54 protein-coding genes and 1 pseudogene (2 of these 55 only partly in view) are annotated in these 56666 nt (G+C 62.8%); 12 read left to right on the forward strand and 43 right to left on the reverse strand.

All coding sequences use genetic code 11. From position 1 onward, the window contains the following. The 5 genes from K8374_RS17980 to K8374_RS18000 form a co-directional block, all read right to left on the reverse strand. Positions 1-416 carry the 5' portion of a hypothetical protein gene (locus tag K8374_RS17980; RefSeq protein ID WP_224456628.1) on the reverse strand. Its footprint begins 133 nt before the window's first position, so 416 of the gene's 549 nt are visible here — the first part of the coding sequence; it begins with the start codon at positions 414-416; its stop codon lies beyond the left edge, outside the window. 41 nt (positions 417-457) lie between these two features. Continuing rightward, on the reverse strand, positions 458-1252 hold the full coding sequence (locus tag K8374_RS17985) for a hypothetical protein (RefSeq protein ID WP_224456629.1): 795 nt from the start codon (positions 1250-1252) through the stop codon (positions 458-460). Between the two features lie 5 nt (positions 1253-1257). Continuing rightward, the gene (locus K8374_RS17990; RefSeq protein ID WP_224456630.1) at positions 1258-1842 is read right to left on the reverse strand and encodes a 2OG-Fe(II) oxygenase; all 585 of its coding nucleotides are present in this window, start codon (positions 1840-1842) and stop codon (positions 1258-1260) included. Positions 1843-1984: 142 nt separating this feature from the next. Further along, positions 1985-2317 (reverse strand): phage holin family protein, encoded by a 333-nt coding sequence (locus K8374_RS17995; protein WP_224459355.1) that lies wholly within the window; start codon positions 2315-2317, stop codon positions 1985-1987. Between the two features lie 236 nt (positions 2318-2553). Continuing rightward, positions 2554-3300, reverse strand: a complete 747-nt coding sequence (locus K8374_RS18000; protein WP_084854426.1) for an XRE family transcriptional regulator — start codon at positions 3298-3300, stop codon at positions 2554-2556. A gap of 148 nt (positions 3301-3448) precedes the next feature. Here K8374_RS18000 and K8374_RS18005 point away from each other — a divergent pair, with 148 nt between their 5' ends. Beyond that, positions 3449-4345, forward strand: coding sequence for a LysR substrate-binding domain-containing protein (locus K8374_RS18005; RefSeq protein WP_224456631.1), 897 nt, complete (start codon positions 3449-3451; stop codon positions 4343-4345). 1 nt (position 4346) lies between these two features. Here K8374_RS18005 and K8374_RS18010 read toward each other — a convergent pair whose 3' ends face one another. Continuing rightward, a complete protein-coding gene (locus K8374_RS18010) occupies positions 4347-5732 on the reverse strand; it encodes an amino acid permease (RefSeq protein ID WP_224456632.1) in 1386 nt (461 codons plus the stop codon). Between the two features lie 235 nt (positions 5733-5967). On the opposite strand from K8374_RS18010, the gene K8374_RS18015 reads away from it, so the two are divergent. The 3 genes from K8374_RS18015 to fdxA all read left to right on the forward strand — a co-directional run bounded on the left by K8374_RS18015 (position 5968) and on the right by fdxA (position 9950). Beyond that, entirely contained in the window at positions 5968-6768 is an 801-nt protein-coding gene (locus K8374_RS18015; RefSeq protein WP_084854420.1) for a phytanoyl-CoA dioxygenase family protein, read from the forward strand. A gap of 146 nt (positions 6769-6914) precedes the next feature. Continuing rightward, positions 6915-9485 carry a DNA mismatch repair protein MutS gene (gene mutS, locus K8374_RS18020; protein ID WP_224456633.1) on the forward strand — a complete coding sequence of 857 codons (2571 nt, stop codon included), beginning with the start codon at positions 6915-6917 and terminating at the stop codon, positions 9483-9485. Positions 9486-9626: 141 nt separating this feature from the next. After that, positions 9627-9950 (forward strand): ferredoxin FdxA, encoded by a 324-nt coding sequence (gene fdxA, locus K8374_RS18025; protein ID WP_054891051.1) that lies wholly within the window; start codon positions 9627-9629, stop codon positions 9948-9950. Positions 9951-10595: 645 nt separating this feature from the next. Here fdxA and rpoS read toward each other — a convergent pair. The 8 genes from rpoS to K8374_RS18065 form a co-directional block, all read right to left on the reverse strand. After that, positions 10596-11603, reverse strand: a complete 1008-nt coding sequence (gene rpoS / locus K8374_RS18030) for an RNA polymerase sigma factor RpoS (RefSeq protein WP_084854413.1) — start codon at positions 11601-11603, stop codon at positions 10596-10598. Between the two features lie 108 nt (positions 11604-11711). Then, positions 11712-12566, reverse strand: coding sequence for a peptidoglycan DD-metalloendopeptidase family protein (locus K8374_RS18035; protein WP_224456634.1), 855 nt, complete (start codon positions 12564-12566; stop codon positions 11712-11714). A gap of 182 nt (positions 12567-12748) precedes the next feature. Then, the gene (locus K8374_RS18040) at positions 12749-13387 is read right to left on the reverse strand and encodes a protein-L-isoaspartate(D-aspartate) O-methyltransferase (RefSeq protein WP_172402942.1); all 639 of its coding nucleotides are present in this window, start codon (positions 13385-13387) and stop codon (positions 12749-12751) included. A gap of 38 nt (positions 13388-13425) precedes the next feature. Continuing rightward, positions 13426-14175, reverse strand: a complete 750-nt coding sequence (gene surE / locus K8374_RS18045; RefSeq protein WP_084854406.1) for a 5'/3'-nucleotidase SurE — start codon at positions 14173-14175, stop codon at positions 13426-13428. Beyond that, positions 14163-15221 carry a tRNA pseudouridine(13) synthase TruD gene (gene truD, locus K8374_RS18050; protein ID WP_224456635.1) on the reverse strand — a complete coding sequence of 353 codons (1059 nt, stop codon included), beginning with the start codon at positions 15219-15221 and terminating at the stop codon, positions 14163-14165. Before truD ends, surE begins: the two co-directional genes overlap by 13 nt. After that, entirely contained in the window at positions 15218-15691 is a 474-nt protein-coding gene (ispF, locus tag K8374_RS18055; protein ID WP_224456636.1) for a 2-C-methyl-D-erythritol 2,4-cyclodiphosphate synthase, read from the reverse strand. The genes truD and ispF overlap by 4 nt, the downstream gene beginning before the upstream one ends. A gap of 189 nt (positions 15692-15880) precedes the next feature. Then, positions 15881-16735 carry an S-formylglutathione hydrolase gene (gene fghA, locus K8374_RS18060; protein WP_224456637.1) on the reverse strand — a complete coding sequence of 285 codons (855 nt, stop codon included), beginning with the start codon at positions 16733-16735 and terminating at the stop codon, positions 15881-15883. Positions 16736-16743: 8 nt separating this feature from the next. After that, complete coding sequence (locus tag K8374_RS18065) at positions 16744-17856, reverse strand: S-(hydroxymethyl)glutathione dehydrogenase/class III alcohol dehydrogenase (RefSeq protein ID WP_016712915.1); 1113 nt, start codon at positions 17854-17856, stop codon at positions 16744-16746. A 108-nt stretch (positions 17857-17964) separates the two neighbouring features. Here K8374_RS18065 and K8374_RS18070 point away from each other — a divergent pair, with 108 nt between their 5' ends. Beyond that, the gene (locus tag K8374_RS18070) at positions 17965-18861 is read left to right on the forward strand and encodes a LysR substrate-binding domain-containing protein (RefSeq protein WP_224456638.1); all 897 of its coding nucleotides are present in this window, start codon (positions 17965-17967) and stop codon (positions 18859-18861) included. A 116-nt stretch (positions 18862-18977) separates the two neighbouring features. On the opposite strand, the gene ispD is transcribed toward K8374_RS18070, so the two are convergent. The 8 genes from ispD to dnaE form a co-directional block, all read right to left on the reverse strand. Then, the gene (gene ispD / locus K8374_RS18075) at positions 18978-19685 is read right to left on the reverse strand and encodes a 2-C-methyl-D-erythritol 4-phosphate cytidylyltransferase (protein WP_224456639.1); all 708 of its coding nucleotides are present in this window, start codon (positions 19683-19685) and stop codon (positions 18978-18980) included. Further along, positions 19682-19963: a cell division protein FtsB gene (gene ftsB, locus K8374_RS18080; RefSeq protein ID WP_043208829.1), complete on the reverse strand. Its 282-nt coding sequence runs from the start codon at positions 19961-19963 to the stop codon at positions 19682-19684. The genes ispD and ftsB overlap by 4 nt, the downstream gene beginning before the upstream one ends. Before the next feature lie 157 nt (positions 19964-20120). Continuing rightward, positions 20121-21410 carry a phosphopyruvate hydratase gene (gene eno, locus K8374_RS18085; protein WP_224456640.1) on the reverse strand — a complete coding sequence of 430 codons (1290 nt, stop codon included), beginning with the start codon at positions 21408-21410 and terminating at the stop codon, positions 20121-20123. 152 nt (positions 21411-21562) lie between these two features. Next, positions 21563-22408 (reverse strand): 3-deoxy-8-phosphooctulonate synthase, encoded by an 846-nt coding sequence (gene kdsA, locus K8374_RS18090; RefSeq protein WP_084854393.1) that lies wholly within the window; start codon positions 22406-22408, stop codon positions 21563-21565. A 3-nt stretch (positions 22409-22411) separates the two neighbouring features. Next, positions 22412-24040: a CTP synthase gene (locus K8374_RS18095; RefSeq protein ID WP_224456641.1), complete on the reverse strand. Its 1629-nt coding sequence runs from the start codon at positions 24038-24040 to the stop codon at positions 22412-22414. 269 nt (positions 24041-24309) lie between these two features. Then, a complete protein-coding gene (gene tilS, locus K8374_RS18100; protein WP_224456642.1) occupies positions 24310-25605 on the reverse strand; it encodes a tRNA lysidine(34) synthetase TilS in 1296 nt (431 codons plus the stop codon). Positions 25606-25737: 132 nt separating this feature from the next. Beyond that, a complete protein-coding gene (locus tag K8374_RS18105) occupies positions 25738-26685 on the reverse strand; it encodes an acetyl-CoA carboxylase carboxyltransferase subunit alpha (protein WP_084854387.1) in 948 nt (315 codons plus the stop codon). A gap of 105 nt (positions 26686-26790) precedes the next feature. After that, positions 26791-30315, reverse strand: a complete 3525-nt coding sequence (dnaE, locus tag K8374_RS18110; RefSeq protein ID WP_224456643.1) for a DNA polymerase III subunit alpha — start codon at positions 30313-30315, stop codon at positions 26791-26793. Between the two features lie 150 nt (positions 30316-30465). On the opposite strand from dnaE, the gene K8374_RS18115 reads away from it, so the two are divergent. Genes K8374_RS18115 through K8374_RS18125 form a run of 3 tightly spaced genes read left to right on the forward strand, consistent with a single transcriptional unit; the run spans position 30466 to position 31665 of the window. Beyond that, a complete protein-coding gene (locus K8374_RS18115; RefSeq protein ID WP_224456644.1) occupies positions 30466-30825 on the forward strand; it encodes a transposase in 360 nt (119 codons plus the stop codon). A 44-nt stretch (positions 30826-30869) separates the two neighbouring features. Then, positions 30870-31319 (forward strand): IS3 family transposase, encoded by a 450-nt coding sequence (locus K8374_RS18120; protein ID WP_224456645.1) that lies wholly within the window; start codon positions 30870-30872, stop codon positions 31317-31319. Further along, a complete protein-coding gene (locus K8374_RS18125; protein ID WP_263498517.1) occupies positions 31291-31665 on the forward strand; it encodes an integrase core domain-containing protein in 375 nt (124 codons plus the stop codon). The genes K8374_RS18120 and K8374_RS18125 overlap by 29 nt, the downstream gene beginning before the upstream one ends. 75 nt (positions 31666-31740) lie before the next feature. On the opposite strand, the gene rnhB is transcribed toward K8374_RS18125, so the two are convergent. From rnhB to rpsB, 15 genes are all read right to left on the reverse strand, one after another. Continuing rightward, entirely contained in the window at positions 31741-32364 is a 624-nt protein-coding gene (gene rnhB / locus K8374_RS18130) for a ribonuclease HII (protein WP_224456647.1), read from the reverse strand. A gap of 1 nt (position 32365) precedes the next feature. Then, positions 32366-33493, reverse strand: a complete 1128-nt coding sequence (gene lpxB, locus K8374_RS18135; RefSeq protein ID WP_224456648.1) for a lipid-A-disaccharide synthase — start codon at positions 33491-33493, stop codon at positions 32366-32368. Position 33494: 1 nt separating this feature from the next. Next, positions 33495-34271 (reverse strand): acyl-ACP--UDP-N-acetylglucosamine O-acyltransferase, encoded by a 777-nt coding sequence (lpxA, locus tag K8374_RS18140; RefSeq protein WP_084854379.1) that lies wholly within the window; start codon positions 34269-34271, stop codon positions 33495-33497. Beyond that, positions 34268-34708, reverse strand: a complete 441-nt coding sequence (fabZ, locus tag K8374_RS18145; RefSeq protein ID WP_003252314.1) for a 3-hydroxyacyl-ACP dehydratase FabZ — start codon at positions 34706-34708, stop codon at positions 34268-34270. The genes lpxA and fabZ overlap by 4 nt, the downstream gene beginning before the upstream one ends. A 113-nt stretch (positions 34709-34821) precedes the next feature. Next, on the reverse strand, positions 34822-35877 hold the full coding sequence (lpxD, locus tag K8374_RS18150; RefSeq protein WP_224456649.1) for a UDP-3-O-(3-hydroxymyristoyl)glucosamine N-acyltransferase: 1056 nt from the start codon (positions 35875-35877) through the stop codon (positions 34822-34824). A gap of 1 nt (position 35878) precedes the next feature. Then, entirely contained in the window at positions 35879-36382 is a 504-nt protein-coding gene (locus K8374_RS18155) for an OmpH family outer membrane protein (protein ID WP_084854375.1), read from the reverse strand. Positions 36383-36426: 44 nt separating this feature from the next. Then, entirely contained in the window at positions 36427-38778 is a 2352-nt protein-coding gene (gene bamA / locus K8374_RS18160; protein WP_224456650.1) for an outer membrane protein assembly factor BamA, read from the reverse strand. Between the two features lie 79 nt (positions 38779-38857). After that, complete coding sequence (gene rseP, locus K8374_RS18165; RefSeq protein WP_224456651.1) at positions 38858-40210, reverse strand: RIP metalloprotease RseP; 1353 nt, start codon at positions 40208-40210, stop codon at positions 38858-38860. Between the two features lie 46 nt (positions 40211-40256). After that, a complete protein-coding gene (ispC, locus tag K8374_RS18170; RefSeq protein ID WP_224456652.1) occupies positions 40257-41447 on the reverse strand; it encodes a 1-deoxy-D-xylulose-5-phosphate reductoisomerase in 1191 nt (396 codons plus the stop codon). Beyond that, positions 41444-42259 (reverse strand): phosphatidate cytidylyltransferase, encoded by an 816-nt coding sequence (locus K8374_RS18175; RefSeq protein ID WP_224456653.1) that lies wholly within the window; start codon positions 42257-42259, stop codon positions 41444-41446. The genes ispC and K8374_RS18175 overlap by 4 nt, the downstream gene beginning before the upstream one ends. Continuing rightward, positions 42259-43014 (reverse strand): polyprenyl diphosphate synthase, encoded by a 756-nt coding sequence (gene uppS, locus K8374_RS18180; protein WP_084854365.1) that lies wholly within the window; start codon positions 43012-43014, stop codon positions 42259-42261. Before uppS ends, K8374_RS18175 begins: the two co-directional genes overlap by 1 nt. Positions 43015-43030: 16 nt before the next feature. Continuing rightward, complete coding sequence (gene frr, locus K8374_RS18185) at positions 43031-43588, reverse strand: ribosome recycling factor (RefSeq protein ID WP_084854363.1); 558 nt, start codon at positions 43586-43588, stop codon at positions 43031-43033. After that, positions 43585-44328, reverse strand: a complete 744-nt coding sequence (gene pyrH, locus K8374_RS18190) for a UMP kinase (protein WP_084854362.1) — start codon at positions 44326-44328, stop codon at positions 43585-43587. The genes frr and pyrH overlap by 4 nt, the downstream gene beginning before the upstream one ends. A 180-nt stretch (positions 44329-44508) precedes the next feature. Beyond that, positions 44509-45372, reverse strand: coding sequence for a translation elongation factor Ts (tsf, locus tag K8374_RS18195; RefSeq protein ID WP_224456654.1), 864 nt, complete (start codon positions 45370-45372; stop codon positions 44509-44511). A gap of 185 nt (positions 45373-45557) precedes the next feature. Further along, a complete protein-coding gene (gene rpsB, locus K8374_RS18200; protein ID WP_196144838.1) occupies positions 45558-46295 on the reverse strand; it encodes a 30S ribosomal protein S2 in 738 nt (245 codons plus the stop codon). A 347-nt stretch (positions 46296-46642) separates the two neighbouring features. On the opposite strand from rpsB, the gene map reads away from it, so the two are divergent. The 3 genes from map to dapC are packed head-to-tail and all read left to right on the forward strand — an operon-like array spanning position 46643 to position 51383. Continuing rightward, positions 46643-47425, forward strand: a complete 783-nt coding sequence (map, locus tag K8374_RS18205) for a type I methionyl aminopeptidase (protein ID WP_224456655.1) — start codon at positions 46643-46645, stop codon at positions 47423-47425. Positions 47426-47461: 36 nt separating this feature from the next. Continuing rightward, on the forward strand, positions 47462-50164 hold the full coding sequence (locus K8374_RS18210) for a [protein-PII] uridylyltransferase (protein ID WP_224456656.1): 2703 nt from the start codon (positions 47462-47464) through the stop codon (positions 50162-50164). A 22-nt stretch (positions 50165-50186) separates the two neighbouring features. Then, on the forward strand, positions 50187-51383 hold the full coding sequence (gene dapC / locus K8374_RS18215; protein WP_224456657.1) for a succinyldiaminopimelate transaminase: 1197 nt from the start codon (positions 50187-50189) through the stop codon (positions 51381-51383). 123 nt (positions 51384-51506) lie between these two features. On the opposite strand, the gene K8374_RS18220 is transcribed toward dapC, so the two are convergent. Next, positions 51507-53153, reverse strand: a complete 1647-nt coding sequence (locus tag K8374_RS18220) for a Na+/H+ antiporter (RefSeq protein ID WP_224456658.1) — start codon at positions 53151-53153, stop codon at positions 51507-51509. Between the two features lie 1024 nt (positions 53154-54177). Here K8374_RS18220 and K8374_RS18225 point away from each other — a divergent pair. Next, positions 54178-54999, forward strand: a complete 822-nt coding sequence (locus K8374_RS18225) for an SDH family Clp fold serine proteinase (RefSeq protein WP_224456659.1) — start codon at positions 54178-54180, stop codon at positions 54997-54999. 18 nt (positions 55000-55017) lie between these two features. On the opposite strand, the gene K8374_RS26535 is transcribed toward K8374_RS18225, so the two are convergent. The 5 genes and pseudogenes from K8374_RS26535 to K8374_RS18245 all read right to left on the reverse strand — a co-directional run. After that, a complete protein-coding gene (locus K8374_RS26535; RefSeq protein ID WP_411969655.1) occupies positions 55018-55263 on the reverse strand; it encodes a hypothetical protein in 246 nt (81 codons plus the stop codon). Positions 55264-55355: 92 nt separating this feature from the next. Further along, positions 55356-55718 carry a hypothetical protein gene (locus tag K8374_RS18230; protein ID WP_224456660.1) on the reverse strand — a complete coding sequence of 121 codons (363 nt, stop codon included), beginning with the start codon at positions 55716-55718 and terminating at the stop codon, positions 55356-55358. Further along, positions 55715-56158: a structural protein P5 gene (locus K8374_RS18235; RefSeq protein WP_224456661.1), complete on the reverse strand. Its 444-nt coding sequence runs from the start codon at positions 56156-56158 to the stop codon at positions 55715-55717. The genes K8374_RS18230 and K8374_RS18235 overlap by 4 nt, the downstream gene beginning before the upstream one ends. A gap of 132 nt (positions 56159-56290) precedes the next feature. Then, positions 56291-56572 (reverse strand): hypothetical protein, encoded by a 282-nt coding sequence (locus K8374_RS18240; protein WP_224456662.1) that lies wholly within the window; start codon positions 56570-56572, stop codon positions 56291-56293. A 26-nt stretch (positions 56573-56598) separates the two neighbouring features. Beyond that, positions 56599-56666 (reverse strand): annotated as a pseudogene (locus K8374_RS18245) (phage tail protein) (its annotated part continues 70 nt past the right edge of the window); the annotation flags it as partial.

The following is a 56666-nucleotide window of genomic DNA, read 5'->3' on the forward strand; positions in this document are numbered from 1 at the left end:
TGATTGAAGTTATCATCGAAAAGCACCTTCCCTTCTGGGCTCACTAACGCTCGAAGCACAGTCTCTTGCTCACCCACTTCAATGGTCATACGCAGCCTTGAACCTATTCGCAGTTTTTCTCGTTCATAAACGCCAGCATCCAAAAAAGCCGATTGGACCTGCCTCCCCTCCTGATCAATATAGGAAACACCAAATCTGAGCACCGAACGATTATATTCCCACGGAGAAGCATAGCCATTAATCCATGCCTCTACAGTGACCAAATTTTTCGCATCCGGCGGCATATAGGTTCTGAGGCCGCTATGGTAAAGTGCCGCCATCGCTAAAAGGGTTACCCCTACCAGCAAGACATTCAAGACCTGCACCTTAGGGGGTTGTGTTTTAAGCAGTGCGGCAAATTGAGCAATCGACGACATTTAATACCTGAGCACGTTCGTGGCTATGAACCGACGGACATTCAATGGTAACGATCGATACCAAAAGCGCCCTGCGGGCTGACAATTTCAATAGGCCCAATATCGATTCGCCATCCCGGTGGCTCCGGGAGCGGAAAAATCATAGGCCCTGAATGTCCGTTCTCGATGTAGCCTCCAGTAGACCCTATAGTGCCGCTATAAAGATGCCGGCTTTTTCCTACAAGTGTAACAACACGTGTACTTGGATCCCACTGGTTAACTGCGATGCGGTTCCCATAGAGAGAGTCGATTTGCGCTAGCGATACAAGCTTCAAGTCAGGGGCCACCCAGTAATTGGGGTACGCCGACTTCGGATTGGCACGAAAATGCCTTTCCCATAATGGTTTCAGCAGGGTGGCATGCAACTTCGTCGCTACATCTGACAAAACAATGCCCGCTACGTTAGCGCCTATGCCCATCGCAACGAACGGGAGAGATGCTTGAGCGGCGCCAGTCAGCAACATCACACTCCCCACGACACCCGCCACATTCCCGACCAAACTAAGAATATCGCCAGCTTCAAAAGTTTTATTCGTACGATATTGAGCCGTTATTTTCAGAAACACCGTCGTCGCCGCAAGCGTATTCGTTTTGATATTGAGAAACGGAGTAAACCCAGCGGTCAATTTCACGATCGAGATTACACCCGCCACCGCCGCTCCTGTCTGGGCATTTTGATTGACGAGGGCGAACCCCTTCTTGTCACTATTGTACTGGTCGATCAGTGAAGTACCGGCCGCTGCCACGCCCACGGGTTTGTCGACATACCCCAAAATAATTTCAACCGTCCTGGCCATGCGCCTTACTCCTTGATCAACGTTTTGAACGCCACGCTCATGCGCAATCTGTTGCAACTCGTCGCTGGCGCTCTTGCGCCATGGGGAATTTCGCCATCGAACACCACGACTCGCCTTGGTTTAGGTTGGACGGCCCTGAGAATCGTTTCCTTGTCATCACCGTAGAACATCAATTCGCCGCCCCAGCAGGTAGCCCAATGCTCACTGCAGAACAGCATCACGGTGCGTCCCGGTTCCTCGGCTGTATTGTCCCGATGTATAGGACCATCCTGGCCACTGGTCTGGCCGTTGGCGTACACACCCAATAACGTTGCCTCAGGCATGTGAACCGCTTTTATTCGCGCCCAAAAATCAGCCAGGAATGCCCAATCCGGTCGTGATCGTAATTCAGGCTCGCAGTCCTCCAGTTCGTTTCGCTGCGTACCTGCGATGAAGCTGTGCCAACACGGGCGCTCGAGCGGAGAATACGGATAGGGCCACCCGTAACGCCAAACGGCACCACTCAATAGTCCAAGTAACTTGGCGTGCTCATCCCCCGTCAATCCATCATCTATGACACATATATTCTGGTAGGCCGTTAACGCAGTCATTCTCTACCCTCCTCGTCTGGCTCATGGCTGTGCCGATGAACGTTAGGGTGCTTTCGCAGCCATCGGCATAGGGAAAACCCTGCGCGTGACCACCCTCTTCACAGGCATGCCTTGCCGTAGCGAACAACGAAGTCGAGAACACTTACCGATCCTGGGAAACATCCTTCAATCCCAGCCGCCTGGCTGCCCAGCGCTCGTAAAAACCGATGGCGATGTCGGCCCCCGACAGCGCGGTCATGCACCCCAAGGCACAAGCACTCCAGATCGAGATACCGCTGGCATACGACAACATGACAGTCGAAACACCACAGATCATGCACGCCCCGGATCGCAACGCCAGCCGTCGCATTAAGGACCAGCCTCGAGCACCGGCCTTGTCGGCCCGCCACATCTCGCCACAGAGTCCGCCCACCAACGCCAGAACGATCACCAGCCAGAACGGCACCTCCAGCAACATTGGTTGCTCGTTCATCACTGCCCCGCCTCCTATATGAATTCCAAAGGCCTCCATCACCGCCATTCCGTAATTCATTCAGCGGCTTCGCAGACAAAATATGCATCAATGCATAGACGGTCAATGCATTTCATCATGCTTTTATGCATATGGATTTTGCCGTTATGCATGCAAGCCATACGCGACACGGCTTGTAGGGATTTTCCACAGGCAAAAAAAAACCCGCCGAAGCGGGTTTTCTTGAAATTGGCTGTCGATCAGCGGGCGTACATACCCCACCAGAACACATGTCCCAGCAGGCTGATCTGTTCGTCCTGCATCTGCTGGAAGCTGTAATCTTCGTCGGGGTGCTCGTCGCGGTTGAAGCTGCGCAGGCGGATGCCAGTGGGCAGGCGATAGACCTGCTTCACCCGCAGCTGGCCGTTGTGGTTGATGGCATAGAGGTCGCCATCGATGATGTCGCCAATGGAGCACTTGCCGGTGTTGACGCCTACCGTTGCCCCATCGCGCAGCACCGGCAACATGCTGTTGCCCCGTACCGTCACGCACTTGGCCTGGTCGAACTGCACGCCATTGTGGCGCAGGCTGCGCTTGCCGAAACGCAGGCGCGCGCGTTCGCTTTCCTCGATGACGAATCGTCCTGATCCTGCTGCCAACTCGACCTCTCGAAGGAAGGGAACGGAAACCTCGTCGTCCTCGACCGGGGTTTCGTCGTCCCACAGGCTGATGTCGCTCAGCTCCGCATGGCCATGGGCCGGCTGCGCCGACTCGCGAAGCTCGCGGGTCTCGCCCAGCTCGGCACGGCCTCTCAGCTGATCGGTACTCACGCCGAAATAATCGGCGATCTTCGACACGTGCTTGTCGGACGGGTCGACGATCTTCTCGCTGAGGATGCGCGACAAGGTGGATTGGGGAACGCCCGTGCGCCGGTGCAGCTCCGTCGGGGACAGGCCGTGGCGATCGAGCAGTGCTCTGAGTACGGTGGCAACGTTGCGTTTTTGCATACCGTGCATCATGGATGTGCTGCAACGCAAATGCAATCCATGCAGGCCATTTCTCTTGTCGTTCCCCATGAACAAGCAATTCCTTGTAGGCTCATGGGCCCGGTGGCGCAGGATGATTTCGCCTGCCAACAGAAGGACAAGAACAACAATGATCGGCTTTACCTTCCGCCAGCTCGAATACTTCGTGGCCACTGCCGAACAAGGCAGCGTCAGTGCCGCGGCCCGGGCCAAGCATATTTCGCAACCTTCGGTGTCGCTGGCGATCTCCCAGCTCGAGGCGATCCTGGGCGAGAAGCTGTTCCTGCGCCAGGCCAGCCGCGGCCTGGAACTGAGCCCGGCCGGGCGCCAGCTGCTCGAGCAGGCGCGCGAAATCCTGGCCATGGCTGCTGGCATCGGCACAGCGGGGGATGAACCGGAAGTGCTGCGCGGCAACCTGAGCCTGATCTGCTTCCAGGACCTGGGCCCCTGGTACGCGCCACGCCTGCTCAGCGGCTTTCGCCAGCGTCACCCGGAAGTCGCCATCACCCTGTTCGAGACCGACCTGGCGGGTGTCAACCGACGCTTGAACGATGGGAAGGCAGAACTGGCGCTGACCTATGACGTGGGCCTGGACCCGCAGATCGAGCGGCGTGTGCTGGCGCAGGTGGCGCCCTATGCCCTGTTGCCGGTGGACCACCCCTTGGCCCGCCAGGAACAGGTCTCGCTGGCTGAGCTGGCCGAGGAATGCCTGATCCTGGAAGACATCGCCCGCACCCGTGAATACTTCCTGTCGCTGTTCTGGGCCCATGACCTGCAGCCACGTTCCCAGCAACTGACCCAGACCTTCGAGATGCAACGTGGACTGGTCGCCCATGGCTATGGCGTGGCGTTATCCTGCACCCGCCCCGCGGGGGACCAGAGCTACGATGGCCGGCCATTGGCGTGCCGGCCCTTGCGCGAAGCGGTCAGCCCGCAGTCGGTGGTGCTGGCGCAGTCCAGCGCCATGCGCCCCTCGCCTGCGGCCCAGGCATTCCTGCGCTGGGCCAGCGAGCTGTTTTCCGTCTGACTCAGGCACTGACCGGTGCCGGGCGCGGCTGGCGCGCCACCCACAACCAGTAGCCCACCGACAGCAGGGCTAGCCAGCCGAGGCCGACGTACATCGCCGTGCGGGTATCCGGGAACCAGCCCAGCACGCCGAAGATGAACAGCATGAACACGATGGCCAGGGCCGGCCCTACCGGCCACAGCGGCACCGGGAAGTCCAGGGCGGCGATTTCCTCGCGGCTCATGCCACGGCGCATGGCGACCTGCGAGAGCAGGATCATCAGCCACACCCAGACGATCGAGAAGGTCACCACAGCGGCCAGGATGAGGAACAGGTTCTCCGGCACCAGATAGTTGAGCACCACACCCAGCAGCAAAGCGACGCCCATCACCACCACGGTCATCCATGGCACGCCGAAGCGCGACAGCCGCGAGAAGCCCGACGGTGCCTGGCCGTTCTGGGCCATGCCATACATCATGCGCCCGGCGCTGAAGATGTCACTGTTGATCGCCGACACCGCCGCCGAAATGACCACGATATTGAGCAGGGTCGCCGCCGAGCCGATGCCCAGGCCACTGAAGATCTGCACGAACGGGCTGCCCTGGCTACCGATCTTGGTCCAGGGGTAGATGGCCATCAGCACCACCAGGGTCAGCACATAGAACAGCAGGATGCGCAGCGGCACCGAATTGATCGCCTTGGGCAGCACGCGCTTGGGGTCCTTGGCTTCGCCGGCGGTGATACCGATCATCTCGACGCCGCCGAAGGCGAACATCACCACGGTGAAGGAGGCGATCATCCCGCCGATGCCGTTGGGGAAGAACCCACCGTGACTCCACAGGTTGGACAGCCCCGTGACGGTCTCGGCGCCATTACCCAGCTGGATGCCGAACAGCAGCACCGCGCCACCGGCCAGGATCATCGCGATGATCGCAGTGACCTTGAGCAGCGACAACCAGAACTCCATTTCACCGAACACCTTGACGCTGCACAGGTTCAGCGCGCCGATGAAGCAGACGATACCCAGCACCCAGATCCAGCGCGGAGTGTCGGGGAACCACAGGCCCATGTAAACACCGAAGGCGGTGACGTCCGCCAGGCACACTACCAGCATGGAAAACGCATAGCTCCAGCCGGTGAGAAACCCCAGGTAGCGCCCCAGGTACTGACTGGTGTACTGCCCGAACGAGCCGGACACCGGGTTGCGCACGGCCATCTCGCCGAGGGCGCGCATCATCATGTAGATGGCCGCACCACCGATCAGGTAGGCCAGCAGCACCGACGGCCCGGCCAGCTTGATCGCCGACGCCGAGCCATAGAACAGCCCCGTGCCGATCGCCGAGCCCAGCGCCATGAAGCGGATGTGCCGGGTACTCAGGCCCCGTCGCAGGTTGTTGTGGTCGTTCATCCCAGGGACTCCTCGTTGTTCTTGTTCTTGGCCGGCAGTCGCGCTGCCGTGGAAGGGTTCACGCAAGGCCCGGAAACCGCAGGGCGCAGGGCTATTAACCGGCCAATCGAAAGGCAAGACAACAAGATGGGGCATACAGAATAGCTATAGTGACGAATAGGAATTCTATGATTTACCCGGCCCTCGCCGGCACCCGATGCTGGTGCCACGACAACAACAAGGAGAGGGCTGCCCCATGAATCCCCACATCGAAGACTACCAGCGCGACGGCGCCGTGATCCTGCGTGGCGTGTTCAAGGACTGGATCGAACGCCTGCGCGAAGGCTTCGAGCAGAACCTGGCCGAACCCAGCGCCTTTGCCATCGAGAACGTCGGCTCCGGCGAAGGCGGTCGGTTCTTCGAGGACTACTGCAACTGGCAGCGCATCCCCGCGTTCACCGACTTCGTGCTCAACTCTCCCGCCGCGGGCCTGGCCGGCGAACTGATGGGCGCCCAGCAGGTGCAAGTGTTCCACGACCACATCCTGGTCAAGGAGCCCGGCACCGCCAAGCCCACCCCCTGGCACCAGGACCTGCCCTACTACTGCGTCGACGGCCTGCAGACCGCCAGCTACTGGATCCCCCTGGACCCGGTCACCCGCCACAACACCCTGAGCGTGGTGCTTGGCTCGCACCGCTGGCCCAAGCCGGTGCGCCCCAAACGCTGGGCCAGCAACCAGGACTTCTACGGCGCCACCGACGCCGACGGCCAGAACCTGTACATGGACATGCCGGATGTAGAGAACGGCGAATACCAGATCCTGTCGCCGGAATTGGAGCCGGGCGATGCCATCGTCTTCGACTTCCGCACCGTGCACGGCGCGGCGGGTAACACCGGCACCGGCAGGCGCCGGGCCTTCTCCACCCGCTTTTTGGGCGACGACGTGCGCTACGTGCAGCGCCCCGGCCGCACCTCACCGCCCTTCCCGGGCATCAACCTGCGCGACGGCGAGCGCATGCGCGAAGACTGGTTCCCGGTGGTCTGGCAACGCAGCTGAAAGCGCGCTGCCCCGCGCCCGCCCGCGCGGGGCAACGCCGCTTCGATGATCAACGAAGTGGCCTGGGCGCCTGTGCCCGGCAGGCAAGAACCTGTAGACTTGGGCGTTTCGCATTTTGTCTGAGACGCACAGCTTCAAGGCCTTGAATGTCTGACCTTTCCGCACACACACCAATGATGCAGCAGTACTGGAAGCTGAAGAACCAGCACCCAGACCAGCTGATGTTCTACCGCATGGGCGATTTCTACGAGATCTTCTACGAAGACGCGAAGAAAGCCGCCAAACTGCTGGATATCACCCTGACCGCCCGTGGCCAGTCCGCCGGCCAGTCGATCCCCATGTGCGGGATCCCGTTCCATTCGGTGGAAGGTTACCTGGCCAAGCTGGTCAAGCTCGGCGAGTCGGTGGTGATCTGCGAGCAGATCGGCGACCCGGCCACCAGCAAGGGGCCGGTGGAGCGCCAGGTGGTGCGGATCATCACCCCCGGCACGGTCAGCGACGAGGCCCTGCTCGACGAGCGCCGCGACAACCTGATTGCCGCGCTGCTGGGCGATGAGCGCCTGTTCGGCCTGGCAGTGCTGGACATCACCAGCGGTAACTTCACCGTCCAGGAAATCAAGGGCTGGGAAAACCTGCTGGCCGAGCTCGAGCGCATCAACCCGGTGGAACTGCTGATCCCCGACGACTGGCCCCAGGGCCTGCCGGCGGAAAAGCGCCCGGGTTGCCGCCGCCGCGCGCCGTGGGACTTCGACCGCGACTCGGCCCGTAAAAGCCTGTGCCAGCAGTTCGCGACCCAGGACCTCAAGGGCTTTGGCTGCGACAAGCTGACCCTGGCCATCGGCGCCGCCGGCTGCCTGTTGACCTATGCCAAGGAAACCCAGCGCACCACCCTGCCGCACTTGCGCAGCCTGCGCCATGAGCGCATGGACGACACGGTGATCCTGGACGGCGCCAGCCGCCGCAACCTGGAGCTGGACGTCAACCTGGCCGGTGGCCGCGACAATACCCTGCAATCGGTCATCGACCGTTGCCAGACCGCCATGGCCAGCCGTTTGCTGACCCGTTGGCTGAACCGCCCGCTGCGCGACCTGAAAGTGCTCAAGGCACGCCAGGACTCGATCCGCTGCCTGCTCGACGGCTACCGCTTCGAGAAGCTGCAGCCGCAGCTCAAGGAAATCGGCGACATCGAGCGGATCCTGGCCCGTATCGGCCTGCGCAACGCCCGCCCGCGTGACCTAGCCCGCCTGCGCGATGCCCTGGGCGCCCTGCCCGAGCTGCAGAACGCCATGGCCGAGCTGGAGGCCCCGCACCTGGCACGCCTGGCGGCGATCACCGGCACCTACCCGGAACTGGCCAGCCTGCTGGAACGGGCGATCATCGACAACCCGCCGGCGGTGATCCGCGACGGCGGTGTACTCAAGACCGGCTACGACAGCGAGCTGGACGAGCTGCTGGCCATGAGCGAAAACGCCGGCCAGTTCCTCATCGACCTGGAAGCGCGGGAAAAAGCCCGTACGGGCCTGGCCAACCTCAAGGTCGGCTACAACCGCGTGCATGGCTACTATATCGAACTGCCCACCAAGCAGGCCGAGCAGGCGCCGGGCGACTACATCCGCCGCCAGACCCTCAAAGGTGCCGAGCGCTTCATCACCCCCGAGCTCAAGGCGTTCGAGGACAAGGCGCTGTCGGCCAAGAGCCGCGCCCTGGCGCGCGAGAAGATGCTCTACGACGCCTTGCTCGAGACCCTGATCGGCCACCTGGCCCCGTTGCAGGACAGCGCCGCTGCCCTGGCCGAGCTGGATGTGCTGAGCAACCTGGCCGAGCGCGCGCTGAACCTGGACCTCAACTGCCCGACCTTCGTCGACGAGCCCTGCCTGCGCATCGAACAGGGCCGCCACCCGGTGGTCGAGCAGGTGTTGACCACGCCGTTCGTGGCCAACGACCTGGCGTTGGACAACAACACGCGCATGCTGATCATCACCGGCCCGAACATGGGCGGTAAGTCCACCTACATGCGCCAGACCGCGCTAATCGTACTGATGGCGCATATCGGCAGCTTCGTACCTGCAGCGCGCTGCGAGCTGTCGCTGGTCGACCGCATCTTCACCCGTATCGGCTCGAGCGACGACCTGGCTGGTGGGCGCTCGACCTTCATGGTCGAGATGAGCGAAACCGCCAACATCCTGCATAACGCCACCGACCGCAGCCTGGTGCTGATGGACGAAGTCGGCCGTGGCACCAGCACCTTCGATGGCCTGTCGCTGGCCTGGGCCGCCGCCGAGCGCCTGGCCCAGCTGCGTGCCTACACGCTGTTCGCCACGCACTACTTCGAGCTGACCGTGCTGCCGGAGAGCGAGCCGCTGGTGGCCAACGTGCATCTGAACGCCACCGAACACAACGAACGCATCGTCTTCCTGCACCACGTACTGCCTGGTCCGGCCAGCCAGAGCTACGGCCTGGCCGTGGCGCAGCTGGCCGGCGTGCCGGCGCCGGTGATCCAACGTGCCCGCGAGCACTTGGGCCGCCTGGAAACGGCCAGCCTGCCCCATGAGCAACCGGTCAAAGTTGCCAAGGGCGAGCCGCAGGTGCCGCACCAGAGCGACCTGTTCGCCAGCCTGCCACACCCGGCCATCGAGAAGCTGGGCAAGCTGGACCTGGACGAGATGACACCGCGCCAAGCTATCGAAACGCTATATCAACTGAAAAACCTGTTATAACGGCGCCCACAACAAGCTGGTAGAATCCGCCGCGGTTTGCCGGTGCTGCAGGTTATTAGCCTGGCCTGCAGCCAACTGCCTGTAAACCGCGCGGCCCGTTAGAGGAAGGGCCGCCGCCGTCGCCTGAGGAGAGAACTAGAAATGACCTTCGTCGTCACCGACAACTGCATCAAATGCAAATACACCGACTGCGTGGAAGTCTGTCCGGTGGACTGCTTCTACGAAGGCCCGAACTTCCTGGTGATTCACCCGGACGAGTGCATTGACTGCGCCCTGTGTGAACCAGAATGCCCGGCCCAAGCCATTTTCTCGGAAGACGAAGTACCTGCCGGCATGGAGAACTTCCTCGAGCTGAACGCCGAACTGGCGGAGATCTGGCCGAACATCACCGAGCGCAAGGACCCGCTGCCTGACGCCGAAGAATGGGATGGCAAGCCTGGCAAGATCGCGGATCTGGAACGCTAAGCGTCCGAACCTGAAGGCCCGAAAGGGCCTTTTTTATTGCCTGCAAAACATGTGCAGGCTTTACCCTTGTAGGAGCGGCCTTGTGCCGCGATCGGCTGCGCCGCAGCCGTAAAGCCTGCGTGCACGATTACCTGGTATATCGAGGTGGCTGATTTTACGGCTACTGCGCAGCCGATCGCGGCACAAGGCCGCTCCTACAAGGGGCGTGGATTCATGCGACTTTTCTACAGGCAAAAAAAGGGGCGGTTTGACCCGCCCACATTTTTTCCGTAGTCCCTGCTTGTCCCAATCATCATCCTGATGAATCGCTTCTTGCGATGTCCCTGACTTTCATCCTTGAAAGCCTGTGTCAGTCCGTCGACACAGTTCGAATACTAGCCATTCCAGTTTGGCGAGCAAGGGTCAAACCTCTCAAAACAATTCAGTGGACACATCTTTTCACACCTAAAAAATCCTCAATTATCAGTACGTTAGGATTTCAAGCCCGGTGGAAACGACAATGATTTACTGATCCCTACAGAAAAGTCCTACATGACAGGTAAGCAATCTCTTACAAGCGCTGCTACAACGGTAGCGAAGTAAACATTCTCGCCCACGAACAAAAACGCCCCGGGGTCATCGGGGCGTTTGTCAAAGCAGCGGCGCTTACTGGAACAGGGACTCGCTGGAGAGCCCGTTCTTCTCGAGGATCTCGCGCAGGCGCTTGAGCCCCTCGACCTGGATCTGCCGCACCCGCTCACGGGTCAGGCCGATTTCCAGGCCGACATCCTCCAAGGTGCTGCTCTCATGCCCGCGCAGACCGAATCGGCGTACCACCACCTCACGCTGTTTGTCGGTCAGCTCGCCCAACCACTGGTCGATGCTCTGGGACAGGTCATCATCCTGGAGCAACTCGCATGGGTCGGTCGGGCGGTCATCCGTCAAGGTGTCGAGCAGCGTCTTGTCGGAGTCCGGGCCGAGCGAGACGTCCACCGAAGAAACCCGTTCGTTGAGCCCAAGCATGCGCTTGACCTCCGCGACCGGTTTTTCCAGCAGGCTGGCGATTTCTTCCGGGGAGGGCTCGTGGTCGAGCTTCTGGGTCAACTCCCGTGCCGCGCGCAGGTAGACGTTGAGCTCCTTGACCACGTGGATCGGCAGGCGAATGGTGCGGGTCTGGTTCATGATCGCCCGCTCGATGGTCTGGCGGATCCACCAGGTGGCGTAGGTCGAGAAGCGGAAACCTCGCTCGGGGTCGAACTTCTCCACCGCCCGGATCAACCCCAGGTTGCCCTCCTCGATCAAATCGAGCAACGACAGGCCACGGTTGACGTAACGGCGAGCGATCTTGACCACCAGGCGCAGGTTGCTCTCGATCATGCGCTTGCGACCAGCCGGGTCCCCTTTCTGCGACAGGCGCGCATAGTGCACTTCCTCTTCGGGAGAAAGCAGCGGGGAGAAACCGATCTCGTTGAGATACAACTGGGTGGCATCGAGCGCCCGGCTGTAATCGATGTACTTGTGTTGCTTGAGCGATGAGCCTTGTTTGGCCTTGGTCCGAACCGAAGGTACAGCAGGTTCGTCTGACACCACATCCGTTTCCAAAACGATGCCTGTCTCCATCAGAAGGAGGTCATCGTCGATGTCAAACTCCGGCACTTCTTTGCTGAGAGCCATTGTTATAGTCCTTTGCTGAGTTCGAACTCAGGCTCGAGCGGCACCTGTTTCCCTGGCAGCGCTGGAGCCTGTCCCCTCTACGTCAGTGGGAACAGGCCGGGGCAAAGATCAACGACGTGGCAGGAACTGGAGCGGATCGACGGGTTTGCCCTGGCGGCGAATCTCGAAATGCAGCTTCACCCGATCAGTGCCCGTTGACCCCATTTCAGCGATCGTCTGCCCTGCCTTGACCTGCTGTCCCTCCCGAACCAAAAGCCTGCGGTTATGACCGTAGGCACTGACGTAGGTATCGCTGTGCTTGATGATGATCAGCTCGCCGTAGCCCCTCAAACCACTCCCGGCGTACACCACTGAACCACCAGACGCAGCAAAAACAGGCTGTCCCAAATCACCGGCGATATCAATGCCTTTATTCAAACTACCGTTTGAAGCGAATTTTCCAATCAGCACGCCATTGGCAGGCCACGTCCACCCGCCCACGGAGCGCTCTGCGGCAGGCACCTGGGTGACCACTGGAGCCGGTGTCGCAGGTACCGGCGTGGCCGGCCGGCTGCTCGCAGGAGGCGTGGCCGGGGTGCCCACAGGGCGGCGGGTGACGGTGGTCCTGCTGGACGAGGAAGGGCTGGACACCACCCGGGTCGTGCCGGTGGCGCCACTGCTGAAACGGATGGCCTGGCCGGGGCGGATGGTATAGGGGGCGGCGATGTTGTTGCGTGCGGCCAGTTCCTTATAGTCCCAGCCATAGCGGAAGGCGATGGAATACAAAGTGTCGCCGGGCTTGACCACATAATGCCCGGACGTGACGGTGGGGCGCTTGGGTACCGTGTTGTTGCGATCCACCACACGCGCGTTGTTGGAACCGGTGCTGGAGCAGCCAGCCAGCGTTGTGGCCATGGCCAGGGCAATCACCAGAAGCCTGAAAAACGACTGATCCTTGCGTTGCCGCATGATTGTGTGCCCCACCCGCGCTCCCCTCATGGTGCCGAAACGATGACGATACGAAATGCAATATTGTTGCAATTATAAACGAGCCGACACGCCTTGGGGTGCCGGCTCAAATGCCACGACAAGACTGGCGAAACCCCGCACGATAGACAGGGACGCGACAGAAGAATTCGTCGATGCTGTAAATATTCCGTGCGCCCTCAGGCCAGCGGGCCGTTGAGCAGTGGCACGAAGCGCACGGCTCCCAGCACACGGCGGGAGAAACCATGCTCCTCGCGCACGATCAGCATCAATTGCTGCGCTTCGCCGGCAGGCCCCACCGGGATCACCATGCGCCCACCGGGTGCCAGCTGGTCCAGCAGCGCCTGGGGCACTTCCGGTGCCACGGCAGTGACGATAATGCCGTTGTAGGGCGCAAGCGCCGGCCAACCCTCGCAGCCATCCCCCCAACGGAACACCACGTTGCGCAGGTTGAGCTCGACCAAGCGCTCCTTGGCCCTGTCCTGCAGGACCTTGATCCGCTCCACCGAGAACACCCGTTCCACCAGCTGCGCCAGGACCGCCGTCTGGTAGCCTGAGCCCGTGCCGATCTCCAGGACCTTGTCCAGCGGGCCTGCCTCGAGCAGCAGCTCGCTCATGTGGGCGACCATGAACGGCTGGGAGATGGTCTGGTTGTGCCCGATCGGCAGTGCGGTGTCTTCGTAGGCCCGGTGCGCCAAGGCCTCGTCAACGAACAGGTGGCGCGGGGTACGACGAATGACCTCGAGCACTTGCGTGTTCGACACCCCCTCCTCATACAGGCGTTGTATCAACCGCTCCCGGGTCCGCTGGGAAGTCATGCCGATACCGCGGCGCAGCATATCGTCCTGTTCACGCATCAGAGCAGGCCCTCCAGCCAACCGTCGAGACGTTCGAAGGCATCATTGAAGGTGCGGTCCAGCTGCAGTGGGGTGATCGACACATAGCCCTGCATCACCGCATGGAAATCGGTACCCGGCCCACCATCCTCGGCATCGCCGGCCACGGCGATCCAGTAGCCTTCCTTGCCGCGAGGGTTGACCACCTTGGTCGGCGCGGCCGCGCGCGCCCGGTGGCCGAGGCGGGTCAGCTGGATGCCACGGATATGCTCGAGCGGCAGGTTGGGAATATTGACGTTGAGCACGGTGCGCGGTGGCAGCTCCAGGCGCGACTGGGCCTCGACCAGACGCCGCGCGATGTAGGCGGCGGTGGGCAGGTTATCCGGCTGGCGCGACAGCAACGAGAAAGCAAGCGACGTACCGCCCAGGAAGCGCCCCTCCAATGCCGCGGCGACGGTGCCGGAATACAGCACGTCGTCGCCCAGGTTGGCGCCCAGGTTGATGCCGGACACGACCATGTCGGGCGTCTCCGGCAACAGGCCGTTGAGCCCCAGGTGCACGCAGTCGGTCGGCGTGCCGTTGAGGCTGATGAAGCCATTGGCCAGGGTCTGCGGGTGCAGTGGCCGGTCCAGCGTCAGCGAACTGCTGGCGCCGCTCTTGTCTTGATCCGGGGCAATCACCACACACTCGGCGTGATCCACCAGCGCAGCATGCAGCGCGGCGAGGCCGGGTGCGGTAACACCGTCGTCATTCGAAATCAGAATACGCATGGGCTGTCCGTCTGCCCTGCCGGCACCAGATCGACGAGCTCGCGCACCACCACGGTGGCGAAGCATCCGGCCGGAAGGACGAATTCCAGTTGCAGGATATCAGGCTCGGGATAATGCCACGTCAGCTCGCCAATAGGGAGCCGCAAGATACGCCGTTCGTGACTCATGCCCGCTTGCGCCAGCCACTGGCACAGCGCCGCGTGCTGTTCGCCGATGCTTGATTCCAGCGTGGATACTGGGCCGCAGGCCGGCGTAGGCCCTTCGCCCCACAAAGGGCCGGTAGGATGCAAGTCGAGAATCGACAATCTAGGATCAAAACATTCCTCCGCTCCTGCCGGAAAAAAGCTACGACTGTCCGTGAACGCCAACAGGTCGCCCACCTGCGCCTGGTTCCAGGTGCCTTCGGCGACCCGTACGGCCAGCACCTGGTTGAACAGGTAGCTGCGCCCGGCCGACAACAGCCGCGAACGGACATTGCGCTGCTCGGGCAATGCCTTGCGAGCTGCCCAGTCCTGGGCATCGTACACGTTGCCGCCGGCATGACCGAAGCGCTGGCTGCCGAAGTAGTTCGGCACACCCTGCGCCTTCAACAGCGTCAATCGTGCATCAAGGGCATCGTGGTCAGCCTGCAGGGCGGTCAGACGCAAGGTAAAACCATTGGCCGAATGGGCTCCACGCTGCAGCTTACGTTGGTGGCGAACCTGCCTGAGCACCCGCAGGCTGGCGTCTTCGGCCCGCGACAGGTCGGGGTCGGCCTTGCCCGGCAGATGCAGGCTGAACCATTGGCGAGTCAAGGCTTGGCGGTCCTTGAGGCCCGCATAGCTGATGGTGCGTACCGGCACGCCTGCGGCACGGGCCAGGCGCCGGGCTGCCTCTTCGGTGTTCAGGTCGCGCTTCTCGACCCACAGCCACAGGTGTTCGCCCTGGCCGGACAACGGAATGTCCAGCACCTCATCGACCTGGAAGTCCTCGGCAACGGCTTTGAGCACCGCCTGGCCGAGCGGTTCGCCCGAGGCCCTAGGGCCCAGCAGTTCCAGTTCGGTCATCTGGGCAGCAACAGGGCCACCGCATGTACGGCGATGCCCTCCTCACGGCCGGTGAAGCCCAGTTTCTCGGTGGTGGTGGCCTTGACGTTGACCTGGTCGAGGGCGACCTGCAAGTCTTCGGCGATTCGCTGACGCATGGTCTCGATGTGCGGCGCCATCTTCGGTGCCTGGGCCACGATGGTGGCGTCGACGTTGCCGACCTTCCAGCCCTTGGCCTGGACGATACCGACCACGTGGCGCAACAGCACGCGGCTGTCGGCGCCCTTGAACTGAGGGTCGGTATCGGGGAAATGCTTGCCGATGTCACCCAGCGCCGCGGCGCCGAGCAAGGCATCGCTCAAGGCGTGCAACAGCACGTCACCATCGGAATGGGCCAACAGGCCGTATTTGTGGGGGATACGCACCCCACCCAGGGTAATGAAATCACCGTCGCAGAAACGGTGCACATCGTAGCCGTGGCCAATACGCATAGGAAAAAGCCCTGATTGAGTCAGGGCGGGATTCTACCTGCTTTGCAGGTGCTTGGGCGGCTTTTGGGACTGCTGCGCCCCCATCGCGGGACAAGCCCGCTCCCACAGGTTCGGCACCGACTTGAGCGCTGCGCTGTACCTGTAGGAGCGGGCTTGTCCCGCGATAGGGCCGCAAAGCGGCCCCGTGCCCTAGAGCCTGCCCAACGCTACGGCGTGATGACGCAGATGCTCATCAATGAAGCTGGCGATGAAGTAGTAGCTGTGGTCATAGCCCGGCTGCAGACGCAGGGTCAGCTCATGGCCGCCCTTGCGTGCGGCCTGCTCCAAGGCTTCGGGTTTGAGCTGCTTCTCCAGGAAGTCATCCCGGTCGCCCTGGTCCACCAGCAGCGGCGGGCATTGACCGGCAGGCGTCTCGGCAAGCAGCACGCTGGCATCCCACTCACGCCAGCGCGCGCGGTCGTCACCCAGGTAACGGGAAAACGCCTTTTCACCCCACGGGCAATCCATCGGGTTGCTGATCGGTGAGAATGCCGATACCGAGCGGTACCGGCCCGGGTTGCGCAAGGCACACACCAGCGCACCGTGGCCACCCATGGAATGGCCGCTGATGCTGCGCTGTTCGGAGGCCGGGAAGTGAGCCTCCACCAACGCCGGCAGCTCGTGCACCACATAGTCATGCATGCGGTAGTGCTGGGCCCAGGGCTGCTGGGTGGCGTTGAGGTAGAACCCGGCACCCAGGCCGAAGTCCCAGGCACCCTCCGGATCACCTGGCACCTGCTCGCCGCGTGGGCTGGTGTCGGGGGCGACGATGATCAGCCCAAGCTCGGCGGCCAGGCGCTGGGCGCCGGCCTTCTGCATGAAGTTCTCGTCGGTGCACGTCAGGCCGCTGAGCCAGTACAGCACCGGCAGCTTCTCGCCCTGCTCGGCCTGTGGGGGCAGGTAGACGGCGAACACCATGTCACAGCCCAGCACCTTGGAATGGTGCCGGTAGCGCTTGTGCCAGCCGCCGAAGCTCTTCTGGCAGGAAATGTTTTCCAGGCTCATGACAGACCTCAGAAGTGGATCACGCTGCGGATGCTCTTGCCTTCATGCATCAGGTCGAAGGCTTTGTTGATGTCCTCCAGGCCCATGGTGTGGGTGATGAAGGTATCCAGCGGGATCTCGCCCTTCTCGGACATTTCCACATAGCTTGGCAGCTCGCTGCGGCCGCGCACGCCACCGAAGGCCGAGCCACGCCATACGCGACCGGTGACCAGCTGGAACGGACGGGTGGCGATTTCCTGGCCGGCACCGGCCACGCCGATGATCACCGACTCGCCCCAGCCCTTGTGGCAGCACTCCAACGCGGCGCGCATCAGTTGCACGTTGCCGATGCACTCGAAGGAGAAGTCCACGCCGCCGTCGGTGAGGTCGACGATCACTTCCTGGATCGGGCGATCGTAGTCTTTCGGGTTGATACAGTCGGTGGCGCCCAGCTGGCGAGCGATCTCGAACTTGGCCGGGTTGATGTCGATGGCGATGATGCGCGAGGCCTTGGCCTTGACCGCGCCGATCACGGCAGACAGGCCGATGCCGCCCAGGCCGAAGATGGCCACGGTATCGCCCGGCTTGACCTTGGCAGTGTTGAGCACCGCACCGATACCGGTGGTGACGCCGCAGCCCAGCAAGCAGACCTTCTCCAGCGGCGCTTCCTTCTGGATCTTGGCCACGGAGATTTCAGGCAGCACGGTGTACTCGGAGAAGGTCGAGGTACCCATGTAGTGGAACAGCTGCTGGCCCTTGTACGAGAAGCGGGTGGTGCCGTCAGGCATCAGGCCCTTGCCCTGGGTGGCACGGATGGCCTGGCACAGGTTGGTCTTGCCCGAGAGGCAAAACTTGCACTTGCCGCACTCAGGGGTGTACAGCGGGATCACGTGGTCACCCACGGCCACCGAGGTCACGCCCTCGCCTACCGCTTCGACGATAGCGCCGCCTTCATGGCCGAGGATCGACGGGAAGATGCCTTCCGGGTCGGCCCCGGACAAGGTGTAGGCGTCGGTGTGGCAGACACCGCTGGCGACCACGCGCAGCAGCACTTCACCGGCCTTGGGCATGGCCACGTCGACTTCGACGATTTCCAGGGGTTTCTTGGCCTCGAAGGCAACGGCAGCGCGGGACTTGATCATCAAAAGGCTCCAGAGAAGAGGATCGATACTGCCCGGCAGTGTAATTCACAAGCTTTTGATGAATAATCCGGCAAAAGTAAAAACATTATTGCCGTACAGGGATAATCAATGAGCAGCCGTTGGGAAGGAATCGACGAGTTCGTCGCCGTGGCCGAAACCGGGCAATTCACCGCCGCAGCCGAACGCCTGGGTGTTTCCTCCTCCCATATCAGCCGACAGATCGCCCGCCTCGAAGAGCGCCTGCAGACGCCATTGCTGTACCGCAGCACCCGCCGGGTGACCCTCAGCGAAGCCGGGCAGACCTTCCTGCAGCATTGCCAACGCCTGCAGGACGGCCGCGAGGAAGCGCTGCGCGCCATGGGCGACCTGGCCAGCGAGCCCAAGGGGTTGCTGCGCATGACCTGCGCAGTGGCCTATGGCGAACGCTTCATCGTGCCCCTGGTGACCCGCTTCATGACGCAATACCCACAGTTGCGGGTCGAGGTGGAACTGAGCAACCGCACCCTGGACCTGGTCCATGAAGGCATGGACCTGGCGATACGCCTCGGGCGCCTGCAGGACTCTCGCCTGGTCGCCACCCGCCTGGCCCCACGGCGCATGTACCTGTGCGCATCGCCTGCGTACCTGGAACGTTACGGCCGACCCCACAGCCTTTCGGAGCTGGCCCGGCACAACTGCCTGGTCGGCAGCTCGGACGTGTGGATGTTGCAACAGGACGGCCGGGAACTCAGCCAGCGGGTCCAGGGCAACTGGCGGTGCAACAGCGGGCAGGCGGTGCTGGATGCGGCATTGTTGGGGATGGGGTTGTGCCAGTTGCCGGACTATTACGTGCTCGAGCATTTGCACAGCGGCGCGCTGGTGTCACTGCTGGAGGCACATCAGCCACCGAACACGGCTGTGTGGGCGTTGTATCCGCAGCAGCGGCACCTGTCGCCTAAGGTCAGGCGATTGGTAGATTACCTGAAGGAAGAGTTGGCGGGGTTGCCGGAGTACCGGGTGGCCTGATGGTTGCTGGGGCCGCTGCGCGGCCCTTTCGCGGCACAAGGCCGCTCCTACAGGTGAACGCGAAATCCTGGAGCGGCCTTGTGCCGCGAAAGGACCGCGCAGCGGTCCCAACACCTTCAGCGTCTAGCCGCCCACCGCTGGCGCAACCACTCCAGGTCTTCCGGGCGGGTGACCTTGATATTGTCACTGCGCCCTTCGACCAGCCGCGGTGCCTGCCCGGCCCACTCGATGGCAGACGCTTCGTCAGTGACCCGCACATCCGACACCAGGCATTCCGCCAGGGCCCGATGCAAAGCGCCGAGACGGAACATTTGCGGCGTATAGGCCTGCCAGATGGTACTGCGGTCCACCGTGGCGCTGACCCGCCCGTGGGCATCGGCTCGCTTGAGGGTATCACGCGCCGGTACCGCAAGCAGGCCGCCGACAGGGTCGTCGGCCAGCTCCGACAGCAAGCGGTCCAGGTCGCTGCGTGCCAGGTTCGGCCGCGCCGCATCATGCACCAACACCCAATCGTCGTCGGCCGCGCCCTGTGCGTGCAGCAGCAACAAGGCATTGAGCACCGAGTCGGCACGTTCACGGCCACCGGCCGCCCGCTGGATGCGCCGGTCGCTGGCGCAACGCAGGCCAGGCCAGTACGGGTCGTCAGCGGCAATGCTGACCACCACGCCCTTGAGCGTGGGGTGGTCGAGGAAACAGTCGAGGCTATGCTCGAGGAGGGTCTGCCCGCCCAACTGCAGGTACTGCTTGGGGCGATCGGCAGCCATGCGGGCGCCAACACCCGCAGCAGGAATCACGGCCCAGAAGGCCGGTAGTGTTTGTGTCATTTTTGCGGCAACTGGTAGAGGGTTTCGCCCTCCTTGACCATCCCCAGTTCATGACGAGCCCGCTCTTCCACGGTCTCCATACCTTTTTTCAACTCCAGGACTTCGGCATCCAGCACACGGTTACGCTCGAGCAGCCGCTCGTTTTCCGCATGCTGTTCGGCGATCTGCTGCTTGAGCTCGGCCACCTGCGCCAGGCTGCCATTGCCCACCCAGAGGCGGTACTGCAGGCCACCCAGCAGCAGGAGCAGGACGAGAAACAACCAATAGGGACTGCGCATCAAGGTATCCAGAGGTAAAAGGCGGCCGCTGCGGGCTTCCGATAGCACGAAGCCTGGCCGAGGCCAGGCTTCGTCGACAGAAACCCGTAAGAGGCGTCCGACAGTTCAGTACGAACGTTCAGACGGCCTCGGCTGCTGCCTTTTTACCATCTCTTGCTCAGCCGCGAAACTCGGCACGACCGCGGTACACCGCCTTGTCGCCCAGTTGCTCTTCGATACGCAGCAGCTGGTTGTACTTGGAGACGCGGTCGGAACGGCACAGCGAACCGGTCTTGATCTGGCCGGCAGCGGTACCCACGGCCAGGTCGGCGATGGTGGAGTCTTCGGTTTCACCGGAGCGGTGCGAGATCACTGCGGTGTAGCCAGCGGCCTTGGCCATCTGGATGGCTTCCAGGGTCTCGGTCAGCGAGCCGATCTGGTTGAACTTGATCAGGATCGAGTTACCGATGCCCTTCTCGATGCCTTCCTTGAGGATCTTGGTGTTGGTCACGAACAGGTCGTCACCGACCAGCTGGACCTTGGCGCCGATCTTGTCGGTGAGGATCTTCCAGCCAGCCCAGTCGGACTCGTCCAGGCCGTCTTCGATCGAGATGATCGGGAAGCGCTCGGTCAGGCCCTTGAGGTATTCGGCAAAGCCTTCGGCGTCGAACGACTTGCCTTCACCGGACAGGTTGTACTTGCCGTCTTCATAGAACTCGGAAGCCGCGCAGTCCAGCGCCAGGGTCACGTCGGTGCCCAGCTTGTAGCCAGCCTTCTCGACGGCCTCGGCGATGGCGCCCAGGGCGTCTTCGTTGGAGGTCAGGTTCGGGGCGAAGCCACCTTCGTCACCTACGGCGGTGTTCAGGCCACGCGCCTTGAGCACAGCCTTGAGGTGGTGGAAGATCTCGGTGCCCATGCGCAGGGCGTCGGAGAAGGTCTTGGCGCCGACCGGCTGGACCATGAACTCCTGGATGTCGACGTTGTTGTCGGCGTGTTCGCCACCGTTGATGATGTTCATCATCGGCACCGGCATGGAGTACTGGCCTGGGGTGCCATTGAGGTTGGCAATGTGTGCGTACAGCGGCAGGTCCTGATCCTGGGCGGCAGCCTTGGCAGCAGCCAGGGAGACGGCCAGGATGGCGTTGGCGCCCAGCTTGGCCTTGTTCTCGGTACCGTCCAGTTCGATCATGGCGCGGTCCAGGGCCTTCTGGTCAGCCGGGTCCTTGCCCAGCAGCAGGTCGCGGATCGGGCCGTTGATATTGGCGACGGCCTTCAGCACGCCCTTGCCCAGGTAACGGCTCTTGTCGCCATCACGCAGCTCCAGCGCTTCGCGCGAGCCAGTGGAAGCACCCGACGGCGCACAGGCGCTGCCGATGATGCCGTTGTCGAGCAGTACATCAGCTTCCACGGTGGGGTTGCCACGCGAATCGAGAACTTCACGACCTTTGATGTCGACGATCTTTGCCATTGTTGTAAGCACTCCAGAATTGACGAAAACAACGCAGCTTTGGGAATTCTTGCCGTTCACCAGGCGACATGGCACGGGCAGGCCTGGCGAAGGGAGCCCCTGACCGAAAGGTCAGGGGTGGAACGGGCGGTACTTTACCCGAGAAATGAGCTTTACGCGGTTTCTACCGTCGGAAAACTTTTCACCAGGTCGTCCAGTTGCTTGAGCTGGGCCAGGAACGGCTCCAGTTTGTCCAGACGCAGGGCGCATGGACCATCGCACTTGGCGTTGTCCGGGTCCGGGTGGGCTTCCAGGAACAGCCCGGCCAGGCCCTGGCTCATGCCGGCCTTGGCCAGGTCGGTGACCTGGGCGCGGCGACCGCCGGCAGAATCGGAGCGACCGCCCGGCATCTGCAGGGCATGGGTCACGTCGAAGAACACCGGGTACTCGAACTGCTTCATGATGCCGAAGCCGAGCATATCCACCACGAGGTTGTTGTAGCCGAAGCTTGAACCCCGCTCGCAGAGGATCAACTGGTCGTTGCCGGCTTCCTCGCACTTGGCCAGGATGTGCTTCATTTCCTGGGGCGCGAGGAACTGGGCCTTCTTGATATTGATCACTGCGCCGGTCTTGGCCATCGCCACCACCAGGTCGGTCTGGCGCGACAGGAAGGCCGGCAGCTGGATGATGTCGCACACCTTGGCCACGGGCTCGGCCTGGTAGGGCTCGTGCACGTCGGTGATCACCGGCACCTTGAAGGTCTGCTTGATCTCCTCGAAGATCTTCAGGCCTTCTTCCATACCGGGGCCACGGTAGGAGTTGATCGACGAACGGTTGGCCTTGTCGAAGCTGGCCTTGAACACATACGGGATACCGAGCTTCTCGGTAACCCGCACGTACTCTTCGCAGACCTTCAGGGCCAGGTCACGAGACTCCAGGACGTTCATGCCGCCGAACAGGACGAACGGCTTGTCGTTGGCGATCTCGATGTTACCGACGCGAATGATCTTCTGGGTCATGGGTCAGGCCTTGTTCTTCTGCGCCAGGGCCGCCTTGACGAAGCCACTGAACAGCGGGTGGCCGTCACGCGGGGTCGAGGTGAACTCTGGGTGGAACTGGCAGGCCACGAACCATGGGTGGTCCTTGGACTCGACCACTTCGACCAGGGCACCGTCGCCGGAGCGGCCGGACACCACCAGGCCAGCCTCGACCATCTGCGGCAGCAGGGTGTTGTTGACTTCGTAACGGTGGCGGTGACGCTCGACGATCACGTCCTTGCCGTAGCAGTCGTGGACCTTCGAGTTGCCCATCAGCTGGCACTCCTGCGCGCCCAGGCGCATGGTACCGCCCAGGTCCGAGGCTTCGGTGCGGGTCTCGACGGCACCGGTGGCATCGGCCCACTCGGTGATCAGGCCCACGACCGGGTGGCCGCTGTTGCGGTCGAACTCGGTGGAGTTGGCGTCTTTCCAGCCCATCACGTTACGGGCGAACTCGATCACCGCAACCTGCATGCCCAGGCAGATACCCAGGTATGGGACCTTGTTCTCACGGGCATATTGCACCGCGGTGATCTTGCCTTCCACACCGCGCAGGCCGAAACCGCCCGGAACCAGGATGGCATCGGCGCCCTCGAGCAGGCTGGTGCCCTGGTTCTCGATGTCTTCGGAGTCGATGTAGCGCAGGTTGACCTTGGTGCGGTTCTGGATGCCGGCGTGGCTCATCGCCTCGATCAGCGACTTGTACGCGTCCAGCAGTTCCATGTACTTGCCGACCATGGCGATGGTGACTTCATGCTCAGGGTTGAGCTTGGCGTCCACCACCTGGTCCCACTCGGACAGGTCGGCGCTGTTGCACTGCAGGCCGAAGCGCTCGACGACGAAATCGTCCAGCCCCTGGGCATGCAGCACGCCTGGGATCTTATAGATGGTATCGACGTCTTCCAGGGAGATCACCGCACGCTCTTCGACGTTGGTGAACAGCGCGATCTTGCGGCGCGACGAGGCATCGACCGGGTGGTCGGAACGGCAGATCAGCACGTCAGGCTGCAGGCCGATGGAGCGCAGCTCCTTGACGGAGTGCTGGGTCGGCTTGGTCTTGGTCTCGCCTGCGGTGGCGATGTACGGCACCAGGGTCAGGTGCATCAGCATGGCGCGCTTGGAACCCACTTCGACGCGCAGCTGGCGGATCGCCTCGAGGAACGGCTGCGACTCGATGTCGCCGACGGTGCCGCCGATTTCCACCAGGGCCACATCGGCATCGCCGGCACCCTTGATGATGCGACGCTTGATCTCGTCGGTGATGTGCGGGATGACCTGGATGGTCGCGCCCAGGTAGTCACCACGGCGCTCCTTGCGCAGCACGTGCTCGTAGATACGGCCGGTGGTGAAGTTGTTGTTCTGGGTCATGGTCGTGCGGATGAACCGCTCGTAGTGGCCCAGGTCAAGGTCGGTCTCGGCGCCATCGTGGGTGACGAACACCTCACCGTGCTGGAACGGGCTCATGGTGCCGGGGTCGACGTTGATGTACGGGTCCAGCTTGAGCATGGTGACCTTGAGCCCCCGCGCCTCCAGGATGGCCGCCAAGGAAGCCGAGGCAATGCCTTTCCCCAATGAAGAAACAACACCGCCCGTGACGAATATGTAGCGCGTCATGAAAAACCCTAGAAGTCTGCGTTAAAGCGGCCAGCGCCGCCGGAGAAAGCGAAGGAAGGCCGAAGCCCCCGATCACCTGCGTCTATCACAGTGCATCTCGAAAAACTGCCGCGTCTGTACAAACCAGGGGTACCCCCGGCATGGCGCTCGCTCGTCATTTTAAGAATCAGCCCAGCAAAAAACTGCTTGGTAATCGGCAACTCCTGTGTTTTCGATGAACCCACAGAAGCTGTATCAAGAAGGGAGGGTAGTCTACCCGAATGTACCCTTCAGCTCAAACCTTGCACGCTCGTCGGTGGCTGCCAGCGAAACTGCAGGCCGCCCTGCCCAGCCGGCGGCAGGTTGGCCACCGCCAGTACCTGTTCGCCCTGCAACAGCAACGGCAGGCGTGGCCGCACGAAATGCGGGACCTGCCACTCATTGAGCAGGCGCTTGAGGTCGCGTCGGCCGCGCCCGGGCAGGTCGAGCACCTCGCCCCCTTGGCGGTAACCGACCTGCAACCCGGCAGGCCAGCAGTCGGCCTGCAGCGATACCTGCCCGTTGCCGGGCAATTCCAGCGGCATGCCTGGGTCCATCCAGGCATGCCTGCCGGCGACCGGCTCCAGCCATTGCCCGCTCAGCCACCAGATGCGCCCATGGCTTCGTTGCAGCACCCCGTCGCCGAGGCGCCAGACCGGCTGGGCGTCGATGGCGGCGTCGCGTAGATCCTCCCACCCGGCCCAGTGGCGGCTGTCCGGCAGCCGCGTACGGGTGCTGAGCCAGTATTGCAGGGCATTGCGCTGGCGTGCGGGGGACAACGCCTCGAGGCGTTCCAGGTCCAGGGAGTCCAGGGCCAACCACGGCAGTGGCGCGCCGCCTGTGGCTGACGCCAGGTCGTTGCTGGCCAGCTCGTCCAGCAGGCCCAGGGCCTCGCCCAGGTGCTCGGTACTGCGCGCCAGGTTGCCGGCCGCCTGGGGCCAGCGCTGCCCCAGCAAGGGGAAGACCTCGCGACGCAGGTAGTTGCGGGCGAAGGCGGTGTCGGCGTTGGAAGGGTCTTCGACCCAGGCAAGCCCGGCCGCCCTGGCATGGGCCAGCAATTGCCCTCGCGCCACGGCCAACAATGGCCTGGCCAGGGTGCCCTGGCCCAGCGTTCGCGCCGACGGCATCGCTGCCAGCCCACGCAGGCCGGCCCCGCGCAACAGGCGAAAGAGCAGGGTTTCGGCCTGGTCCTCACGGTGCTGGCCGGTGAACAGCACCTCGCCCGGCCCGAGCAACCGGCTGAACGCGGCATAGCGAGCCTCCCGGGCGGCCTGCTCGAGGCTCGCCCCCGGAGCGACCTGCACAGGGATCACCTGCAGCTCGATACCCAGGCCATCGCAGACTGACTGGCAATGCGCGGGCCAACCGTCGGCGGCGGCTTGCAGGCCATGGTGGATGTGCACGGCGCGCAGGGGCGGTGCGTCATGGGTGCGGGCGTAGTCGGCCAGCAGGTGCAGGAGGACGGTGGAATCGAGGCCGCCAGAGAAGGCGACGTACCAGGCGGGGGCCGAAGACCATGAGGATAGGGACGACGTGAGATCGATCATGCGAGCCTTGCCCTGAAAACGCATCGCGGGACAAGCCCGCTCCCACAGAGGACCAACTGATCCCTGTGGGAGCGGGCTTGTCCCGCGATCGAGGGCGTCAGCCCTCGCCAGGCGCAGACCATGCCGGCTATATCAAACGCCGTAGCTCATCAGGCGCTCGTAACGGCGCGCAAGCAGGGCGTCGGTGTCGAACTTGCCCAGCATGTCCAACTGCTCGACCAGGTCGGCGCGGATGCTTTCGGACATCTTGGCCGGGTCGCGGTGGGCGCCACCCAGCGGTTCATTGATGACCTTGTCGACGATGTTCAGGCTCTTCAGGCGCTCAGCGGTGATGCCCATGGCTTCGGCGGCATCGGCTGCCTTGTCGGCGGTCTTCCACAGGATCGAGGCGCAGCCTTCGGGCGAGATCACCGAGTAGGTGGAATACTGCAGCATGTTCAGCTGGTCGCATACGCCGATGGCCAAAGCACCGCCGGACCCCCCCTCGCCGATGACGGTGGCGATGATCGGCGTCTTCAGCCGTGCCATCACGCGCAGGTTCCAGGCGATGGCCTCGCTCTGGTTGCGCTCTTCGGCGTCGATGCCCGGGTAGGCGCCCGGGGTGTCGATGAAGGTGAGGATCGGCATCTTGAAACGTTCGGCCATTTCCATCAGGCGGCAGGCCTTGCGGTAGCCTTCCGGACGCGGCATGCCAAAGTTGCGGCGGACCTTCTCGCGCACTTCACGGCCCTTCTGGTGGCCGATGACCATGACCGGCTTGCCGTCCAGGCGCGCGGTACCACCGACGATCGCGGCATCGTCGGCGAAGTGACGGTCACCGTGCAGCTCTTCGAACTCAGTGAAGATGTGATCGATGTAGTCCAGGGTATAAGGACGACGCGGATGACGGGCCAGACGCGCGATCTGCCAGCTGGTCAGGTTGCCGAAGATGCTTTCGGTCAGGGTATTGCTCTTGTCTTGAAGACGGGCAATTTCATCGCTGATGTTCAGCGAATTGTCGTTGCCCACCAGGCGCAGCCCTTCGATCTTGGCTTGCAGGTCGGCAATCGGCTGTTCGAAGTCGAGGAAATTCGGGTTCATAGGCATCCGTCTTGGGTCTACGGCCAGGCGGCCGGCCGGTTGATCCGTTTGGCGCCCTACCTTAAGGGATCAGGCGCATTCAGGTCGAGATTAAAATTCGTCGGTTCAGCGATATTGCAGGAAGACGTTCTCACGTCCGAACTGGTCACGCAGCGCTTGAATCAGGCCATCGGCGGGGTCGATCGACCATTCGTCGCCGAACTGCAACATGGCCCGGGCATCACTGCCGGTGTACTCCAGGGTGATCGGGCAGCCGCCACGATGCTTGGTGATCAGTTCACCAAGCCAGGCCAGGCGGTCGCCCTTGAGCGCCTCGTGGGCGACTTTCAGGCGCAGGCTCTCGGCCAGCTTGGTCCGTGCATCCTCCATGGTCATCACGGTCTTGACCCGCAGGCGCAGGCCACCGGAGAAGTCGTCGTTGCTCACCTCCCCTTCCACCACCACCATGGCATCGGTCTGCAACAATGCCTGGGCAGACATGAAGGCATCGGCGAACAACGAGGCCTCGATCCGCCCGGAACGGTCGTCGAGGGTGATGAAGCCCATCTTGTCGCCCTTCTTGTTCTTCATCACCCGCAGGGCAATGATCATCCCGGCCACGGTCTGGGTCTCGCGGGACGGCTTGAGGTCGACGATGCGCTGGCGGGCGAAGCGGCGGATCTCGGCCTCGTACTCATCGATCGGGTGGCCTGTCAGGTACAGGCCCAGGGTGTCCTTCTCGCCGCGCAGGCGCTCCTTGAGGGTCAGCTCGCGCACCTTGCGGTGGTTGGCATAGACATCGGAGTCCTCCTCGACGAACAGCCCGCCGAACAGGTCGACATGGCCGCTGTCGGCGGTACGGGCCGTCTGCTCTGCGGCCTTGATTGCCTCTTCCAGGGCCGAGAGCAGCACCGCGCGGTTGCGGTCGATGTTGGCCTGGTAGGCCTTGATCTCGTCATGGAAATAAGGGCCAAGGCGGTCCAGGGCGCCACTGCGAATCAGGGCGTCGAGGGTGCGTTTGTTGATGCGCTTCAAGTCCACGCGCTCGCAGAAATCGAACAGGTCCTTGAACGGCCCACCCTCGGCGCGCGCCTCGACGATGGCCTCCACCGGCCCTTCGCCGACCCCCTTGATCGCGCCCAGACCGTAGACGATGCGGCCGTCGTTGTTGACGGTGAACTTGAAGTCGGAGAAGTTCACGTCCGGCGCATCGAGGCGCAGCTTCATGCTGCGCACTTCCTCGACCAGCACGACCACCTTGTCGGTGTTGTGCATATCGGCCGAAAGCACCGCCGCCATGAACGGCGCAGGGTGATGGGTCTTGAGCCAGGCGGTCTGGTAGGAGACCAGGCCGTAGGCGGCCGAGTGGGACTTGTTGAAGCCGTAGCCCGCGAATTTTTCCACCAGGTCGAAGATGTTACCGGCCAGGTCCGCGTCGATGCCGTTCTTCGCGCAGCCTTCGATGAAACCGCCACGCTGCTTGGCCATCTCCTCGGGCTTCTTCTTGCCCATGGCCCGACGCAGCATGTCGGCGCCGCCGAGGGTGTAGCCGGCCATGACCTGGGCGATCTGCATCACCTGTTCCTGGTACAGGATGATGCCGTAGGTCGGCGCCAGTACCGGCTTCAGGCCTTCGTACTGGTAGTCCGGGTGTGGGTAGGCCAGCTCCGCGCGACCGTGCTTACGGTTGATGAAGTCATCCACCATGCCCGACTGCAACGGGCCCGGGCGGAACAGTGCCACCAATGCGATGAGGTCTTCCAGGCAGTCGGGCTTGAGCTTCTTGATCAGCTCCTTCATGCCGCGCGATTCGAGCTGGAACACCGCCGTGGTTTCGGCCTTTTGCAGCAGCTCGTAGGTCTTCTTGTCGTCCAGCGGGATGAAGTCGATGTTGACGTCGGGCAGGTTCTTCTTTTTCTGCTCGCGGTTGATGATCTCCATCGCCCACTTGATGATGGTCAGCGTGCGCAGGCCGAGGAAGTCGAACTTCACCAGGCCCGCGGCCTCGACGTCATCCTTGTCGAACTGGGTCACCAGGCCGCCGCCCTCTTCGTCACAGGCGATCGGCGAGAAGTCGGTGAGCTTGGTCGGGGCGATCACCACGCCACCGGCGTGCTTGCCGGTGCCGCGGGTGACGCCTTCGAGCTTGAGGGCCATGTCCCAGATCTCGCGGGCATCCTCGTCGCCTTTGAGGAAGTCGCGCAGGATTTCTTCCTGCTCGTAGGCCTTCTCCAGGGTCATGCCCACTTCGAACGGGATCATCTTCGACAGGCGGTCGGCCAGGCCGTAGGACTTGCCCTGCACCCGCGCCACGTCACGCACCACCGCCTTCGCCGCCATGGTGCCGAAGGTGATGATCTGGCTCACCGCATTGCGCCCGTAGGCCTCGGCCACGTAGTCGATCACCCGGTCGCGGCCATCCATGCAGAAGTCGACGTCGAAGTCGGGCATGGAAATACGTTCGGGGTTGAGGAAGCGCTCGAACAGCAGGTCGTAGGCCAGCGGGTCGAGGTCGGTGATCTTGAGCACGTAGGCCACCAGCGAACCGGCGCCCGACCCTCGGCCCGGGCCTACCGGCACGCCGTTGTTCTTGGCCCATTTGATGAAGTCCATCACGATCAGGAAGTAACCGGGGAAGCCCATCTGGATGATGATGTCCAGTTCGAACTTCAGGCGGTCCAGGTACACCTGGCGCTTCTCTTCGTAGTTGGGCGTGGTCTCCTTCGGCCAGAGCACCGCCAGACGCTCTTCCAGGCCTTCATGGGAGACATGGCGCAGGTAGTCGTCGATCCCCATGCCGTTGGGCGTCGGGAAGTCGGGCAGGAAGTACTTGCCCAACTGCACGGTGATGTTGCAGCGCTTGGCGATTTCCACGGTATTGGCGATGGCGTCCGGCAAGTCGCTGAACAGCTCGGCCATTTCCTCGGCGCTCTTGAGGTACTGCTGGTCGCTGTACAGGCGCGGACGACGAGGGTCATCGAGGGTCCAGCCTTCACCGATGCAAACCCGCGTCTCGTGGGCGTCGAAGTCGGACTGCTTGATGAAGCGCACGTCGTTGGTCGCCACCAGCGGTGCACCGACCTTGTCGGCCAGGGCCACGGCGGCGTGCAGGTAGTCTTCGTCACCGGCACGATTGGTGCGCTGCACCTCGACATAGAAACGATCGGGGAACATCTGCATCCAATCGCGCAACAGGGCCTCGGCCTCTGCGGCCTTGCCAGCCAGCAAGGCCATGCCGATGTCGCCTTCCCTGGCCGCCGACAGGCCGATCAGGCCCTCGCTGGCCGGGGCGATCCACTCGCGCTGGATGATCACCAGGCCATTGCGCTGGCCGTCGGTCCAGCCGCGGGAAATCAGTTCGGTGAGGTTACGGTAGCCCTTGGGGTTCATCGCCAGGAAGCAGATGCGCGACAGCGGCGCCTCGGGGTCGCTGCCTGCCAGCCACAGGTCGGCACCACAGATCGGCTTGATACCGGCGCCCATGGCGGTCTTGTAGAACTTCACCAGCGAGCACATGTTGCTCTGGTCGGTGATCGCCACCGCCGGCATGTTCATCCCCGCCAATGCCTTGGCCAACGGCTTGATCCGCACCAGGCCGTCGACCAGCGAGAATTCGGAGTGCACGCGAAGGTGAACGAAGGAGACCGACATGGATAATCCTATAGCAGTGCCTGAAACAAGGGCGGGATTGTAGCGTAAATGGCGGGATTTTTTTGGGGGCCGCTACGCGCCCCTTTCGCGGGGCAAGCCCGCTCCTACAGAAACAACGCGGCCCTGTAGGAGCGTGCTTGAACTGGCCTAATGATTTTGGACACCTTCTTCGGGCGCTATGATGGCGCCCAATTGGAGGCAAAATCAGTGCGCAAGTCTTATTCGAGAGAACACAAAATCCGAGCAGCTGAAATGGTGCTGGATGCCGGCCAGTCGGTTCCTGAGGTATGCGAAATCCTCGGGATTGGCCGCACAGCTCTTCGTCGTTGGGTTGAGCAGGTAAGGCAGGAGAGAGAGGGCAAGGTGCCGGCTGGAGCCAAAGCCATCACTCCGGAGCAGCAACGTATTGAAGAGCTGGAAGCGCTGGTTCGTCAAAAGGATCGGGATATCGAAATCCTAAAAAAGGCCAGTGCTCTCCTGCTTCGGGACTCCAAAGATCGTTCTCGCTGATCAACGAGCTGAGTGAGCAATATGGTGTTGTCGACTGCTGTCGCGTGCTTGGGGTCAAACGCAGCAGTTTCTATGCATGGCGCAAACGCCAAGGGCGTGAGAATCCCGGCAGGGATGCTCTACGCTCGCGTGTAATCGATCGTTTTAAGGCGTCACGAAGCTCTGCCGGTTCACGCACGTTGATGCAGGAGCTGCGGCGTGAAGGCCATGAGATTGGGCGTTACAAAGTGCGTGCGCTTATGCGTGAAGCTGGCCTGAAATGCCGGCAGCGTAGACCGCACCGGTATCGGTCATCCGGCACGGAAGCATTGATTGCGGAAAACCAACTGAAGCGAAACTTCAAAGTTTCGACAATCAACGAGGTTTGGTGTGGCGATGTAACTTATATCCAGGTTGGCAGGCGTTGGCTGTATTTAGCCGCAGTAATCGACTTATGCACGCCGAGTCGTGGGCTGGGCGTTTTCAATGACTGCCGATGCCAGGCTGGCCTGTGACGCGCTGCGTATGGCGTCTGAGTCCAGGGGCAGGCCTGCGGGCGTGATGTTTCATTCAGATCAAGGCTGCCAGTACACCAGCCACAAATTCAGGTCTGTGCTTGAAGAGTGCAGCCTGAAGCAGAGCATGAGCCACCGTGGCCAATGCTGGGACAACGCCGCCATGGAGCGATTCTTTGGGGCATTGAAATCAGAATGGGTGCCACCAGGAGGCTATGAGTCCGAATCTGAAGCCAAGGCCGACATCATGGCTTATTTGGTGCGCTACAACCTCAAGCGCCTCCACAGCTACAACGGCTACGAGACCCCGGTAGCCATGGAGGAAAAGCTCAGGGCAGCGGCATGAACCTTAACCGGTGTCCAAAATTACTTGACCAGATCAGCTTGTCCCGCGATGGGCTGCACAGCAGCCCCATTCCAATTAGATCAACGAGTCGGTAAGGCCTTCGCGGGCTTCCCAGGCGGCCCGCACCGGAGCAAAGGAGCGTCGATGAATCGGCGTCGGCCCCAACCGCGCCAGGGCCTCCAGGTGCACCGGCGTCGGGTAGCCCTTGTGCCCGCCGATGCCATAGCCCGGGTAGATCAGCTCGAATGCGCTCATCTCCCGGTCACGGGTGACCTTGGCCAGAATGGAGGCCGCCGCGATCGCCGGCACCTGGGCGTCACCTTGAACCACCGGCGCAGCCGGCACCGCGAGCTTCGGGCAACGGTTGCCGTCGATCAGCGTAAGCTTGGGCGTGATGCTCAAGCCTTCCACCGCACGCTGCATGGCCAGCATGGTGGCCTGCAGGATGTTCAGGCTATCGATCTCTTCTACCGTGGCGCGTGCGATGAAAAAGCTCAAGGCTTTCTCGCAGATCTCCTCAAATAGCGCCTCGCGCTTGGCCTCGGTGAGCTTCTTCGAGTCGTTCAGGCCCAGGATCGGACGCTGTGGGTCAAGGATCACCGCCGCAGTCACGACGTCGCCACACAGCGGCCCACGGCCCACCTCGTCGACACCGGCGACCAGCTCCTCGACCAGATTGAAGTCCAGCCCCATCTGCATGCTATCGCGCTCCTAGCAAGGCCAACACCGCGTCGGCCGCCTGGTTGGAGGCGTCACGGCGCAGGGTGCGGTGAATCCGGTCGAAGCTGTCGGTCTGCTGCGTACCGTCAGTGACCAGCGGAGCCAGGGTCTGGGCCAGGGCGTCGCTGGTAGCGGCGTCCTGCAGCAGCTCGGGTACCAACAGACGCTGGGCCAGCAGGTTGGGCAACGATACGTACGGGCTCTTGACCATGCGCTTGAGGATCCAGTACGTCAATGGCGCCAAGCGGTAGGCGACGACCATGGGCCGCTTGTACAGCAGCGCTTCCAGGGTGGCTGTGCCCGAGGCGATGAGCACCGCATCGCACGCGGCCAAGGCCTCGTGGGAGCGGCCGTCGAGCAAGGTCAACGGCAGGTCGCGGCCCTGCAGCATCTGCTCGAGCTGGGCACGCCGGGACGGGTTGGCACACGGCGAGACGAAACGCACCCCAGGCACCCGTTCACGCAAGCGCTCGGCGGCATCGAGGAACAGCGCGCCCAGGCGCTCGACCTCGCCGCCACGGCTACCCGGCATCAATGCGACCAGCGGCCCCGCGCCCAGTCCGAGGGCGGTGCGCGCCGCCTGGCGATCGGCTTCGAGCGGGATGGTATCGGCCAGCGGATGGCCGACGAAACGTACCGGCACGCCCTTCTCTTCGTAGAATTTCGCCTCGAAGGGAAGCAGCGTCAGCATCAGGTCGCAGCCCTCGCGAATCTTCAACACACGCTTCTGCCGCCACGCCCAGACCGACGGGCTGACATAGTGCACGGTCTTGATCCCGGCCTGGCGCAGCTTCAGTTCGATGGTGAGGTTGAAGTCGGGCGCATCGATGCCGATGAACACATCCGGCTTTTCGGCGATGAGTGTCTGGATCAGTTCCTTGCGACGCTTGAGCAGCTCACGCAACCGCCCCAGCACTTCCACCAGGCCCATGACCGCGAGGCGCTCCATGGGGAAGTAGGACACCAGGCCTTCGGCCTCCATCAAGGGGCCACCGACGCCGATGAAACGCACATCGGGGTGGCGCGCCTTGAGGGCACGCATCAGGCCGGAACCGAGGATATCGCCGCTGGCCTCGCCAGCGACCAATGCCACGCACAGCTGGGCCATATCAGCGGGTGATGCCGCGAGCGGAGCTTTGGATCGACTGACGGAACAGCTCGACCTCGGGGAACTGCGTTGCCAGCTCGCCTAGCTCGTTGAGCGCGTCTTCCACGGTCAGGCCATGGCGATAGACGATTTTGTAGGCACGGCGCAGGGCGTGGATGACCTCGTCGCTGAACCCCCGGCGGCGCATGCCCTCGAAGTTCATGCTACGGGCCTCTGCCGGGCTGCCGAACACCGTGACGAAGGCCGGCACGTCCTTGCCGATCGCCGTACCCATGCCGGAGAAGGCGTGGGCGCCGATATGGCAGTACTGGTGCACCAGGGTGTAGCCGGACAGGATCGCCCAGTCGCCCACATGCACATGACCGGCCAGCGCGGTGTTGTTGACCAGGATGCAATGATTGCCGATAACGCTGTCGTGCCCGATATGGGCATAGGCCATGATCAGGTTATGGTCCCCGAGGGTGGTTTCCGCACGGTCCTGGACGGTGCCACGGTGAATGGTGACACCTTCGCGGATCACATTGTGGTCACCGATCACCAGGCGCGTGGGCTCACCCTTGTACTTGAGGTCGGGGGTGTCTTCACCGATGGAGGAAAACTGGTAGATACGGTTGTGCTTGCCGATCCGGGTCGGCCCCTTGAGCACCACGTGAGGGCCGATGACGGTGCCCTCGCCGATTTCCACGCCAGGCCCTACGATCGACCAGGGGCCAACCTCGACACCGTCGGCCAGCTTGGCTGACGGGTCGATGATCGCCCGAGGGTCAATCGAACTCATAGGGAGCGTTCCGCGCAGGTGATCTCGGCCGAGCAGACCGGCTTGCCGTCCACCAGGGCGCGGCATTCGAACTTCCAGATCATGCTCTTGCGGCTGAGGAACTTGGCTTCCAGGACCAGCTGGTCCCCCGGCAGCACCGGCTGGCGGAAGCGCAGCTTGTCGGAACCGACGAAGTAGTAGAGGGTGCCGTCGGCAGGCTTGGCATCGAGCATCTTGAACCCGAGAATCCCGGCCGCCTGGGCCATGGCCTCGATGATCAGCACGCCCGGCATGATTGGATGCGCCGGGAAATGGCCGTTGAAGAACGGCTCATTGATGCTGACATTCTTGTAGGCACGAATGCTCTGGGCCTCGAAGTCCAGGTCCGTTACGCGGTCCACCAACAGGAACGGGTAACGGTGAGGCAGGTATTCGCGAATCTCGTTGATGTCCATCATTTCGGGGGGAAGCCTGTAATAAGAATAGGGAGCGCAGGTGCTGACCACACGCTCCTTTTGCAATCCAAAGAGGAGCCAGCTAGCGACTGTTCACTCTTGCTCAGGGAATGGTATCAGCCTTCTGATGCCAGCTGGCCACCTGAGGTCACGGTATCGACACGTTTTTCCAGCTGCTGGAGACGCTTGGACATCTCGTCCAGCTGGCGGATACGCGCGGCGCTCTTGCGCCATTCGGCCAGCGGCTGCATGGCCGTGCCGGATGAATAGCCACCCGGTTCCGTGATGGAACGGGTCACCATGGTCATGCCGGAAACGAATACGTTGTCGCAGACATCGATATGACCCACCATGCCCACACCGCCCGCGATCATGCAGTGCTTGCCGATACGCGTGCTGCCGGAGATCCCGACGCACGCGGCCATGGCCGTGTGGTCACCGACCTGCACGTTATGGGCGATCTGGATCTGGTTGTCGAGCTTGACGCCGTTGCCGATGCGCGTATCCGACAACGCGCCGCGGTCCACGGCGGTGTTCACGCCGATCTCCACGTCGTCGCCGATGGTCACGCCACCGATCTGGGCGATCTTGTTCCAGACCCCCTTCTCGTTGGCAAAGCCGAAGCCTTCGCCACCGATCACCGCACCGGACTGGATGACCACGCGCTTGCCGATGGTCACGTCGTGGTACAGCGTCACCCGCGGTGCCAGCCAGCCGCCTTCACCGATCACGCAACGGGCACCGACGAAGCAGTGGGCACCGATGGTGACGTTGGCCGCTACCTGCGCACCGCTCTCGATCACCGCGAACGGGCCGATGCTGGCGCTGGGGTCCACCTGGGCGTCCCCGGCCACCACGGCGCTGGGATGGATTCCCGCCACAGCCTTGGGTTTGGGGTCGAACAGGTGGGAAATCCGGGCGTAGGCCAGGTACGGGTCGGGCACGATCAACGCATTGCCGGCGAAGCCTTCGGCGTCCTCGGCCTTGAGCAGCACCGCACCGGCCTTGGACGCGTCCAGGTACTTGCGGTATTGCTTGTTGGCCAGGAAGCTCAACTGCCCGGCGCTGGCTTCCTGCAGGGTTGCCAGGCCGGTGATCTGCAGCGCCTCGGGGCCCTTGAGGGTCGCCCCGAGGGCCTCGGCCAGCTGGCCGAGCGTCATGGTCACGGTCATATCAACGGGCTTGGTTCATACGCTCGATGACTTGACGGGTGATGTCGTATTGCGGCTTGACGTCGATTACCGCGCCGCGCTCGAGCACCAGGTCATAGCCACCCTTCTTGATCACTTCCTCGACAGCACCGTCGAGCTTGGGCTTGAGCTGCTTGAGCATGTCACGGTCGGCGACGGCCTTGGCTTCGTTCAGCTCCTTGGACTGGAACTGGAAGTCACGGGCTTTCTGCTTGAATTCGAGCTCCAGGCGCTCGCGCTCCTGTTGCTGCATCTTGTCGCCGCCCTTGATCAGGCGGTCCTGGATGCCCTTGGCGCTGCTTTCCAGGTTCTTCAGCTTGGTCAGCTGCGGGCCGAACTTCTTCTCGGCATCGACAGCGTACTTCTTGGCCGCGTCGGACTCGAGCAGCGCCATCTGATAGTTCAGCACGGCAATCTTCATTTCGGCGAAAGCCGGGGTGGCGACCAGCGCCGCGGCCATCACGGCCAGTTGAGTCAACTTACGCACGATGCACTCCTGGATAAACCGTTGTCGTTGAGCGAGGGCCGACCTTAGAAGGTCTGGCCCAGAGAGAATTGGAACACCTGGGTATCGGCGTCGTCCGGCTTCTTCACCGGCATCGCCAGGCTGAAGCTCAACGGGCCCAGCGCGGTGATCCAGGTGACGCCCAGGCCGACGGAGCTGGCCATGCCCGAGAAGCCGACCTTTTCGCAATCAGGCTTATTGCCGCAGTTGGTGTCGAACACGTTACCCACGTCCCAGAACACGGACGTACGCAGGGAACGCTGGTCCTTGACGAACGGCAGCGGGAACAGCAGTTCTACACCACCCTGCACGAGGACGTTGCCACCGAACGGCAGTGGATCCTGGTCCGGGTCCTTGATGGTGCCCGGCTTGGTGCCTTGGCTTGGGGTACTGCGCGGGCCCAGGCTGCTGTCCTTGAAGCCACGGACCGAGTTGAAGCCACCCGCGAAGTAGTTCTCGTAGAACGGCAGCCCATCGGTGGAACCGAAGCCATCACCATAGCCCAACTCGGTGTGCAGGCGCAGGGTGTAGTCGTTGTTGATCGGCTTGAACAGCTGGCCACGGTAGTCGAGCTTGAAGAACGACAGGTCGCTGCCCGGGGTGGTGACTTCGGCGGACAAGCTCTGGGAGTGACCACGGGTCGCCAGCACGCCCTTGTTCAGGGTGGACTCGGACCAGCCGGCCGACGCCTTGAAGTTCAGGAAGCTGTCGTCTCCCTCACGGTCCAGGAAGTCGAAGATCTCGTCGACGGTGTACTTACCGGTCTTGATCTTGTCCTGCTGCACGTTGAAGCCGAAGGTCAGACGCGAGGTCTCGCTGATCGGGTAGCCGACGCTGACACCGGCACCCAGGCTGTCCACCGCATAGCTCGCCACGTCGACATCGAGGTCATCGTAGTCGGTGCTACGGTAGAAGGCGTTGTAGCCCAGGCTGACGCCATCGGCGGTCCAGTAGGGGTCGACGAAGCCGAAGTTGTAGCGGGTCTGGTATTCCGAACGGGTCAGGCCGACGGACACCTTGTTACCGGTACCCAGGAAGTTGCTCTGGCTGATCGAGCCACCAAGGATCAGGCCCGCGCTCTGGGCAAAACCGACGCTGGCGGTGATGGAGCCGGAGGCCTGCTCCTCGACGCTGTAGTTGACGTCGACCTGGTCGTCGGTGCCTGGCACCGGCGGGGTCTCGACGTTGACTTCCTTGAAGAAGCCCAGGCGCTCGAGGCGGGTCTTGGACTGGTCGATCAGGTAGGTCGAAGCCCAGCCACCTTCCATCTGGCGCATTTCGCGACGCAGCACTTCGTCTTCGGTCTTGGTGTTGCCGCGGTAGTTGATGCGGTTGACGTAGGCACGCTTGCCCGGGTCGACGACGAACATGATGTCGACGGTGTGGTCTTCATCGTTCGGCTGCGGCACGCCGTTGACGTTGGCGAAGGTGTAGCCCTCGTTACCCAGGCGACGGGTGATCAGGTCGGAGGTGGTGGTCATCACCTTGCGCGAGAACACCTGGCCCGGCTGCACCAGCAGCAGCGACTTGACCTGGTCTTCAGGCACTTTCAGGTCGCCGGAGAGCTTCACGTCACGGACGGTGTACTTCTCGCCTTCGTTGATGTTGACGGTGATGTAGACGTGCTTCTTGTCAGGGGTGATGGACACCTGGGTCGAAGCGATGTCCATGTTGATGTAGCCGCGGTCCAGGTAGTAGGAGCGCAGGCGCTCCAGGTCACCGGAGAGCTTCTCGCGGGCGTACTTGTCATCGTTCTTGAAGAAGGACAGCCAGTTGGTGGTCTTGAGCTCGAAGAGCTGGGCCAGCTCCTCGTCGTCGAAGACATTGTTGCCGACGATGTTGATGTGCTGGATCGCGGCGACGGTGCCTTCGTTGATCTTGATCTTCAGGCCGACGCGGTTGCGCGGCTGCGGCACCACCTCGGCGTCGACCTCGGCCGAGTAGCGGCCCTGGGCCACGTACTGGCGCTGCAGTTCGTTACGCACGCCTTCGAGGGTGGCACGCTGGAAGATCTCGCCTTCGGCCAGGCCCGATTGCTTCAGGCCCTTCATCAGGTCTTCGGTGCTGATCGCCTTGTTGCCTTCGATCTCGATGCTCGACACCGATGGGCGCTCGACCACGTTGATGATCAGGACATTGCCGTCGCGGCTCAGCTGGATGTCCTGGAAGAAGCCGGTCTTGAACAGCGAGCGGGTAGACTCCACCAGGCGCCGATCGTCGGCCTGGTCGCCCACGTTCAGGGGCAGGGCACCGAACACGCTGCCAGCGGAAACCCGCTGCAGGCCATTGACACGAATATCGGAGATGGTGAAGGACTCGGCGTGAACTTCAGCGATCATCAGTGCGGAGAGGACCGCAGTTAGCAGCAGACGTTTCATGAAGTCCTTTTATTCCAACTGGCAATAAACAACCTGCCGCGATGAGGCGGCAGGTTCGTTCGCAATTGAGCGAAGCTTTTTATAGTCGACCCAGATCGTTGATCAGGGCGAGCAACATCACCCCAATGACCAAACTGATACCGATCTGGACCCCCCAACCTTGCACCCGATCCGAAAGCGGACGACCGCGCGCCCACTCGATCAGGTAGAACAGCAAATGCCCCCCATCCAATACCGGGATGGGCAGCAGGTTAAGAACCCCCAGGCTTATGCTCAGGTAGGCCAGGAAATTCAGGAAATCCCCCACGCCCGACTGGGCTGAAGCGCCCGCCACTTTAGCAATGGTTATCGGTCCACTCAAGTTTTTTACCGAGAGCTCCCCGAACAGCATTTTCTTCAGCGATTCGAGGGTCAGGACACTCATGTTCCATGTTCTCGACAGGCTCTGGGCAACGGCATCCAGCGGCCCGTAGCTGACTTCGCGGACCATGTCGGCGGGCCATTCGGCGCCCTTGACGCCTGCCCCCAGGTACCCACCGGAAGCCTGCCCTTCACCGCGCCGGGCCAAGGTCACCGGGACCTCGAGCTGGGCACCGTCGCGCTCCACGCGCAGCTTTACCTTGGCCTCGGGGCGGGCGCGAACGCTGTCGACCACCTGCTGCCAATCGTTCAGGTCGACACCATCGAGGCTCAGCAACCGGTCACCCGTCTTGAGCCCGGCAGCGGCGGCCGGACCTTTCGGGTCGATCTCGGCCAGCACTGGCGCAATGGCCGGGCGCCACGGGCGCAGGCCCAGGGACTGGATCGGGTCCGGTTCGTCCACACCCTTGAGCCACTGGCTGAGGATGATTTCATGCTGGCGCTCCAGCGTACCGCCCTGCTCGATCACACCGACCTTGAGGGTGCCGCTTTCGCCAAGACGACGGACCAGTTGCAGGTTGACCGCAGACCAGCCATTGGTCGGCTCGCCGTCGATGGATACCACTTCCTGACCAGCGGCCAGGCCTGCGGAAGCCGCCAGGCTGCCCGCCTCGACTGCACCGATCACCGGGCGCACCTGCTGGGTACCGAGCATGGCCAGGACCCAGAAGAACAACAGGGCGAGGAGGAAGTTGGCCACAGGGCCGGCCGCGACGATGGCGATGCGCTGGCGCACCGGCTTGCGATTGAAAGACTGGTCGACCAATGCAGGCGGCACTTCGCCTTCGCGCTCGTCGAGCATCTTGACGTAGCCACCCAGGGGGATGGCTGCCACCACGAACTCGGTGCCGCGGCGGTCGTGCCAGCGCAGCAGCGGCGTGCCAAACCCCACGGAGAAGCGCAGCACCTTGACGCCACAGCGCCTGGCCACCCAGAAATGGCCGAATTCGTGGAAGGTGACCAGCACACCCAGGGCGACCAGGGTGCCGACTATCATGTAGAGCGCTGTCATACCTGTCTCCGAATGACGTTCAGCCCATCCCTGGAACTAGCGGACATCAGTAACCGTGACGCCTCAACCACTCCCGGGACAGTTCCCGGGCCCGCTGGTCCGCGGCGAATACCGCCTCCAGCGAAGGCAACGGTACCACGGGTTCCTGGTCGAGCACCTGTTCGATCATACCCGCGATCTCCGGGAAGCGGATACGCCGCTGGAGAAATGCCTCCACGGCCACTTCGTTGGCCGCATTGAGCACGGCCGGTGCGCTGTTGCCCGCCTCGGCCGCCTGGCGCGCCAGGCGCAGGCAGGGGAAGCGCTGCTCGTCGGGGGCCTGGAAGTCCAAGCGGGCGATGGCGAACAGGTCCAGCGGCGCGACACCCGAGTCGATGCGCTCCGGCCAGGCCAGGGCATTGGCGATCGGCGTGCGCATGTCCGGGTTGCCCAGCTGGGCGAGCACCGAACCGTCGACGTAGTCCACCAACGAATGGATAACGCTCTGCGGGTGCACCACCACCTCGACCTTGGCCGGCGCCGCGTCGAACAACCAGCAGGCCTCGATGAGCTCCAGGCCCTTGTTCATCATACTCGCCGAGTCGACCGAGATCTTGCGCCCCATGGACCAGTTGGGATGGGCACACGCCTGCTCCGGCGTGACATCGGCCAACGCTGCGACCGGCGTCTCGCGGAACGGCCCGCCCGAAGCGGTCAGCAGGATGCGCCGCACGCCGACCTGGGCCAACCCGCGCGCATGGTCGGCAGGCAGACACTGGAAGATCGCATTGTGCTCGCTGTCGATCGGCAGCAACACGGCGCCACTGCGCCGTACCGCGCCCATGAACAGCGCGCCGGACATCACCAACGCTTCCTTGTTGGCGAGCAACACCTTCTTGCCCGCCTCCACGGCCGCCAGGGTCGGGCGCAGGCCTGCGGCACCGACGATGGCGGCCATCACCGCATCCACCTCCGGCGCCGAGGCGACCTGGCACAGCCCGGCCTCCCCTTCCAGCACCTCGGTGGTGCAACCGACACCCGCCAGGCCGTCGCGCAAGCGCACGGCAGCCTCGGCGCTGGGCACCACGGCATAGGCCGGGCGGTGCCGCTCGCACAGGGCCAGCAATTCATCGAGACGGGAATAGCCGCTCAGGGCGAACACCTGGTAGCGCTCCGGATGACGCGCGATGACGTCCAGGGTACTCAGGCCGATGGAACCGGTGGCACCCAGCACCGTGATACGTTGTGGATGGCTCACATCACACCCCATTCGGCAGCCCAGAGCAGAACGGCGAACATCGGGATCGCCGCGGTCAGGCTGTCGATACGGTCGAGCACGCCACCATGGCCAGGCAGCAAATTGCTGCTGTCCTTGATGCCTTCACGGCGCTTGAACATGCTCTCGGTCAGGTCACCGATCACCGAGGACATCACCACGACCACCGCGCCCAGCAGGCCGAGCAGCACATCGCCGATGCTCCAGTCGCGGGCCAGGCCCACACCCAGGGTGATCAGCAGGCTCACCGCCATGCCGCCGTAGACGCCTTCCCAGCTTTTACCCGGGCTGACCTGCGGCGCCAGCTTGCGCTTGCCGAACGCTCGACCGGAGAAGTACGCACCGATATCGGCGGCCCACACCAGCACCATGACCGCCAGGATCAGCCAGTTGCCCAGCGGCCAGTGCTTGAGCAGCACCAGGCCCTGCCAGGCCGGCAGCAGCACCAGCAGCCCGATCAGCAGGCGGCAGGCAGCACTGCTCCACAGCTCGCTGCTGCGTGGATAGGTGAGCACCAGCCAGGTGGCCAGCCCCCACCAGATTACCGAGGCGCCGAGCACCCAGGGCGCCAGGTCGGGCATCAGGTAAAGCAGCATCAGCGCCCCAGCGACCACCGCCGCATAGGCCAGGCGCAACGGCTGGGCGACGAGCCCGGCCAGGCGCGCCCATTCCCAGGCGCCGAGGGTGACGACCAGGCCGATGAACAGGGCGAAGTCCCCGCCGTTGAGCAGGAAGAAACCACCCAGCGCGACCGGCAGCAGGATCAGCGCAGTAATGATGCGTTGTTTAAGCATTAAGCACGAGCTCCAGCCTCGACCTGCTCGCTGGTCTTACCGAAGCGGCGCTGGCGCGAAGCGAAATCGGCCAGGGCGGTACGCATGGCCTCGTGTTTGAAGTCCGGCCAGTACAGGTCGGAGAAGTACAGCTCGGCATAGGCCAGCTGCCACAGCAGGAAGTTGCTGATGCGATGTTCGCCCCCGGTGCGGATGCACAGGTCGGGCAACGGCAGGTCGCCTGTGGCCAGGCAGGTCTGCAACAGGCCCGGGGTGATGTCCTCGGGACGCAGGTGGCCGGCCTGAACTTCACGCGCCAGGCGTTGCGCGGCCTGGGCGATGTCCCACTGACCACCGTAGTTGGCAGCGATCTGCAGGATGAAGCGGTCGTTGCCGGCGGTCAGGGCCTCGGCTTCGCGCATGGCGGCCTGCAATTCGGGGTGGAAGCGCGAGCGGTCGCCGATGATGCGCAGGCTGATCTTGTTCTCGTTCAGGCGCTTGGCCTCGCGGCGCAGGGCCGTGAAGAACAGCTCCATGAGCGCACCGACCTCATCGGCCGGCCGCTGCCAGTTCTCGCTGGAGAAGGCGAAGAGGGTCAGCACCTCGACCCCGGCCTCGGCGCAGACTTCGATCACCGCACGAACCGCATCGACACCGGCCTTGTGCCCGGCGACGCCGGGCAGCAGGCGTCGCTTGGCCCAGCGGTTGTTGCCATCCATGATGATCGCGACGTGACGCGGCACCGAAGGCGATGCCGCTGGCTTGGTCTTTTCCATGAAAGAAACCCCGGCCTCAGACGGCCATCAGGTCCTTTTCCTTGGCCTTGAACGCAGCATCGATTTCAGCGACGAACTTGTCGGTCAGCTTCTGGATCTCGTCCGCGGCACGACGCTCTTCGTCTTCGCTGATTTCCTTGTCCTTGGTGAGCTTCTTGAGGTCAGCCAATGCATCGCGACGCACGTTGCGCACAGCCACCTTGGCGTCCTCGGCGACGCCGCTGGCCTGCTTGGTGTAGCCCTTGCGGGTTTCCTCGGTCAGGGCCGGCATCGGCACACGGATGGTGGTGCCCGCGCTGGACGGGTTCAGGCCCAGATCGGAGGTCAGGATAGCCTTCTCGATGGCGGCGCTGAGGTTCTTGTCGTGAGCGACGATCTTCAGGGTACGGGCGTCCTCGACGGTGATCGCAGCCACTTGGTTCAGCGGCATCTCGCTTCCCCAGGCCGGGACCTTGACGCTGTCCAGGATGCTGGGGTGGGCGCGACCGGTACGGATCGCCGCCAGGTTGCGAGCCAGGGCCTCGATGGACTTGCCCATGCGCTCCTGCGCGTCTTTCTTGATGTCGTTGATCATGCTTGGCCTTCCTCGATCAGAGTACCTTCAGCGCCACCCACCACGATGTTCAGCAGGGCGCCAGGCTTGTTCATGTTGAATACCCGCAATGGCATCTTGTGGTCGCGGCACAGGCAGATTGCGGTCAGGTCCATGACACCGAGCTTGCGATCCAGGACCTCGTCGTAGGTCAGGTGATCGAATTTCTCGGCGTGCGGGTCCTTGAATGGATCGGCAGTGTACACACCGTCGACCTTGGTCGCCTTCAACACCACGTCGGCATCGATCTCGATGGCGCGCAGGCAGGCAGCGGAGTCGGTGGTGAAGAACGGGTTGCCGGTACCGGCGGAGAAAATTACCACATCCCCGGAGTTGAGGTGACGAATAGCTTTGCGGCGGTCGTAATGGTCGGTGACGCCGACCATGGAAATGGCCGACATGACCAGCGCCGGGATGTTCGAACGCTCCAGGGCGTCACGCATGGCCAGGGCGTTCATCACGGTGGCCAGCATGCCCATATGGTCGCCGGTGACGCGGTCCATGCCGGCGGCGCTGAGCGCTGCACCGCGGAACAGGTTGCCGCCGCCGATCACCAGCCCGACCTGGACGCCGATGCCGACCAACTGGCCGACTTCCAGGGCCATGCGGTCCAGTACCTTCGGGTCGATCCCGAACTCTTCCGAGCCCATCAGGGCCTCGCCGCTAAGTTTGAGCAAAATGCGTTTATAGCGAGGTTGGCGACCACTCACCTGCTGGGCCATTGCGAGTTTCTCCTGGGGCGTGCATTTAGAAAATTCGTGCGGGCTGTTTGCAGCCTGCTAACTGTAGCGTGGCGCTGCTTCAGCGCCAGCGGATGCGCGAGGGGTAAACCCGCATCCGTTTTGACAAAGAGGCTGCGCGCGTGAGCGGGCAGCCTCTTTGGGGCGACAGACGGAGCTGTCTTACTGCTTGGCGGCAGCTACCTGGGCGGCAACTTCTTCAGCGAAGTTGTCGACAGGCTTCTCGATGCCTTCGCCGACCTTGAAGTAGGTGAAGGAAACGATTTCAGCACCGGCTTTCTTGGCCAGTTCGCCAACCTTGACTTCCGGGTTCATGACGAAGGCCTGCTCTTTCAGCGAGGCTTCGGCTTTGAACTTGGTGATACGACCGTTGATCATGTTCTCAACGATGTTTTCCGGCTTGCCAGCGATCTTGTCGGCGTTCAGCTGCAGGAAGACGTTCTTCTCGCGCTCGATGGCCTCGGCGGAGATTTCCGACGAATCCAGGAACTCAGGGTTCGAAGCTGCAACGTGCATGGCGATGTTCTTGGCCAGCTCGACGTCGCCGCCCTTCAGGACGACAGCAGCGCCGATCTTGTTGCCGTGCAGGTAGGCGCCGACGACGTCGCCTTCAACGCGCGCCAGGCGACGGATGTTGACGTTCTCGCCGCACTTGGCGACCAGGGCTTCACGAGCGGCTTCGCGCGAAGCGATCAGCGGCGCGGCGTCGGTCAGCTTCTGGGCGAAGGCTTCTTCGATGCTTTCGGCAACGAAGGTCTTGAAGTCGTCTTGCAGGGCCAGGAAGTCGGTCTGCGAGTTCACTTCCAGCAGGACAGCGGACTTGCCGTCGGTCTTGACCGCGATGGCGCCTTCGGCGGCAACGTTGCCAGCCTTCTTGGCGGCCTTGATGGCGCCGGAAGCGCGCATGTCATCAATGGCTTTTTCGATGTCGCCGCCGGCCTTTTCCAGGGCCTTCTTGCAGTCCATCATGCCTTCGCCGGTACGCTCGCGCAGTTCTTTGACCAGCGCTGCAGTAATTGCTGCCATTTCAAAATCCTCTTGGAAAGTTTTTCAACCATTCCACCCGCTCGTCACGGGCGTTCAATTCTGCAAATCCACTGCTGTCACTTCAGCAGCCCCATGATGCGCAAAGGTGCTGACAGCAGGATTTCAAGGTGGCAAAAAGGGGGCCTAGCCCCCTTTTTGCGTGCCAAGTAGACGCCGGGCGTCAATTACTCGGCAGCAGGTGCAGCCGCTTCTTCAGCGTAGACTTCGGTGCCGCCGGCAACGTTGTTGCGGCCGCGGATGACGGCGTCAGCCATCGAAGTCATGTACAGCTCGATGGCGCGGATGGCGTCGTCGTTGCCTGGGATGACGTAGTCAACGCCTTCCGGGCTGCTGTTGGTATCGACAACGCCGATGACCGGGATGCCCAGCTTGTTGGCTTCGGTGATGGCGATGCGCTCGTGCTCGACGTCGATGACGAACAGTGCGTCAGGCAGGCCACCCATGTCCTTGATACCGCCCAGGCTGCGATCCAGTTTTTCCAGGTCGCGGCTGCGCATCAGGGCTTCTTTCTTGGTCAGCTTGGCGAAGGTGCCATCTTCGGCCTGGGTTTCCAGGTCGCGCAGACGCTTGATCGAAGCACGGATGGTCTTGTAGTTGGTCAGCATGCCGCCCAACCAGCGGTGGTCAACGTATGGCGAACCGCAACGAGCAGCTTGCTCGGCGACGATCTTGCCAGCGGAACGCTTGGTGCCGACGAACAGGATCTTGTTCTTGCCCTGGGCCAGGCGCTCGACGAACGACAGAGCGTCGTTGAACATCGGCAGGGTTTTTTCCAGGTTGATGATGTGGATCTTGTTGCGCGCGCCGAAAATGAACTTGCCCATTTTCGGGTTCCAGTAACGGGTCTGGTGGCCGAAGTGCACACCGGCCTTCAGCATATCGCGCATGTTGACTTGGGACATGATAGTTCCTTGATAAGTCGGGTTGGGCCTCCACGTATCCCAATGACCAACCCACAGGCTCGCGAGCTTGGGGCACCCAGGTCATCGTGTCGACACGTGTGTGGGTTAAGGCTTCCGGGGACCTCCCCCGAAAGCGGCGCATTTTATACCACAGACCGCGGGCGAACGGAACCCGGATGATGCCTCGTCCGTCAGCGGCTTTTGCAGCCTGTGGGCAATCGCGCCAGAATTGCCTACTGACTAGACAGCAGAACCTGCGCCTTTATCCCCACAGATTGACGCCCCGCTCTGCTAGAATCCGGCTTTTCCCGTTTGTTCGCGCCCCCAGGGCGCCGTAGAGAGCCTGTATGACCGTCACCATCAAGACCGCAGAAGACATCGAGAAGATGCGCATCGCCGGCCGCCTGGCCGCCGAAGTCCTCGAGATGATCGAAGAACACGTCAAGCCCGGTGTCACCACCGAGGAGCTCGACCGCCTCTGCCACGACTATATCGTCAACGTCCAGCAGGCGATCCCGGCGCCGCTCAACTACAAAGGCTTCCCCAAGTCGATCTGCACCTCGATCAACCACGTGGTCTGCCACGGCATCCCCAACGAGAAGCCGCTCAAGGATGGCGACACCCTCAACATCGATGTCACCGTGATCAAGGACGGCTACCACGGCGATACCAGCCGTATGTTCCACGTCGGCACCGTCGCGCCCTGGGCCGAGCGCCTGTCCAAGGTCACCCAGGAATGCATGTACAAGGCCATCGAGCTGGTCAAGCCGGGCTGCCGCCTGGGCGATATCGGCGAGGTGATCCAGAAGCACGCGGAGAAGAACGGCTTCTCGGTGGTACGCGAATTCTGCGGCCATGGCATCGGCAAGGTGTTCCACGAAGAACCGCAGGTCCTGCACTACGGCCGCGCCGGCACCGGCATGGAACTCAAGGAAGGCATGACCTTCACCATCGAGCCGATGATCAACCAGGGCAGGGCCGACACCAAGGTGCTGGGCGACGGCTGGACCGCCATCACCAAGGACCGCAAGCTGTCCGCCCAGTGGGAGCACACCATCCTGGTGACCGCCACCGGCTACGAGATCTTCACCCTGCGCAAGGACGACACCCTGCCGCGCACCTCGGCCTGACCCGCCCCAGGGCCAACAACACAGGAACGCGACTCGATGCCCCAGGTGGATCCCGAGCTGTTCGACCGTGGCCAGTTCCAGGCGGAACTGGCGCTCAAGGCAAGCCCCATCGCTGCCTTCAAGAAAGCCATCCGCCAGGCCGGCGCGGTGCTCGACCGGCGCTTTCGCGAAGGCGGCGAGATCCGCCCACTCATCGAGGACCGCGCCTGGTTCGTCGACAATATCCTGCAACAGGCCTGGAACCAGTTCGACTGGCGCGACCAGGCCGGTATCGCCCTGGTCGCCGTCGGCGGCTACGGCCGTGGCGAGCTGCACCCCTGGTCGGACATCGACCTGCTGATCCTGCTCGACAGCGCCGAGCACGAGCAGTACCGCGACGCCATCGAACGCTTCCTCACCCTGCTGTGGGACATCGGCCTGGAAGTGGGCCAGAGCGTGCGCACCGTGGAGGAATGCGCCGAACAGGCCAAGGCCGACCTGACGGTGATCACCAACCTGATGGAAAGCCGCACCATCGCCGGCCCCGAGGCCTTGCGCCAACGCATGCTGGGCGTCACCAGCACCGAACATATGTGGCCGAGCAAGGAGTTCTTCCTGGCCAAGCGCGCCGAGCTCAAGGCCCGCCACCACAAGTACAACGACACCGAGTACAACCTCGAGCCTAACGTCAAGGGATCCCCGGGCGGCCTGCGCGACATCCAGACCGTGCTCTGGGTGGCCCGCCGCCAGTACGGCACCCTGAACCTCCACGCCTTGGCCGACGAAGGCTTCCTGTTGGAAAGCGAGAACGAGTTGCTGGCCTCTTCCCAGGCCTTCCTGTGGCGGGTGCGCTATGCCCTGCACATGCTCGCCGGGCGCGCCGAGGACCGCCTGCTGTTCGACCACCAGCGCAGCATCGCCGCATTGCTCGGCTACGGCGACGAGAACCCCAAGCGCGCCATCGAGCAGTTCATGACCCAGTACTACCGGGTGGTGATGAGCATCAGCCAGCTGTGCGACCTGATCATCCAGCATTTCGAGGAAGTCATTCTCGCCGACGATGACAGCGGCACCACCCAACCGTTGAACGCTCGCTTCCGGCTGCATGATGGCTATATCGAGACGGTCAACCCGGCGGTGTTCAAGCGTACCCCGTTCGCCATGCTGGAAATCTTCGTGCTGATGGCCCAGCACCCGGAGATCAAGGGCGTGCGAGCCGACACCGTGCGTCAGTTGCGCGAACATCGCCACCTGATCAACGACAAGTTCCGCAACGACATCCGCAATACCAGCCTGTTCATCGAGCTGTTCAAGTGCGAGATCGGCATCCACCGCAACCTGCGGCGGATGAACCGCTACGGCATCCTCGGGCGCTACCTGCCGGAGTTCGGCCTGATCGTCGGGCAGATGCAGCACGACCTGTTCCACATCTATACGGTCGACGCCCACACCCTCAACCTGATCAAGCACCTGCGCAAGCTGCAGTACACCCCGGTCTCGGAGAAATTCCCCCTGGCCAGCAAGCTCATGGGGCGCCTGCCCAAGCCTGAGCTGATCTACCTGGCCGGCCTCTACCATGACATCGGCAAGGGCCGCCAAGGCGACCACTCCGAGCTGGGCGCCGTGGATGCGCAGGCCTTCTGCGCACGCCACCAGCTACCGGCGTGGGACAGCCGGCTGATCGTCTGGCTGGTCCAGAACCACCTGGTGATGTCCACCACCGCCCAGCGCAAGGACCTCTCCGACCCGCAGGTGATCAACGACTTCGCCCTGCACGTGGGCGACGAAACCCGCCTGGACTACCTCTACGTGTTGACCGTGGCCGACATCAACGCCACCAACCCCAGCCTGTGGAACTCCTGGCGCGCCAGCCTGCTGCGCCAGCTCTACACCGAGACCAAGCGCGCCCTGCGCCGCGGCCTGGAGAACCCGCTGGACCGCGAGGAGCAGATCCGCCAGACACAGACCGCCGCGCTGGACATCCTGGTGCGCGAAGGCACCGACCCGGACGATGTGGAACAGCTGTGGGCCCAGTTGGGCGACGACTACTTCCTCAAGCACACCGCCGCCGACATTGCCTGGCACAGCGACGCGATCCTCCAGCAGCCGGCCGACGGCGGCCCGCTGGTCTTGATCAAGGAAACCACCCAGCGCGAGTTCGAGGGCGGCACGCAGATCTTCATCTATGCCCCCGACCAGCACGACTTCTTCGCCGTGACCGTGGCGGCGATGTCCCAGCTCAACCTGAACATCCATGACGCGCGGATCATCACCTCCAGCAGCCAGTTCACCCTCGACACCTATATCGTCCTGGACAACGACGGCGGCTCGATCGGCGATAACCCGCAGCGGGTCAAGCAGATCCGCGACGGCCTGGCCGAGGCCCTGCGCAACCCTGAGGACTACCCGACCATCATCCAGCGTCGGGTGCCGCGCCAGCTCAAGCACTTCACCTTCGCCCCGCAGGTGACCATCCACAATGACGCCCAGCGGCCGGTGACCATCCTGGAAATCACCGCCCCCGACCGCCCCGGCCTGCTGGCGCGCATCGGGCGTATCTTCCTGGAGTTCGACCTGTCGCTGCAGAACGCCAAGATCGCCACCCTCGGCGAACGGGTGGAGGACGTGTTCTTCATCACCGACGCCGACAACCAGCCGCTGTCGGACCCGCAGCTGTGCCTGCGCCTGCAGGAAGCGATCATCAAGCAGCTGCAGGCTGGCCAGGCCAGCGACACCAGCACCACCCGCGTGACCTTCTAACGATTGACGAGACCTTGCGCCGATGAACCATGCCCTGACCCAGCTTCAGCCCTACCCGTTCGAGAAACTGCGTGCCCTGCTGGGCAGCGTGAAGCCTGCGGCGGACAAACGCGCCATCGCCCTGTCGATCGGCGAACCGAAGCATGAATCACCGGCGTTCGTCGCCAAGGCCATGGCCGACAACCTCGACAAGCTGGCGGTGTACCCCAGCACCATCGGCCTGCCCGCGCTGCGCCAGGCCATTGGCCAATGGTGCGAACGCCGCTTCGGCGTGCCGGCCGGCTGGCTCGACGCCGACCGCCACATCCTGCCGGTCAACGGCACCCGCGAGGCGCTGTTCGCCTTCACCCAAGCCGTGGTCAACCGCGCCGATGACGGCCTGGTGGTCAGCCCCAACCCGTTCTACCAGATCTACGAAGGCGCAGCCCTGCTGGCCGGCGCCACCCCGCATTACCTGCCATGCCTGGAAAGCAACGGCTTCAACCCGGACTTCGATGCCGTACCGGCCGAGGTCTGGCAGCGCTGCCAGATCCTGTTCCTGTGCTCCCCGGGCAACCCCACTGGCGCCCTGGTGCCGATGGACACGCTGAAGAAGCTGATCGCCCTGGCCGACGAGCACGATTTCGTGATCGCCGCCGACGAGTGCTACAGCGAGCTGTACTTCGACGAAGATGCCCCGCCACCAGGCCTGCTGAGTGCCTGTGCCGAGCTTGGCCGCAGCGACTTCAAGCGTTGCGTGGTGTTCCACAGCCTGTCCAAGCGCTCCAACCTGCCAGGCCTGCGCTCGGGCTTCGTCGCCGGCGACGCCTCGATCATCAAGCCGTTCCTGCTGTATCGCACCTATCACGGTTGCGCCATGCCGGTGCAAACCCAGCTGGCCAGCATCGCCGCCTGGCAGGACGAGGCCCATGTCCGTGAAAACCGCGACCAGTACCGGGCCAAGTACGACGCGGTGCTGGCGATTCTCCAGCCAGTGATGGACGTGCAGCGCCCGGACGGCAGTTTCTACCTGTGGGCCAAGGTGCCGGGCTGCGATGCCGATTTCACTCGTGACCTGTTCGAAGCCCAGCATGTGACCGTGGTACCGGGGTCGTACCTGTCGCGTGAGGTCGATGGCGTGAACCCGGGCGCGGGTCGGGTGCGCATGGCGCTGGTTGCGCCGCTGGCCGAGTGCATCGAGGCCGCCGAGCGGATTCGCGAATTCCTGCAGAACCGCTGATTGGCCTGGGGCGCTTTGCGCCCCGTTTCGCGGGTAAAACCGCTCCCACAGGGCCCTGTTATCTTGAAAGCAGCGCGAACCCTGTAGGAGCGGGCTTGTCCCGCGAATGGGCCAGATATGGCCCTACCTGACCTGCCCCAGGTTCGCCTCGCTCATGTCCAGCTCCCCCAGCACCTGGCGCACCACCTCATCGCCCACCAAGTGCTTGCGATGCAGCTCGTACAACGCCAGCCGCTGCGCCCGCAGGGCCCGCACCCGCAACCGCCGCTCCAGCAGGTCCATCTGCTCGGCCAGGGCCCGAGCTTCGGCCGTGTCGTTGTAGCTGTCCAACTCATCACGGTACTCGGCCATCAAACGCGCCTTGAGCTCCACCGCCAAGGTCGCCTGGGCTGCATCCTGAGGCGCATTGGCATCGACCACCTCCTCGGCCTCCAAGGCATGGATGGCCGCCTCCGCCGTGCGCCGCCAGGCGTCCTGTACCTCCTGGCGCAGGCGTTCGTCCGGGCTCCTGGTGACCCCACGCAGCAACAGCGGCAAGGCGACGCAGGCGCTGACCAGCGACAGCAGGATCACGCCGGCGGCGATGAAGATCAGCAGGTCACGCTCGGGGAAGGCCTTGCCCGCCCCCATCAGCAATGGCACCGACATCACGCCTGCCAGGGTCACCGCCCCGCGTACGCCACCGAGCGTCAACAGCAGGCAGGACCGGGTGGTGGGCACCAGCACCAGCTCCGGCTTGCCGCGCCAACGGCGTACCACGCCGATCGCACGCCAGATGCTCTGCACCCAGACGAAGCGCAGCGCCACCAGCGCCACGAAGATCGCCACCACATCCAGGCAGCGCCAGGCCAGGGTCGGCCATACGGTAGCTTCGTCGCTGACCACAGCCTTGATGATGTCCGGCAACTGCAGACCCAGCAGCAGGAAGATCAGGCCATTGAAGGCGAACTCCAACAGCGACCACACACTGCGGTTGAGCAGGCGCGTGCTGGTCTGGCGCGGCAGCAGGTCGAGCCAGCTCTGCATCATGCCGGCCGCCACCGCGGACAGAATGCCCGACACACCGAGGCGCTCGGCCAGCACATAGGCGGCGAACGGCAGCAGCAACATGAACACCACGTGAGTCGCCGGATCGTCCCAGCCGCGAGCGATCATCCAGGCCCGCAGCCGCCCGATCAGCCAACTCAGGGCCACGCCGACCGCCAGGCCGCCCAGGGCAACGATGACGAAGGTCACGCTTGCCTCGGTCAGCGAGAACACCCCGGTGATCGCCGCAGCCAGGGCGAACTTGAAGGTCACCAGGCCCGACGCATCGTTCATCAGCGCCTCGCCCTGGAGCATGTGCATCAACGGGGTGGGCAGGCGATCCTGGGCGATGGCCGATACCGCCACGGCGTCGGTGGGCGACAGTACCGCCGCCAGGGCGAAGGCCACCGGCAAGGGAATGCTCGGCACGATCCAGTGGATGAAGTAGCCCGCACCGACCACGGTGAACAGCACCAGCCCCACCGCCAAGGCCACCACCGGCCCACGCAGGCGCCACAGTTCGCGCTTGGGCATGCGCCAGCCGTCGGCGAACAGCAGCGGTGGCAGGAACAGGAACAGGAACAGCTCCGGATCCAGCGCCACGTGCAGGCCCAGGGTCGGCCAGGCCAGCAGCGCGCCGGCGGCGATCTGCACCAGCGGCAATGGCAGCGGGACCACCCGACCGACCAGTTTCGACACACTTACCAGCGTCAGCAGGATGAGGACGGTATAGGCTGACTGCATCGGCAAAGCTTCCTGTGTAATCCGAATAGAGCGACAACGGGGCGAATCCTCGCCATTGAAACAATATGTTAGCGGCGGATGGGGAAACGGGGCCGCTGCACCATAGTCGCAGGGGGCGAATGAATATGTAACACGATGATACGTGGCAGGGGCGAGGTGCAGGGCTTCAGCATTACGACTGCGCGCGATCGACCATGCACCGAACCCCCAAGCCATGCACACCCGTGGCGCTCCAGGGAGCGTTCCCGCATAATCCCGCGACTGACAATCGAACACGGAGAAATTGGGGCGGCCTTCGAACCCCAATGCACACGATGACCTATACGCTCTATGGCATAAAAGCCTGGGACGCCATAGTAATTCGACCAAATCCCAATGAAATCAGTACGTTAAATCTAAATCGGCGCCCTGCACAGGCGCCGTTTTCGTTCGTTATGAACTCAATATAATCAGGCGTTTACGGATGCATTTTGGGGAAGATTTCCCGAGCATCTATCCCTCCTCTGGCGTTCTGCCAACCCTCCTCTTCCTAAGCCCCACGCCACCAGCATCTGGTCTAGCCATGAAGACCCGAACACTGTATAAATGAACAGTATCACTACAGAGTCGAGAGCACACCGCTCGTCGCCATGCAGTGAGGGAGTATCCCAGGTTCACGACTCAAAACCGCTGGCATCTCAAATATGATTTGACTTGAAGCTTGACGTGGAGATAATCGCGAGCCACCTTGTCTGTACAGTGTGCACATCCTGTGGATAAGTAATTATTGACAAATGCCGCTGATCTTTGATGGAGCAGCTTATGAGCAGCGTATTTTTTCACGAGTCAAGCGCGATGGCTCAGGCCCGCAATCTTTTCGGGACCAGGACGGACCAGGTTCTCGTCAAAGACGAGGTAACGTCCCCTCCAAGCCGTGACCCATATGAGGCTATTCGCCAAGCCAGCGAGCGTATGAATGCTGGGTTGACGGCATTCGCTCTTGGTGAGCGCCACTATTCCAACGACGATCAGGACGCTCGCCAGCATGCCGGACTGCTTCCCCCGCTCTAAGACGCTTCCGCCTCAATCCCCGCTTTTCTGGGTCACGCACAAAGACCGGTATCTTCGTCAGCAACTGATCTCTGACATACAAGAAGATACCGGACGTGAGTTGATCGTTTATTTCACTGAGTGCGAGCAGTCCGGAGCCCAGATCGACATGGGTGATGATGTCCTGTTTGCAGAGCTTTTGCGCGGCGCTCTTGGCAAGCCAATAGACCTGCTACTCGAGACTAATGGTGGATACACCGACCCAACTGAGAAGATCTGCTCCCTGCTGCAGCAGGCCGCTCCTGACTTACGGGTAATCGTCCCGCGTCGAGCCAAAAGCAATGGCACTGTCATTGCCTTAACGGGGTCTACCATAATGATGGGCGTGGAGTCCGAACTGGGTCCGATCGATCCATCCTACAATGGCGTTCCGGTCGAGTTCATTCTCAATGCACCTGCAGGATCGTTCAACCCAATCGAGTACCAACTAGCTCTGACCACGCGCGGCCAGACTGAAAAGCTTGCGCGAGAGCTGTTATCTCGCGGTATGATGTCGCATGTGCCAGAAGCTATTGATGAAACCATCTCAAAGATGGCTACCCGCGGGCACTATCACTCTCATGGCTCGGTGATTGATATGCGAGAGGCGGCTCTGCTGAACCTCAATGTGACACAGCACCCTATGAATGATTCGCTGTGGCAAAAAATCTGGCTGCTTCGGACGATGTATCAGTACGATTGCTTGCAAGCAGGGTACGCAAAAATCTTTGAAAGCCAGAAGCTAAGCAGTGCTGTAAAGGCTGTCAGCAGGGCTTGATTTTGGACAGTAAACGCCTCACTGGCAGGCGTTTACTGCAGCTTCCAGCAATCGTTCATACCCGATCCGCTGCCTACGCTCCGCCAGCAGCGCCCTCACCTTCACCTCCAGGCTGTCGGTCTTGCGCAGGCCGGCAGCAGCCCAAGGCGGCACAGCGACTTCCGGCGCGCGACACGGCACCTGGACTGGTACCTCGACGCGAACATGCTGGACCTGTGGCTCGACCTTCCCGCCGCACCCAGCTAGGCCCAGGGTCAGAACCAGCCCGCTCCCACACGCAAGACCACGAATTACGCGGCTTGTAGCTCGAAACCGCCACGCGCCGCTCCCACAGAAACGCAATTTCAGCCCCAGGCTCATAACCCCAGCTCCTTGTCGATGATGGCCGTGGCAGCCGCGCACTGGTCGCCACCGGTGCACTCCTGCTGCAGTCGATTTGCCGCGGCGAAGTCGGCCTGGGCGCTGGCCTGTGCATCCTTCACGGCCTGCTCCGCCCGGGCTTGGCGTTCGTTCGCGGCCCGGGTCAAATCGCCCAGGGCCTTGCCCTGCTCCTGCGCCAACCCGGCGAGGTTGTCACGCGCGGCGGCGCACTCGGCAACCCGGTCCTGCGCCGCGTCGAGCGCCGGCCGGAAGTGGCTGGTAGTGGCCCAGGTACCGACGGCCATGCCGAGCAGGATGAGCAGGCCGGCGCCCGCAGCGCGTAAGGCCCACCCGCTCACGCCAGCGCCCTCCGCACGCCCTCGTCGATCACTTCGGGCTTGTACGGGTTGCCGCCGTTCTCATGGATGATGATGCTCTCGACGAACACCCGCAGCGTGGCCGGGTCCTTGATGTTGATCGGGTCGGTGGTGCGGACGCCCAGGCGCTTGGCAACGGCCGAGGCGTAGGCCTGGGTGTCGTTCTCGTTCGCCGGCGCCCAGCGGTTGATGGTCTCAAACACCGTGTCGATGCCCTTCCCGCCCACGCCGGGCATGCTATCTTTGCCGCGGTAGGCGATGAGCAGCTTGCCCAGGGCGCGGATGCCGTTCTCTGGGGTATCGAAGCGGGCGAATCGCGGCTTAGCGGCGCGCACCTCCAGGCCCAGCTGGCCCACCCAGTCGTTCCGGGGGTTGAAATCGATGTTGCCGGGGTTGTTGTTGCGTACGCCGCGTGCGGTCATGGGTTTTCTCCGGCCAAAAAAATACCGCCATCTGGCGGTTGTCTTCGTTGGCAGGCTGTCGTTCAGTTGATCAGGCCGGCGGCGCGGGCCAGGCGATCTCGTCGGGGTAGCCGGGCTGATCGGGCAGGCGGATCAGCGCCACCCCCAACCGCCCGGATATGAGTACTGCCAAGATAGCGTCGCGCTGGATGCACCGACACTGAGGGTTACCCCCGGCCGCTTTCCCAGGTACTTGTTCTGCACCGACAGCTCAGTGACGGCATAGAACAGCTCCTTGCCGGCCGGAGGCAGCGGAATCGAGAGCGAACCATTGGCAGCGCCTGTATCCACATACCCCATCATTTGGCTGATCGAACTGGTCATGTCGAGGAGCAGCAGGCCGCTCGGGTCGTAGACCTTCAGGCCGGCACTCATACATTCACTCCCAGATCGATCGCCAGGTAGCTGTCTTCTTTGTTGTTCGGTCCGTCACCGACGATCTGCCGATACCCGCCGCCGAATCGAGACT

It is taken from the genome of Pseudomonas sp. p1(2021b), from assembly GCF_020151015.1.
In the GTDB taxonomy this organism is placed as follows: domain Bacteria; phylum Pseudomonadota; class Gammaproteobacteria; order Pseudomonadales; family Pseudomonadaceae; genus Aquipseudomonas; species Aquipseudomonas putida_K.

Excerpts from the sequence above, each read along its gene's own strand:
- K8374_RS17985 (WP_224456629.1), bottom strand. The coding sequence starts at position 1,252 with ATGGCCAGGACGGTTGAAATTATTTTGGGGTATGTCGACAAACCCGTG.
- K8374_RS17990 (WP_224456630.1), bottom strand. The coding sequence starts at position 1,842 with ATGACTGCGTTAACGGCCTACCAGAATATATGTGTCATAGATGATGGA.
- K8374_RS18000 (WP_084854426.1), bottom strand. The coding sequence starts at position 3,300 with ATGCAAAAACGCAACGTTGCCACCGTACTCAGAGCACTGCTCGATCGC.
- K8374_RS18005 (WP_224456631.1), top strand. The coding sequence starts at position 3,449 with ATGATCGGCTTTACCTTCCGCCAGCTCGAATACTTCGTGGCCACTGCC.
- K8374_RS18010 (WP_224456632.1), bottom strand. The coding sequence starts at position 5,732 with ATGAACGACCACAACAACCTGCGACGGGGCCTGAGTACCCGGCACATC.
- K8374_RS18015 (WP_084854420.1), top strand. The coding sequence starts at position 5,968 with ATGAATCCCCACATCGAAGACTACCAGCGCGACGGCGCCGTGATCCTG.
- mutS (WP_224456633.1), top strand. The coding sequence starts at position 6,915 with ATGTCTGACCTTTCCGCACACACACCAATGATGCAGCAGTACTGGAAG.
- fdxA (WP_054891051.1), top strand. The coding sequence starts at position 9,627 with ATGACCTTCGTCGTCACCGACAACTGCATCAAATGCAAATACACCGAC.
- rpoS (WP_084854413.1), bottom strand. The coding sequence starts at position 11,603 with ATGGCTCTCAGCAAAGAAGTGCCGGAGTTTGACATCGACGATGACCTC.
- K8374_RS18040 (WP_172402942.1), bottom strand. The coding sequence starts at position 13,387 with ATGACTTCCCAGCGGACCCGGGAGCGGTTGATACAACGCCTGTATGAG.
- surE (WP_084854406.1), bottom strand. The coding sequence starts at position 14,175 with ATGCGTATTCTGATTTCGAATGACGACGGTGTTACCGCACCCGGCCTC.
- truD (WP_224456635.1), bottom strand. The coding sequence starts at position 15,221 with ATGACCGAACTGGAACTGCTGGGCCCTAGGGCCTCGGGCGAACCGCTC.
- ispF (WP_224456636.1), bottom strand. The coding sequence starts at position 15,691 with ATGCGTATTGGCCACGGCTACGATGTGCACCGTTTCTGCGACGGTGAT.
- fghA (WP_224456637.1), bottom strand. The coding sequence starts at position 16,735 with ATGAGCCTGGAAAACATTTCCTGCCAGAAGAGCTTCGGCGGCTGGCAC.
- K8374_RS18065 (WP_016712915.1), bottom strand. The coding sequence starts at position 17,856 with ATGATCAAGTCCCGCGCTGCCGTTGCCTTCGAGGCCAAGAAACCCCTG.
- K8374_RS18070 (WP_224456638.1), top strand. The coding sequence starts at position 17,965 with ATGAGCAGCCGTTGGGAAGGAATCGACGAGTTCGTCGCCGTGGCCGAA.
- ispD (WP_224456639.1), bottom strand. The coding sequence starts at position 19,685 with ATGACACAAACACTACCGGCCTTCTGGGCCGTGATTCCTGCTGCGGGT.
- ftsB (WP_043208829.1), bottom strand. The coding sequence starts at position 19,963 with ATGCGCAGTCCCTATTGGTTGTTTCTCGTCCTGCTCCTGCTGCTGGGT.
- eno (WP_224456640.1), bottom strand. The coding sequence starts at position 21,410 with ATGGCAAAGATCGTCGACATCAAAGGTCGTGAAGTTCTCGATTCGCGT.
- kdsA (WP_084854393.1), bottom strand. The coding sequence starts at position 22,408 with ATGACCCAGAAGATCATTCGCGTCGGTAACATCGAGATCGCCAACGAC.
- K8374_RS18095 (WP_224456641.1), bottom strand. The coding sequence starts at position 24,040 with ATGACGCGCTACATATTCGTCACGGGCGGTGTTGTTTCTTCATTGGGG.
- tilS (WP_224456642.1), bottom strand. The coding sequence starts at position 25,605 with ATGATCGATCTCACGTCGTCCCTATCCTCATGGTCTTCGGCCCCCGCC.
- K8374_RS18105 (WP_084854387.1), bottom strand. The coding sequence starts at position 26,685 with ATGAACCCGAATTTCCTCGACTTCGAACAGCCGATTGCCGACCTGCAA.
- dnaE (WP_224456643.1), bottom strand. The coding sequence starts at position 30,315 with ATGTCGGTCTCCTTCGTTCACCTTCGCGTGCACTCCGAATTCTCGCTG.
- K8374_RS18115 (WP_224456644.1), top strand. The coding sequence starts at position 30,466 with ATGATTTTGGACACCTTCTTCGGGCGCTATGATGGCGCCCAATTGGAG.
- K8374_RS18125 (WP_263498517.1), top strand. The coding sequence starts at position 31,291 with ATGACTGCCGATGCCAGGCTGGCCTGTGACGCGCTGCGTATGGCGTCT.
- rnhB (WP_224456647.1), bottom strand. The coding sequence starts at position 32,364 with ATGCAGATGGGGCTGGACTTCAATCTGGTCGAGGAGCTGGTCGCCGGT.
- lpxB (WP_224456648.1), bottom strand. The coding sequence starts at position 33,493 with ATGGCCCAGCTGTGCGTGGCATTGGTCGCTGGCGAGGCCAGCGGCGAT.
- lpxA (WP_084854379.1), bottom strand. The coding sequence starts at position 34,271 with ATGAGTTCGATTGACCCTCGGGCGATCATCGACCCGTCAGCCAAGCTG.
- fabZ (WP_003252314.1), bottom strand. The coding sequence starts at position 34,708 with ATGATGGACATCAACGAGATTCGCGAATACCTGCCTCACCGTTACCCG.
- lpxD (WP_224456649.1), bottom strand. The coding sequence starts at position 35,877 with ATGACCGTGACCATGACGCTCGGCCAGCTGGCCGAGGCCCTCGGGGCG.
- bamA (WP_224456650.1), bottom strand. The coding sequence starts at position 38,778 with ATGAAACGTCTGCTGCTAACTGCGGTCCTCTCCGCACTGATGATCGCT.
- rseP (WP_224456651.1), bottom strand. The coding sequence starts at position 40,210 with ATGACAGCGCTCTACATGATAGTCGGCACCCTGGTCGCCCTGGGTGTG.
- K8374_RS18175 (WP_224456653.1), bottom strand. The coding sequence starts at position 42,259 with ATGCTTAAACAACGCATCATTACTGCGCTGATCCTGCTGCCGGTCGCG.
- uppS (WP_084854365.1), bottom strand. The coding sequence starts at position 43,014 with ATGGAAAAGACCAAGCCAGCGGCATCGCCTTCGGTGCCGCGTCACGTC.
- frr (WP_084854363.1), bottom strand. The coding sequence starts at position 43,588 with ATGATCAACGACATCAAGAAAGACGCGCAGGAGCGCATGGGCAAGTCC.
- pyrH (WP_084854362.1), bottom strand. The coding sequence starts at position 44,328 with ATGGCCCAGCAGGTGAGTGGTCGCCAACCTCGCTATAAACGCATTTTG.
- tsf (WP_224456654.1), bottom strand. The coding sequence starts at position 45,372 with ATGGCAGCAATTACTGCAGCGCTGGTCAAAGAACTGCGCGAGCGTACC.
- rpsB (WP_196144838.1), bottom strand. The coding sequence starts at position 46,295 with ATGTCCCAAGTCAACATGCGCGATATGCTGAAGGCCGGTGTGCACTTC.
- map (WP_224456655.1), top strand. The coding sequence starts at position 46,643 with ATGACCGTCACCATCAAGACCGCAGAAGACATCGAGAAGATGCGCATC.
- K8374_RS18210 (WP_224456656.1), top strand. The coding sequence starts at position 47,462 with ATGCCCCAGGTGGATCCCGAGCTGTTCGACCGTGGCCAGTTCCAGGCG.
- dapC (WP_224456657.1), top strand. The coding sequence starts at position 50,187 with ATGAACCATGCCCTGACCCAGCTTCAGCCCTACCCGTTCGAGAAACTG.
- K8374_RS18220 (WP_224456658.1), bottom strand. The coding sequence starts at position 53,153 with ATGCAGTCAGCCTATACCGTCCTCATCCTGCTGACGCTGGTAAGTGTG.
- K8374_RS18225 (WP_224456659.1), top strand. The coding sequence starts at position 54,178 with ATGCCGGACTGCTTCCCCCGCTCTAAGACGCTTCCGCCTCAATCCCCG.
- K8374_RS18235 (WP_224456661.1), bottom strand. The coding sequence starts at position 56,158 with ATGACCGCACGCGGCGTACGCAACAACAACCCCGGCAACATCGATTTC.
- K8374_RS18240 (WP_224456662.1), bottom strand. The coding sequence starts at position 56,572 with ATGAGTGCCGGCCTGAAGGTCTACGACCCGAGCGGCCTGCTGCTCCTC.